Consider the following 42,802-nt stretch of genomic DNA (forward strand, 5'->3'; position numbering starts at 1 on the left):
AGTTTTTATTTATGTATTTTTTGGTGGATTTAAGGCAGTAGCTTATATGGATTTGATTCAAGGGCTTTTAATGTTAGTTTCATCTGTTATTTTGTTTGCCAAGATGTTAGATTTGGGAGGAGGCATCAATAATTTGTTCAAAACAGCAATGTTTAGTTTAGATAAAAATCTTTTGCTTCCTTCAAATGTTGACTTAAAACCACAATATATAATTTCTTTTTGGATATTAATAGGAATAGGAATATTAGGTCAGCCTCAGATTATCAATAATTTTATAGCATTCAAAGATGAGAAGGCTATAAAATTGTCTCTTCCCATTTCTACTTTTATTATCAGTTTTTTAATTATTTTGATGCATTTAATAGGCTTTTTTGCTATTATTCTTTTTCCAGATTTAAATCCAGATGATAAAGTTGTTTTAAATGTAGCTTTAAAGGTTTTAAACTCTTTTTCTTGTTTTATTTTTTTTATGGGTCTTTTATCTGCAATAATGTCTACAATAGATTCAAATTTGCTCTTAATAACATCTGTTTTAATAAAGTCAATATTTATTTATAAAAAAGATTTAAAAGAAGATGTAAAGGTTAGTAGAATAATAATGATTTCTAATGTTTTTTTTATTTTAATAATACTTGTATTTTCTTTCTTTCCTCCCAATTTTTTATTCTTTATTAATATTTTTGCTTTTGGAGCTTTAGAAGTTTCATTTTTTCCCATTATTGTTTTTGGACTTTATTTAAATTTTGCAAGCAAAATAGCGGCATTTGCTTCTATGTTTTTAGGTTTGATGTTTTATTTGTGTATTTTATGTTTTGATTTGAATATTTGGTTTTTTCATCCCGTTTTTCCATCATTTTTTGTTTCTATATTTACATTTTTAATGGCTAATTTTTTTTGTAAAAAATATAGCAAAGTTTATTAGGATAATTATTTCTTGCTTTTGGATAAGTATATTTTTTTAGAAATTCTTGCTAACGATAATGGTAAGCGATTAGATTCAATTTTAATTAAAATTTTGAATTTGCCTAAATTCAGGATAATAAAACATATTAGAAAGGGTGATATTAGGCTTAATGGTCTAAAACCACATTTTTCATGTAGAGTTTGTAAAGGTGATAAAATTTATTTGTATAAATCTTTAGCTCAAAGTTTGAACTTAACTATGGATGAATTTTATAAAAGCAATATTGATTTTCAGTGTATTCAAAAAAGAATAATTTATGAGGACGATGATTTACTTGTTGTGGATAAGCAAAGAGGTATTTTGGTTCATGGAGGCAGAAACTCTCTTGATTTTTTAGTGAATGCTTATCTTTTAAGGGAAAATTTAAGATCTCTAAGCTTCAAGCCTTCAGCAGTTCACAGGCTTGACAGAAATACCTCTGGTATTATTATTTTTGCGAAAAATATAAATACTGCAAGAAAGCTAAGTGCAGCATTTAGCAGTGGTTCTATAACTAAAAAATATTTTGCAATACTTATGGGCGAAGTTAAGTCAACTGTTGTTTATAAAAATCATTTATTTAGAAATAAAAGACTGAGAAAAACTTTTGTTTTAGAAGATAAAGAGTATATTAATGCAATTACAAAGGTTAATCCAATATTGTCTTGCAAGAAAGCTACTCTTGCTGAAGTTATTATTGAAACAGGTTTTACTCACCAAATAAGGTCTCAATGTTCGTTTAACAATCATCCTTTAATTAATGACAAAAAATATCATGATAAATTCAAGAAAAGTGATTACTTTTTACACTCTTTTTTGGTAAAATTTAATGAAACATTCTTTAAAAAGAATGAATTTTATGCTAAGCCTAGTTTAGAATTTTTAAAGCAAGTAAAAGATATTTTTGATGTTTATGAATTTTCAGAATTTTTCAAGTAATTTTTTTTTAAAAAAAATGTTAAGCAAGGTTAGGAACTTTGCAACTAGTATTAAGCATAAATTTGTTAGAGTTAAAGTGTATGCATTGGTAGGATCTGCTGGAACTGGTAAAAGCTTTAGATCGCATTTGGTAGCAGATAAATATTCAATACCGTTAATAATTGATGATGGTGTGTTGATCAAAAGCATGAAAATTATTGCTGGAAGTTCTGCTAAGTTTGAAGATAATGTTTTTAGAGCAGTAAAGCGATCTGTATTTGAAGATGATGCTCATTGCACTGAAATGCTTGAAGTTCTCGGAAGAGAAGAATTTAATAAAATATTAATATTAGGAACAAGCCTTAAAATGATAGATAAAATAATTTCAAGGCTTTTGTTGCCGAATGTTTTTAAGGTTATTTACATAACAGATGTTTCAACTAGGCAAGAGATAGAAAAAGCAAAGATTTCAAGGCAAATGGGGGAGCATGTTGTACCAGCAGCTGCTTTTGAAATAACGTCTGTTAGACCTAATTTGCTATTAAACCCAATTAAAGTTTTTTTTAAAAGTGGATGGTTTTTTACTAAGAAGAAAAATTATATTAGATCTGTTGTAAGGCCCCATTTTTATGAAGAAGGGGTTTTATCTATTTCTAAGAGAGCCGTAAGGCAAATTATTGAACATTGTGTTTCTGAGTATGATAGAAGTTATATTGTTTGTGATCTTAAAATAAAAAAAGATGGAACTAATTACCTTTTTAAGCTTTTTTTAAATATCCCTCTTGGAAATAACCTGCTTAATAATACAGAAATGCTTAGAACTTATATTATTACGAACGTACTTAAGTATACAATAATTAATATATTATCTATTGACATAGTTATACATAAATTTTATGACAAAAAAGATTATTTAGAAGAGAGCTATGAAAGTTGATTTTGACAGTTTGAATAATATTTTTTTTGTAGGAATAAAGGGAAGTGGAGTTTGTTCTCTGGCTTGTTTTTTAAATTTAAAAGGGTATTATGTAGAAGGGGTAGATGTTCCTGATAAATTTCATACTGACGAGGTTTTAAGTCGTAATAAAATATCTTATTACGAAAATATTTATGAGTTTTCATTAAAAGAGCTTAATAGGTCTTTTGATTTAATAGTATATTCTTCAGCTTATGATAAGAATAATTTACAAATTTTGCTTGAAGCAAAAGAATTAAATATACCTATTTTATCTTATCCTGAGGTTCTTGGCGAGCTTTCTAAAAAGTACTATAGCATTGGAATTGCAGGTTCTCACGGTAAAACCACCACTACCGCGTTTTTAGGTATTCTTTTTAATAAATTAGGATTAAATCCCAATGTTATTGTGGGGTCAAGTGTTAAAGATTTTGGAGATAATTCTTCAATATCTGGTATTAGCAACATTTTTATTGTTGAGACTTGTGAGTATAAAAAACATTTTTTGCATTTTAGTCCTAATATGCTCATTTTAACCAATGTTGAGTATGAGCATGTTGATTTTTTTAAAAATTATGAGGTTCTTGAAGATGCTTTTTTACAATATATCAATAATTTGAAGGAAAATGGAATATTGATAATCAATTCTGATGATAATAATTTGCTTAAAATTAAAAGGAAAATCAACAGAAAAGATATAAATATTTTTAGTTTTGGATCTAGAGATTTATCAGATTCAGATTTTCAAATAAGTAATATTGTAGTTAAGAATGAATATTTTTGTTTTTCTTTTTTAGGCTTGTACAATATTGAACTTAAGACCGTTTTATTTCATAATGTATTAAATTTTTCGGCATCGCTTTTAGCTTTAAATCTTTTTTTAGAAAGTAATGGAAAATCAATTTTTGATTTTGAAGAAGCAGTAAAGAGAGTTGCAAAAAATTATAGTGGTATAAAAAGAAGAGCTGAAGTTATTAAAGAAGAAAATGGGGTGATTTACATGGACGATTATGCTCACCATCCCAGGGAAATTAGAGATACGCTTTTTGGCATTAAAAATTTTTATAAAAACAAGCGTATAATTTTGAATTTTATGCCCCATACTTTCACGAGAACAAAAGAATTTTTTGATGATTTTGTTGAAGTTCTGAGTGTTGCTGATGTACTAATTTTGCACAATATATATCTTTCTAATAGGGAGAATTTTAATTCAGATGAACTTTCTGTTAAATTGTTTTTAGATATTAAAAAAATAAATAGAAACACTTATTTTTTTAAAAATATCAAAGATTCTGTTGAATTTATAAAAAATTTATTAATATCAGGAGATTTGTTTATTACAATGGGCGCTGGGAATAATTTTATTTTACACGATTTTCTGTAAGGGTATCATAGTGAAAAGTATGACGGGATTTTTTTATTTGGAAAAGATAATTGGTAACTATATGTTTAGTGTTAATTTGAAATCTTATAATGGAAAATTTTTAGAATTTAAACTTAGGTTACCAGAAATTTTTTCTGGTTATGATCTTGATATAAGAAATTTGATTTCAAAATATATTAGCAGAGGTAATGTTTTTTTAAATGTAGGATATAAAGAATTGGTTCCCCGTATGAATTTTTCAGTTAATCCTAATTATATTGAGGCTATTTCTAAGCTTAGAGATTCTTTGTCACATACTGATCTTAATATTAAGAACGAACTAAGTTTAGGCGATTTTTTATCATTAAAAGGAGCTTTGATAATAGATGAGGATAGTGAGCATCAAGAAGAGATTTATGGGTTGTTTAAGGGTGTTTTAGAGGAAACTTTATTTCATTACAATAATGGGAGAAGTTTTGAAGGAGAAAATACTAAATCGGACATAGTATCAACCCTTTTGCTAATAGAGCAAGATCTTAAAATCGTTAAGGAGGCTTGTAATGATATAAATGCCAGATTATTTGCAAGCATTAAAGAAAATATCTCTAAATTAATGGATGAGTTTAGAGATATAAGTATTGCAGAAGAGGCGGCTAAAATGGCAATTCGTCTAGACATTAATGAAGAGATCATACGTTTAGATTCTCATATAGAAACTTTTTATAAAAATCTTGAATATGAGATATGTGGCAAAGTTCTTGAATTTATTTCTCAAGAAATGCATAGAGAGATAACAACTATGAGTAATAAGGCTGTTGATCTTGATATTAAAAATTTGATTTTGAATATGAAGTTAAATTTAGAAAAAATAAAAGAGCAAATAAGGAATGTTGAATGAAAATAGCACTTTCTGGTAAGAGTGGTTGTGGCAATACTACTGTAAGTAGTATGATTGCAAAACATTACGGTCTTGAGTTTATTAATTACACTTTTCATGATATTGCAAGGGAGCATAATATTCCTTTTTCGGAGTTTTATGAGAAAGAGGTAATAGGAAGAGATGATTATTATTGGGATAGGTATCTTGATAAGAGATTGACCGTACTTTCTGAAAAAAATAATACAGTGCTTGCTTCTCGTCTTGCTATTTGGATTTCTAAGAGTGCTGATTTAAAAATATATCTTTATGCTAAAATGGAAGTTAGGGCCGAGAGAATAATGACTAGAGAAGGGGGCATGTATTCTGATGTTTTGAATAGTACTTTCAATAGAGATGAAAATGATAAAAAAAGATATTTAGATATTTACAATATAGATATTGATGATTATTCTTCGGAAACCGATTTAGTGATTGATGTTACAAATATTAATTCAAATGAAGTTTTTAAATTAATTAGAGATGAAATTGATAAGAGAAACTTAAAAAATTAGCTAAACCGATTTCATATTTTAATATGTTTAGTTTGTAAGGAGATTAAATGACTAAAGTGCCTTTAAAAAAAATACAAGACTTTGATGGAAATTTTTATGAACTTGTTGCTGCTACTATAATTCGCACAGAGCAAATCATAGACAATATTTCTTTAGCAGAGCATGCTATGTTTGATGATAAAATATTAGGACAAGCTTTTAATGACGTTTTGAGTGGTAAATTTAGCTATTCAATTGAAGGAAGATAGGATAGTTTTTATTTTTGGCCCTACCGCTGTAGGCAAAAGCAATATTTTGTTTCATTTTCCAAGAAATAAAGCAGAAATTATTAATGTTGACTCTATTCAAGTATACAAAGAGTTCAATGTAGCTTCCTCAAAGCCAAGTAAAAATTTGATGAAACATATAAAGCATCATTTAGTAGATTTTTTAGATCCAGAGGAAGAATACAATCTTGGAATTTTTTACGAGCAAGCTTTGAGAATAGTAAAAGAAATAAGACAGAAAAAAAAAATTCCTATATTTGTAGGAGGTACTGCTTTTTATTTTAAGCATTTAAAGGATGGATTTCCTTTAACACCCATGGTTACTTCTAAAATAAGAATTTATGTGAACAATCTTTTAGACCTTAAAGGCAAATCCTATCTTTTGAAAGAATTGAAAAACGTAGATCCTATCAGATTTAATATGTTAAATAAGAATGATATTTATCGTATTAAAAGGTCCCTTGAGGTTTACTATCAAACAGGAATTCCTATTAGTCAATTTCAAAAAAAACAAAATAAGGAATTTAAAAATATTATGATTATAGGTCTTAAAAGATCTTTTGAAGATTTGAAAACTAGAATATCAATAAGAATTAATGAAATGCTCAATAGTGGATTACTTTCTGAGATTAAAGGTTTGTTTAGTAAGGGTTACAATGAAAATACTCCAGCTTTTAAAGGGATAGGCTATAATGAGTTTTTATTATGGAAAAGTAGACCTTGTTATGGTTTAAATGATATAATAAATTTGATAAACAAAAATTCGGTTTTGTATGCAAAAAGACAAATGACTTTTTTTGCTAAGATTTCTGATGTTTTATGGCTTCATCCAGAGGATGATTTAAATGACATTTTGAATTTAATTTTTAAAGTTGATAAGGAGATTTAAGGAGTGCCTTGCGGAAGAAAAAGAAAATTAAAAAAAATTTCTACTCATAAAAGGAAGAAAAAAAGAAGGAAAAATAGACATAAGAAAAAAAATAAGTAATTTGTTGCATTGATCGGACTTTTTTCCGGTTGTGTAGCAAGGTTATTTAGAATGTTCAATTATTAGATTGTTAACTATGTTTATGTCTTTGCTAAAGATGTAGCTTTTAGTTCCCTTGTAATTGACTAGGATCCAATTTCCTTCAATTCCATAGCGTTCTGTTTTTTCTAGTATTTTTTCAATTTTTACAACTTCATCTTTTCTAAGTAGAATTGCGTAATCATAATCTAATTCGTTATTTTTCTTAGTGCTTTTGGTAAGAAAAGCATAGTCTTTTATTATTATACCTACTTTATTGCTAAACCCAAGAATGCTGCTTTTGGGCAAGTTCAATTTTTGAATGAGAGGAGTTTTATTATTTTTATTGCAAGTTAAAAGAATTAAGGATAATAAATATAATATTTTTGTATTCATAATTTCCTTGATTTTTTATATACTACTTTAGTATGTTACTATAATAATATAGTATTTTTTAGAATTTTTAAGGATTGTCAATGAAGAAATATCTTTTTTTTATTTTATTTCTCATCTCTTCTAATAATTTAATTGTTTCTTATCCACTTTCTTTTGGCGGAGGTTTTTCTTATCAATTTACCAATTATACTGATAAAACAAGTTCCACTAAATTTGCTCCAAATTTTACTAGGTCAGATCATGGAATTAATTTTAATTTATTTTTTGATGCAAATTATGTACTTTTTGAAATGTCTTACAAAGAGGCTTTTGTTACTACTAATAATGGAAGATATTTCTCTTTTGGACTTTATGGAACATATCCAATGATTTTTAAAGAACAGATTAGAATGCTTTTTCCATTGATTGGGTTTAAATATGCCGTTGATTTAAATTCTAACAACCACAATCTCTTTTTTTTAAGCATGGGGCTTGCTGCTGATTTTTTTATTCCGGATTTTAAGGGTTTATACATTAGGCCTTTGTTTATGCTTTCTATCTCTCCATTTTCTGATTATAAAAATTTTTCTGGGTTAACAACTGAGATTATGCTTGGATTTAATATTGGTTGGAAGTTTTTTAATTAGGAAGTTTGATTCCTAAATGAAATGGTACAGATCTTTCCTTTCCAAAAATGTTTGCAGTAAAGTTTAATTTGTGAGGAGCTTTATTTGATTTTACAACAAGAGTGCTTGAGCCCCCCCCATCTAGATTAATGGCGTTAGTCATGCCATAACTTAATGCAAAATCAATAGTTTCATTAAGAGAAGCCCCTTTGCTATTATTTACCCCTCTTCCTTCTATTGTAGCAAGAAATAAATACTTGTTATTTTTATCAGTTCCTATTATTGTTCTTGGGTGTTTTGTTTCTTTGAAGTTTTTTTTATAATTTCCGTTTTTGATTAAAACAAAAAATCCGCTAAATCCATAATCAGAGGTTTTTATTTCGTCTTCTACGGGATTTAATACAATTTTATTTTGTTTTATTGTAATCTCCCCATAGTTGGGTATTTGTTTTGAAATCATTTTTTTATTATATATGTATAGTCCTTTTGGAAAAAACATGTTTTGTTTAACTTCGTATGGACTTGTGTTGATCGCAATGTCAACATTGTTAGAAATTAAGAAATGGCTTGTTGTTTGTCCTTTAAAATAATAATTATTTAGCTTTTTGTCGTAAATAGGCTCTGATATGGTGAACTTTAGATCTTTATTTTCAATTTTCACTAGAACATAATTGCTATTTACAAAATAACCTCTAATGATTTTGTATTTGGCTTTTTTAGTGATTGATTTGGATAACATTAGTCCTGATGATGAAATACTTAAAATAAATATTAGCAGTGTTAATATTTTCTTATTCATTTCATTCATTTCTTTTTATTTTATAAGAATAAATGCTTTTGGGATAGTTTGTTAATATGATATTTTTAATTTGTGTTGCTAATTTTTTATTTTTAAATTTTATAAGATTAAATATTTGATAAATTATTTTGACATCTATATTTTTTTCATTATTTAAAATTTTTTTAATTTCTTCTTCATTAATATGATCTTCATTTATTCTTAATTTTAGCGAAATGATTTCGGTTTTTATTTTTTGATTTTTAATCTTTTTTTTATTTATTTTTTTAAAAAAATTATCAGCTTCTTTATATTTTTTGATTTTTAGATAATATTTTGTAATTAGTAGGTAATATTGTTCTAAGTTGAAATTTTTAATTTTATTTATTATTTCTAATTCTTTTGGCAAGTTATTAGTTAAATCATAAAGCATATACAGCTTTATTAAATTTTCTGTATTTTCCTTATTATTGCTTTGCGATTTGGGAGGAGTGATTGCTAAAAATAATAAAACATGGAAAAAGGATAACCAGTTCATAATTTATTATAAACCTTGTTTTTATTATAATGAAAATAATTTAATATTATTGTTTTTATTCTAATAAGACTTTCAAGTTTCAGTTTCTACAAAGAAGTAATTTAATTTTTTGTAAACTTTATTTATTAATTTCTTTATAAAATGTAGCTTTTTTATGTATTCTTCGTTTTCTATAAGGCTTTTTATGCTTTCCATAGATTCTTCTATTGCCATTATGAAATTTTGTTTGGGTTTTAGTCGAAAATTTCCAAGTCGATCGGTTTCCAATGATAGGAAAAGAGCATTTTTTTTGGAGGGTGAACTTATAAATTGCATTGTACACTCTAAGAGATCTTTCATTTTTTCAGGTTCATCAATGTTTACGTTGTTTGTTTCATATTTTTTTATACACTGCCAATTTTTTCCCATGCCTTTGACTATTTCTATAGTTTCTAAAAATTTTTTGTTGTTAAAAACTGTTACATTTTTATGTATCAAGTTTATTTTAATTTTTTTCAAATCTTCATTATTTAGATTGTTTAATTCGTTTTTTGAAATCATCTCTTTTAATGCTTCTAGGCTAATTTTTATTACACAGGTGTTATTTTTGTGCTTCGCTTTGAAAATTTTTTTTCCTATTTTGATTTCATTGATAATTTTTGTCTGTTTGGGGTTTGTTATCCGTTTCTCTTTATCAGGTATGTTTTTATGTTCAAACTCTTCATTAAGACTGATAGCGTCAATCCATTCTTTTTTCAGGACACCAATGGACCTTGCGTACATTTTTGTAGTTTCTATAATTTCTCCTGCAACAAAATATTTCACGGAATCGGTACTAATAAGTGATCCGGGATGAATTATTACGTTTTGAGCTTTAATGGTTTTATATTTCTTTTTTGAAGTTTTAAAACAAATATAATCTCTCATTCCTCGCATTATTGATTTTAAATATCCTTCGTTGTCAAAAACACCTTTTTGTATTATTGGTATATTTAATTTGCTAACAATGTTTTCAAGCTGCATTTGAACATTTGCTATCTCTTCTAGTCCTTGTAGATCTAAATAATTTTCCTTTGTGAAAGTTTCTTTATTTGCAGCTTTTTTAAAATCTTCAAAGATATTAATAAACCCAATTAGATCCCCCATTGGATTTTTATATTTTAAGTGAGCTTGTCGAGCTTCTGTTTCTTCATTTTGGGGTATTAGAAAAATTCCACTTGTGGATAAAAATGATAGACCTATTGTAGTTTGATAGATAGCTTGTGGGTAATTTATCATTGCTTCAACCAATGCTCTTGAATGTGCTGGCACCAATGGAAATAGTATCATATATTTTCCAATTTCTGTAAGTTCGTTTTTATTATTTATAGCATCCAGAGATTTTAATATTTTGCTTGCAGTTTGAATCGAATGCGTTGATGGTTTTGAGATAAAATCAAAATGGGTAAAATCTCTGATGCCAATATCTGCCATTCTTAGTATTACCTCAGATAGATCTGTTCTATATATTTCTTCTTTCTGATAATCTTCTCTTAGTTGATAATCTTCTCTTTTATAAAGTCTGTAGCAAGTTCCTTTTGAAAGTCTTCCTGCTCGACCAGCTCTTTGAGTTGCTGATGATTTTGAAATTGGAACTTCTTGGAGTGAATAGGTATGAGTTTTTGTTTGGAATTTGTTTGTTTTAACTTTTCCACTATCGATTACTATTTTAATATTTTCAATTGTGATTGAAGTTTCTGCGATGTTTGTTGACACTATTATTTTTCTTTTATTTTTAGGAGTAGTTACAAATATTTGTTCTTGAGCTTCTTTAGGCATTCGACCGTATAAAGGAAATACTATTAAATTTTTTTTTGAGTTTAATTCTTGTAATTCTTTTATAGTTTCTTTTATTTCTTTTTCTCCAGATAAAAATATAAGTATATCTCCTGCTTTTTTTTCTTTTATTACGTTCAAGACAATTTCTTTTATTTTTGATATCATTCCTTTTGGTGTGTTTAAAATAGGAGGATTGTATATTATTTGTACTGGGTATGTAATAGTTTCAATGCTAACAACCGGTGCGTTGTTGAAATATTTTGAAAATACTTTTGTGTTTATTGTAGCAGATGAAATTACGATTTTAAAATCATTCCTTTTTCTTGCAATGTCTTTAATAAGGCCTAATATAAAATCGATGTTTAAACTTCTTTCGTGTGCTTCGTCTATTATGATTACATCATATTCATAAAGTAATGTGTCTTTTTTTAGCTCTTGTAGAAGCACTCCATCGGTCATTAACTTGATCTTGGTTTTTGAACTTGTAATTTCTTCAAATCTTATTTTGTAACCAACTTCTTCTCCAACATTTACACCAATATGCTTAGCAATATATTCGGCTATTGATATTGTAGCTATTCTTCTTGGTTGAGTTACTCCAATTTTTCCTAATTTTGCAAAACCCGCTTCATATATTATTCTTGGCAGTTGAGTGGTTTTTCCGCTGCCTGTTGGACTTTCAACAATTAAAACATTATTTGTTTTTAATACTTTAATTAATTCATCTTTGTATTTATAAATTGGTAGTTTGAAATCATTCATATTTACAACAAACTGAATACATATTTCTCATTTATTTCGTCAAGACTAATGTTATCAGGTAAATCAACCTTCTTTCTTTTAATTTTAGCATAAAATTTGTCGTTTTTTTTGTAAATATATATTTTGTTGCCGATTTTGTTTTTAGAAAATGTGATCATTTTAACGATTATGCCTACTTTATTAACTCTTTCGTTGAGCAGACTGACAGCCTCGTCTAGTGTTATATTATATGCTTTTATATCTTTTTTTAGCGAGCAAGCAATACTTCCGCTCTCAGTTTTAATATAATCTCCAAAAACACCAGTTGCAGCAATGATTTGTTCATTGGTTTGAGGATATTTACCGATCGTTTTTGGTAGTGAGAGCAATTTTAAAGCAAGCTCTAATGTTATGTTTTCGGGGTCAATTTTTTTAGTTGATGCTTTTTTTGCTTTTATTATTTTTAATTTTTTAGGTTTTCCTTTTTTTGTGTATTCTTGAGGAGCATAAGTGTCTTCTCCGAGTTGTACTATGTTTCCATAAATTGTATTTTTGAAGATTACATTAAGCCCTGTTAAGGGATCAATACCAAGTATATTTGGTTTTAATTCTTTTTCATTTACTATTTTTTCTATTTCATCTTTTTTGTACAAATTTTCTAATGGAGTTGTTGTGTTTATTGAGTAATTATGCCCTTTGAATATTAAATAAGGCCCATATTTGCCAATGTTTATTGTATAATTAATGCTATTATCTTTATTTTTTATGTTTTGATTTTCAATAACAGTTCTAAATTCGGAGGAATTAATTTTAGGCTCTAGTTGCATTGTCGTATACTTTAGCCCGTTTTTGCCATTATAGAATTTGTTTAGATATTTTATTTTATCTAGCTTTCCTATTGCTATTTTATCTAATTTTTCTTCCATATTAGAGGTGAAATTTAGTTCAATTAGTACTGGAAAATATTTCTCAAGAAGATTTATTACAGCAGCCCCTTTTATAGTTGGTATTAATGTGTTGTTAAGTTTGAATGCATATTCTCTTTCTAGGAGTGTTGATATAATTGTAGAATAGGTTGAAGGACGACCTATTCCTTCTTTTTCCATTTTTTGCACAAGAGATGCTTCTGTATATCTAAATGGAGCTTTTGTTTCGTGTTCGCTTGTTTTCATTTTAACTATAGAAAATATATCTCCCTTTTTTATTAAGTCAAAGTTTATGTTAAGATATTCATCTTTTTCTTTAGTATGTTTAAGAAATCCATCAAAAATTATTTTTGTAAAGCTTGATTTGAAAATTAAGTTTTTATACTTAAAAGTCAGTTTTATATTTTCTTTTATTGCATCTTTCATTCCAGAAATAATAGTTCTATCCCATATTATTTTGTAAATTTCTTTAGCGGCTTTGCCTTCTATTTCTATGTTTTCGTTTGGAATAAACATTTCAGAAGGCCTTATTGCCTCATGTGCATTTTGAGTCATTTTTCCTTTTTCATAAATTCTTTCTTTTTTTTCTATATAATCTTTTCCGTATTTGGTTTTTATTATTTTTGTTATTTTATCTCTTGCAATTTTAGCAATATTATGAGAGTCTGTTCTCATATAGGTAATGTATCCGTGTTCGTAAAGTTTTTGAGCGTGTTGCATTATTTGCTTTGTTCCAATTTTAAGGCGCTTATTTATTTCTTGTTGAAGTGTTGATGTAGTAAATGGCTTTGGAGGAGGTATTTTTATTTTTTTAGTTTCTATTGAAATTAATTCAATTTTTTTTCCATTTTCTAATTCTTTTTCAAGTTTGATCATTAAATCTTGGTTTATTATTATTGTTTTGGTGCTATTTTTAAGTTTTCCGGTTTCATTTGCAAAGTCTTTACCCTCTGCTATATTCTTGTCGTCAATTTCTTCTAATTTTGTTTCAAGTAATAAATCTTTTTTATCATGTTTACATTGAAGTAAAATTGAATAATAATTGGCTTTTTTAAAATTTATTCTAGTTTTTTCTTTTTCTATTAATAGTTTTAATCCAACGGATTGCACTCGCCCAGCAGAAAGTCCATAAGCTATTTTTTTCCAAAGTAGTGGAGAAATTGTGTATCCGTATAGTCGGTCTAATATTCTTCGAGCTTCACCAGCATTAACAAGATTCATGTCTATATCTCTAGTATTTTTTAGTGATTCGGTTATTGCAGTTTCCGTGATTTCATGGAATATCATCCGTTTATAGTTTTTAATTTTTAATACTTCTTTTAAGTGAAATGCTATAGTTTCTCCTTCTCTATCTTGGTCGGTTGCAAGATATATCTCATTGATTGTTTTTACCAATTTTTTTAGTTTTAATACAACTGGTTTTTTATTGCTAGGAATAATGTAAATTGGGTTAAATCCATTGTTATAATCTATAGAAATATTTGCCCATTCGTATTTTTTATATTCTTTGGGAATTTCTTTTGCATTGTTTGGTAGATCTACTATATGTCCAATGCATGCTTCTACTAAGAATGAGTCGTCTAAAAATTTTTTTATTGTTTTAGCTTTTGTTGGCGATTCAACTATTATCAATTTTTTATTTTGCATAAATTCCTTATGTTTATATATTGTATTATAATATATAAACATAATTTAAGAATTAAAAAAGTGAGAGTATTTTGTGGACAATTATAGAATTCTACATACTTCAGATTGGCATATTGGTAAAAAGATTGAAAATTTTTCAATACTTAAGGAACAGAAAAATTTTTTATTTTTTCTGTTAGAATTTCTTAAAAAAGAAAAAATAGACCTTTTACTTGTTGCTGGAGATGTTTATGATTCCAAAAGGCCCGGATTTGAAGAGCAAAAATTGGTGAATAATTTTTTTTATGAGCTTTCTTTTACTTCTTGTAAATGGTGTGTGGTTATTTCTGGAAATCATGATAAAAAGGATTATTTGAGTATCAATAAAAAACTTCTTTCACGGTTTAATTTTTTTTTAATAACAGAATATGATTCTGATGATCAAATAGTTTTCTTAAAAGATAATGGAAATCTTAAGTTTATTGTTGTTTGTCTTCCACATATAAATGAAAGGCTTATTTTAGGAAAAAATTTTGACAGTATTTTTGAATTGGAAGATCAGTTTTCCAATAAGCTGTTTCTTGAAAATTTAGAAAATGCTTACAGAGAAAAGATATCAAGTTTATCTAATTTTTTAGAAAACAAGTACAAAGGAGTTCCTAAGATATTAATGGCGCATTCTTTTTTTGGCAGCAGTAAAAAGATTGATGCCTTAGGAGGTAGCTATATTATCCCTTTTAATGTTTTTGGAAATGATTTTTCTTATGTTGCTCTTGGGCATATTCATAAATTCATGAAACTAAGGGATAATATTGTTTATTCAGGATCTCCTATGCAATATTCATTTAATGAGACCCATGATAAATATATAAATGTTTTACATTTTAATAACAATAAGTTAATTTTGCAACAAGCATTTCAGGTGCCGGTTTTCAATAAATTAATTTTTGTTAAAGGTTCTTTTAATGAAGTTCTTGACTTTTTGACTAATGTCAAAAAAGAAGAGTCTTTTAGTATTTATTTGAAAATTGAACTTAATGAGACGATTGATGCTAGTTCTGAGGAGACCATTTATGACTTAGCAAAGCTTAATTTTATGAATCTGGTTTCTATTTCCTATTCTTCACTCTCAAGTCAAGATTTGCAAGACGATTTCGGTGTTATTGGAGAACTTGAAGTTCTTGAAATGGATGAAAAATATTTTTTTGAGAAAAAGTTGAGACGAGATTTTGAAAACGGTGTTATTAAGGATATTAAATTTAAGGAAGAAGATCTTATTTCTCTTTTTAACGAGGTTTTAGCTAAAGGATATTTAGGCGAATATGAGGATAAATAAACTCATATTCAAAAATATAGCTTCTTACAAAGGGGAGCATGAGTTAAATTTCGATACTCTTCTTTTAAGACAATCAGGCATTTTTTTAATTTCTGGCAATACTGGATCTGGCAAAAGTACTATTTTAGATTGCATAACTTTGGCGCTATATGCTCGTGTTTATAGACTTGGTAAAAAAATCGTAGATATTATATCAAAAGGTGAGACTAGTGCTTATGTTAAATTAACATTTACTATTTCTGGAAAGATTTATGAATCTTTTATTGAGCTTAATGTAAGAAATATAGAGACTCCTAAAAATATGTTGCTTAGCTGTTTTTTTGATGATAGGGTTATTGAGGGTAGAGCTGATGTTTTAGAACATATTAAAAGTCTTTGTCGATTAGATTTTAATCAATTTTGTCAAACTGTAATTTTGCCACAAGGTAATTTTCAAGAATTTTTAACATCAACCCCTAAAGAGAAAACCGCAATAATTGATAATATTTTTAATTTAAAAAAATATGATAATTTGGAATTTTATTTAAAAAGTGACTTTGAGCGTACAAAGTTTAGTATAGATAGGTTATTAAATTCTGAATCTTATGAAAAATCAATCCTTGATTATGATGAGAGAGAGTATAAATCCCTTAAGGATTATTTGGATTTAGTTGATATTGGTCAATTAGAAAGTGATCTTGAAAATGTTAGAATAGCTATTTCTTTGTGTAATCAGGCAATAGTGTCTAATGAGAGATATTTAGGCTTAGAAGTTGAAATGTCTTCTTTAGAGGATCAGTTATCTTCTCTGATTGAATATCAAGATTCTTTAGAAATGGACTATTCTATTCAAAGGAAATTAAAAGAGAATTTAGATTTGGATAGAAAAATTTATTTATGTTCAGATTTTTGGAATTTGAAAAATCTTGTTGCTATGCAAGGCGAGTTATTTAATGATAGCCAATTACTTGATTTAGAACTTTCAAAAGTGATAAATAATTTAAAAGAAATTAAAGATTTGGATAGCAATAATTTTAATTTTAATTATGTTAAGGAGCTTTATAATAAAAATTGCAATATTTTTAATTTAAAATTTGTTGATAATGATTATCAAAGTTTACTTTTAAGGAAAAATAGTCTTGAGGATGAAAAAAAAGAATTATTAAGGTCTCAAAGTAAAAAAAATGATGAGATTAAAAGTATTTCTTCTGAGAAATCTAATTTCGATTTTGACAAATATGTTTATTATGAAGCATTAAAATTATTTCAAACTTTTAACGATGAGCTGATTTCAAAATATAGAGATAGGTTGGAATTTTTGTTAAAATCTGCTGACAAAGAAGATTTTAACAAGAATAAGGAAAAAAATATTATTAAGATTGATTTGTACAAAGAGTTGTTAAAATATCTTAATGATAAAAATTTTTCTATTGAGAGCGATAAAAAGAAACTAAAATATATTGAGGTTGAATATAAAAATTATCAACATAAAGATAAATTATCGGTTTGTAGTTTAAAAGAGCTTTATATTTTAAATTCAAAACTTCATTTGATACAAAATCAAATTGATGACCTTAAATATCAATTATCTTGCAGACAAGAAGAAATTTCTAAGCAAGAGATTAATGCTTTGGAGTTTGAAAAGAATAATGCTGAAATTTTAAGTTTGATTGGAAAAAATTTATTTGATAAATACATAAATTATTTTGACAGAGAAAAAATTTTAGCATTTGAAAATAAATTAGAAAAGTTTGAACAATTTAAGGTTAGGAAAAAAGATTTAAAAATTGAGATTTCTTTAAAAAATAAAAATTTTGATCAAAATCTTTTAAAGATTAAAAGTTTATTAATAAAACTTAATTTAAATTTAAGTTTTAACGATTATTCTTCTTTGGAAAGAGAATTTAATATTATTTTGGCTAGTCAGAAAAGTGTAGAAAATGAATGGAATATGCTTGTTTTAAATCTTAAAAATTTAGAAGATTTAAAAATTAAAACTGAAACCCAAATTAAATTTATAAAGAAATCTATATTGACTTTAAAAGCAAGATTAAATGGAGAGCAAAATAATTTTATCAATATAGTTTCAAATTTAAAAAGTGTTTTTTTTAGTTCATCTTCTTTTGAAGTAGAAGCTATTTTGAAACAAATCAATGAGAATAGCTTGCATTTGTTGCAAAAATTGAGTTTATCAATTAGCTCTAAGCTTGAATTTTTGTCCAGAGATATCGAGAAATATAAAATAAAACTTTTAAATTTTCAAACTCTTCAAAAAAAGATTGATCAACAAAAAATTAATTTAGATGTGCTAAGAGGAGAATTAAATCTGGCTAAAGAAAGGAAAGATAAGCTAGATGTTTTAAGAAAGGTGGTTATTAGATCTTCTGGATTGAAATACTATGTTCAAACTTTTTTAATTAATGATATTTTAAGACTGGCAAATGAGAAATATTTAAGGTGGATTTTTCCTGATTTTGAGCTTAAAACCAACAAAGAGAGCAAGGAATTTGATTTTTTAATTGAAGACAAAAAAGATGTTAATAGAATAAGAACGGTAAAAACTTTGTCTGGGGGTGAGAAATTTCTTGTATCTTTAGCTTTGTCTTTAGCTTTATCTGATAAAATAAGGGATAGTGATTTAAAAATAGAAGCTTTTTTTCTAGATGAAGGGTTTGGTAATCTTGACGAAGATACTTTGGCTCAAGTTATGCCTAAGCTTTCTAAGTTTCAAATGATTACTGGACGACAAATTGGTATAATTTCTCATGTTTCTTATTTGAAGGAGATGATTAAAGCACAAATAGTTATAAACAAAATTTCTAAAATTTCTTATATTGCTATGGAAAATTTATGATCATTTATGTACAATTAGGCTTGAGGATAAATATGAAACGTTATTTGGCAATCGATGTTGGTGGAACTAGTACTAAATATTCGCTAGCAGATTCAAGCGGTGTTTTTTTTGATAAAAATGAAATAAGTACAGGCACTACTTCTGATGAGCAAGTAAATATTTTAGTTAACCTTATTAATTCTTACAAAGAATTAAGCGATGTAGTTGGAGTTGCAATTTGTATTCCCGGGTTTGTTGATCTTAAGGGAAATGTCATTAGAGTGAATGCTATTTCTGGTTTTATTAATTATCCTTTAAAAGAGAGATTAGAATCTTTAACTGGAGTATGTATAGAAATTGAAAATGATGCTAATTGTGTAGCCTTAGCAGAAAAATTTAAGGGTAATGCTATTGATTCTAATGATTTTATTGCTATAACCCTTGGCACAGGAATTGGTGCTGGAATTTTTACAAATGGCAAACTTTTAAGAGGAAATTCTTTTATGGCTGGAGAGGTTGGATTTATGATCACTAGAGGTATTAGTGGCAATATTCCTTTTAATTGTAGATGGGAATCCATTTCTTCTGTATTAGCCTTAAGAAAAAGGGTTGCTATGCGCTTAGAAAAGCCTTTAAAAGAGGTTTCAGGAGAATATGTTTTTGATCTTGCTGAGAATGGAAATATTCATGCCAAAAATGAAGTTGACAGATTTTTTGAGAATTTATCATTTGGTATTTTTAATTTAACTTTTATTTTAAATCCTGAAAAAATTTTGATTGGGGGAGGAATAAGCGCAAGGCCTGATTTAATAGATAGAATATATGAAAAATTAGAAAATTTATGGTCTTTAGAGATGGCTTTAAGTAATAATAATAATATAAAAAATCTTGTAACACTTGAGCCAACTAAATTTAAGAATGAGTCTGGTAAAATTGGAGCTTTATATCATTATTTTACTTGCAAAAAGCAAATTAATGTCTTTTAGGAGTTAATAAAAATTTTTAGATTTAAATATTTGAAACCAATGTTGCTATGAAGTTTTCAACACTAGATTTTTGAATATTAAATTCTATTTCTACTGTATTTTGGTCTTTTATTGTGGCTTTTATGTTGCTTGATATTGTAAGGTTAGTCGTGTTTGTTAAAATAGTTGGAATCAATTTTTTTGACAGTATTTTTATTATTGATGGGTTGTTTGTTTCGATCAGAGATTTAAAAACATATTCGTTTTGATTTAGGCTGTTTATAGACAAAGTTCCGCTGCTAAAAGGGATTAAATTTTTGCTACTTGCTATTTGGTTTGGCAGCAGTAATGTCGAATCTTGAATCCAAAAAAACATTTCATTTTTTTCTATTTCCTTGATGTATTTCGTTGTTAGTACATTGTTGTCTTTTAAGATTTTATCTTTTTGGTTTATTGTAATACTGGTTCTAGCTTTGTTTGGGGTAATATATATGTTTGAATTTTTCAGTTTCCATTTTGGGCTTGTAAATATATTGCCTATTAGTTCTGTATTTCTATTTTTATGAATTCCCCAGAAAATATCTTTTGGGAAATTGCCCGTTGCTATTATAGCAAAGTCGTTATTTTCTTTTTTATAGCTAAAGTATAAATCGCTTATAAGTCCTAGAATAGATTTATATTTAGGCCTTAAAGAGTTGCAAATAGATCTGTTTTTAATTAAATTTACATGGGCATATAAATTTGCGTCGGGTAAAAGTTCCATTAAATAATTTAGATTTTGTTTTGGAGGATTGTAAGGTAGACTGGTGCATCCTGCTACTACAAGGCACGAAGTGGTAATTATTTTTATTAATATTTTTAACATTTTTCAATTCCTATTATCGTAAATATGTTGTCGTCAAGGTTTATTTTTTTTTCTAGCTTACTTTTGTTTAATATGATATTTAAGGCTAATGTTTCAGTTTTAATATATTGTTCAAATTTATTTAGTATTTCTTTTAATGTTGCATTATTTTCTATGTATAAGTTTATTCTATCGCTAACGTTAAAATTTTTTTCTTTTCTTAAATTTTGGATTTGTCTTACAAATTCCCTTGTAAGACCTTCTAAGTATAATTCTTGCGTTATTAGGGAGTCTATTCCTATTGTAATGGACTCCTCATTTATTACTTTTAAGTTATCTTTTTCTTCTCTTTCTAATATTATATCATTTAATGATAAGTAATGCTTTGTATTAGCTACTTTGATTTCGTAAGATATTCCATTTATTATTTTTATTATATCTTCATTTTTTAGCTTGCTAATCTCAATAGATACCGTTTTCATATCCTTTCCAAGCTTTTTCCCAAGTTCTTTAAAGTTTGCTTTCGCTTTGTAAGTTATAAGCTCTTCTTCGTTAGATTTTATTTTCATTTCTTTTGCATTTATTTCATCTAATATTATTTCTTGCATTTCTGTTAGCATATTTTGTTCATTTTGATTTTTTGTGACAATGTATATTGTATTAATAGGCATGCGTATTTTTATATTGTGCAATGATCTGAGTGATCTTGCCATTGAAGTTATTTTTCTTGCTAGATTTATTTTCTCTTCAATTGTTTTGTTGATAAAATTTTCATTTGCTTTTGGATAATCGTTAAGATGTATTGATTGCTTGTCTTCATCGGTTTTTAAATTTTGATAAATCTCTTCTGTTATAAATGGAGTAAAGGGAGCAAGTAAAATCATTAAAGTTTTGATTGCATAATATAATGTTTCATAGGCATCATTTTTGTCTTTATCGTTTTCTGATTTCCAAAATCTTCTTCTTGATCTTCTTATATACCAATTATTTAATTTATCTATAAATTCAAGTAAAGATTCTATTGATTTTGTTAAATTATATTTGTCTATTTCTTTATTTAGTATTTTTTTTAGGCTTTCAAGTTCGCTTATGATCCATTTGTCAAGGTTGTTATTTTTATCTAAGTTGAGATTTTTTGGAGGTTTGAATTTATCAATTATTGCATAAGTTGTGAAAAAGGAATAAGCATTCCAAATGGGTATTATTATATTTTTAAGAACGTCTTTTACTCCATTGTCGCTATATTTTAAATCATCAGCCTTGACTACAGGGCTCATTATTAAATAAAGTCTTAAGGCATCTGCTCCGAATGTGTTTATTACTTTTACCGGGTCTGTATAATTTTTAAAGGATTTTGACATTTTTCTTCCATCACTTGAAAGCACAAGTCCATTTACAATGACGTTTTTGAATGCTGTGTTTTCAAAAAGAGAAGTTCCCAGGACTGTAAGAGTATAAAACCACCCTCTTGTTTGGTCCAGACCTTCTGCAATAAAATCAGCAGGAAATATATTTTTAAAATTAATTTCATTTGTGAATGGGTAGTGATTGCTAGCGTAAGGCATTGCTCCAGATTCAAACCAACAATCTAGAACTTCACTTGTTCTGATAAATGTGCCGCCGTCTTTGCTTGGCCAGGTTATTTTATCTACTTTGTCTTTGTGTAAGTCTTCGATTTTTTGACCAGATAGCTCTTCAAGTTCTTTTTTTGATCCAACACAAATTTTTTTTCCTGTTTTTGAGCATATCCAAATTGGAATTGGATTTCCCCAGAATCTGTTTCTGCTTATTGCCCAATCCTTTGCATTTTCTATCCATTTTCCAAATCTTCCTTTTTTCAAATGAGCTGGCATCCAATTGATTTTTTCATTTACTTCTATGAGTTTGGTTTTTATTTTTTCTACATTTACAAACCAGGAGCTTATTGGTCTGTAAATAATTGGATAGTTTGTTCTGTAACAAAATGGATACCTGTGCAGATGATTTTCTCTTTTAAATAAAAAATTGCGTAATTTTAGGTTTTCTATTATTTTTTTATCAGCATCTTTTACAAAAAGTCCTTTAAAATCTTTTACCCGATTTGTGAATTTACATTCAGCATCTAAGGGGTCTATTATATCGACATTTGTGTGTTTTTTAAGTATTCTGTAGTCTTCTTCTCCGAAAGGGGCAATATGAACAATGCCTGTTCCATCGTCAGTTGTAACATAGTCGGCTGTGTGGACCTTGAAAGCACCTTTATCTTTTTGTTCTAAAAAGTAGTTAAAAATAGGTTCATATTCTATGCCTTCAAGCTTGCTTCCTTTGAATTTTTCTATAATAGTGTATAAATTTTCATCATCATAATAGCTATTAAGCTTTTTTGATCCAAGTATCAAAATCTCTTCTTTTTTTTTGTCAAAAATTTTAGAATATTCTATTTCTGGTCCCACTGCAATTCCAAGGTTTGAGGGCAATGTCCAAGGGGTTGTTGTCCATGCTAGTAGATATTCGTTTTTGTCTTTTATTTTAAATTTTATTGTTAATGATGGGTCATTAACTTCTTTGTATTCTCCAAGATTCACTTCGAAGTTTGAAAGCGGAGTTGCAAGTTTTGGAGAATAGGGTAGTACATAATAACTTTCGTAGATTAAACCTTTATTGTAAAGATTTTTAAATACCCACCACACAGATTCCATAAAGCTTGCATCCATAGTTTTGTAGCCTTTTTCAAAATCTACCCATCTTCCAAGCCTTAAGATTATATTTTTCCATTCTTCTGTATATCTAAGTACTATTTTTTTGCATTCTTTGTTAAAATTTTCAACGCCATAATTTTCTATTTCGTATTTACCAGAAATTCCTAATTTTTTTTCTACTTCGTATTCAACGGGTAGTCCGTGGGTATCCCATCCAAAATTTCTTTTAACATATTTACCTTGCATTGTTTGATATCTTGGAATTATGTCTTTTATTGTGTTTGGAACAAAATGTCCAAAATGAGGAAGTCCTGTTGCAAAAGGCGGTCCGTCATAAAATGTAAATTCTTCACATCCTTCTCTTTGTTCTATTGATTTTTCAAAAATCCTGTTGTCAGTCCAGAATTTTAATATTTTTTCTTCTATTTTAGGAAAATTGGCCTTGTTTTCTACTTTTTTAAACATATTATAATTCTCCTTTATTCTATTATTATTTTTTCTTTTTCTAAATAAACCGTTATTTTGCGTATGTCTTGATTTTCAGCTATTTTGGTGATAGCATTTTCTTCTATTTTTTCTTTTATTGCAGCAATTACGCTTCTTGCTCCTGAATTTTTTTTATAGTATTTTGTAGTTATAAATTTGTTAACATCTTTTTTTATTTCTATTTCAATTCCTTTGGAGTTAAATTTTGTTTTAAGGGCATTTAAGTAGTTTTTGCAAATTTCTTCTATATTGTCCTTTGTAAGGACATTTAGGATAATTTTTTTTTGAATTCTGTCTAAAAGGGACAACTTAAATCTTTTTTCAAGATCTTGCTTTATTTCTTCTTCAAAGTGTTTTGTTTCTGAGCTTTTTTGTTGATTTTTATTGAATCCAATATTCTTTTCTCCAAGAAGCATTTTAGATCCAATGTTTGTAGTCATTATTATAATTGTATTTTTAAATATTATTTTATCTTCTTTGCTATCGATAAGTTCTCCATTTTCGAGCATTCGACTTATTAGGTTTAATATAGAATTGTGGGCATTTTCAATGTTTTCAAACAATATTAAAGTTTCAAATGAATGTTTTAATTTGTTTGTCAGAATGCCCCCATCAGAATAGCCTACGTATCCGGGATTTGTGCCAATTAATTTTGAAATAGAGTTTTCTTCTTTGTAATCTGACATATCTAGTTTTAATACTGAATTTTTATCCTTGATAATTTTTTTAGATAGTTCATCAATTAAAGTGGTTTTTCCACATCCGTTTGAGCCTATTAATAATATTGAAGTTAAAGGTTTAGAATCGTCATTGAGTCCAAGTCTGACTTTAACAATTTCTTTAATAAGTTCACTTACTGCATATTTTTGTCCGATCACTTTTTGATTGATTTTATTTTCTATTTCTTTTAATTCTGAAATTTCTTCTTTTATGTTATTTGTTGCTTTAATAGATAGTATTTCATTTATTGCTTCTTGTATGTCATCCGATGTTATGATATTGTCTTTTGTAGATTTTTCCTTTTTAATTGCACCGGCAATATCTATTATATCTATTGCTTTATCTGGGAATCTTTTATTTATTAGATATTTGGATGAGAGTTTTACTATATTTATAAGTGCATTTTTTTCATAGATTACTCCATGATAGTCTTCAAAATTTTTTGCAATATTTTTGATTATTTTTAGTGTATCTGTTTCATTGGGCTCTCTTACGGTAATTGTTTGGAATCTTCTGGCGAATGCTTTGTCTTTTGAAATATATTTTCGGTACTCATTGTAAGTAGTTGCTCCAATAATTTGTATTTCAGCTCTAGAAAGTGATGGTTTTAATATATTTGATGCATCAAGAGCACCTTCGGAGTTTCCAGCTCCTATTAAAGTGTGTATTTCATCAATAAATATTATTGTGTTTTTATTTTTTTCAATATGCTTAATTATGTTATTTAAACGGTCTTCAAACTCACCTCTATACTTTGTTCCTGATACCAAGTTTGAAACTTTAAGCATTAAAATTGTTTTGTCTTGTAGTTTGCTACTTATTTTTTTTTGTACTATACTTGTTGCAAGCCCTTCAACTATTGCTGTTTTTCCTACTCCAGGCTCACCTATTAGCATTGCGCTATTTTTATTTCTTCTCAAGAGTATGTTTGTAAGAGTTTTAATCTCTTCTTCTCTTCCAATCAAGGGATCTAATTTTTTATCTTTTGCAAGTGCTGTTAAATTTTTGACGTACTTTCCAATGTCAAAGTGTTCATTTTCAAGTCTTATTTCTTCATCAAATTCTTTGTAGGTTTCAATTAATCTTACTTTATTTTTTTCCATGTATTCTAATATATTTTGATCTTTAAAGTCGAAGCTAGATTTACTTAGTTTATACTTTTTTAGAAGTTTTTTATTTTTTAATATTTGATAAAAAATTTCTTTTGCACCTATTAAGGCTTTAGATTTAAACTCCTTTTTAGCTTCTTTTATGAGAGTAAAGATTTCTTTATTTATTTTTGGAATAATTATCTCATTTTTTTCTATTAAAATTTTCTCTAATTTATCTATTTCGCATATAACTTCTTGTTTAATGTTTTTTAGAGTTTTGGTATCTATAAATTTTATTTCAGATTTTTTAGGAGTGGTGATTATAGACATTAATAGGTGCCAAATTGAAACTTCTTTATTTTTATTTTTTCTTGCAATTTCTTTTGAATCTATTTCTACTAAATTTATTAAATTTTCTGTTATGTTAATATTTTTTTATCTCCATCTTTATTACATTCATTATATCAAATATTTTATGTTTTTCCTTATTTTCGAGTTTTACAGATATATAAAATTTGATTTTTGGTTCTGTTCCAGAGGGTCTTGCAGTTATTACAATTTCGTTTTCAAGTATAAATCTTATTGCGTTTATAGGGTATTTATATTCTTTGATTTTCGAAATTTCTTTTTTGAAGTTAATTTTTTCAAGAGTGTTGTAGTCTAATTTTTCAATTATTTTAATTCCTGCGAATTGCATTTTTTGCTCTTTTCTTAGTTTTGACATTAGTGCTTCTCTTTGAATTTCTCCGTTAGCCCCTTCAAAGGTTTTTTCTATATTAAATTCTTCATAATAACCAAATTCTTCGTACATCTTTTCAAGATAATTCTTAATAGTTTGTTTTTTAGCTTTTAAATCAAGCACTAAAGAGCAAATTCCTTTTATGGCTGAAAATGCATCCTTGTCTCTAACTTTTCTTCCTATTAAATATCCATGACTTTCTTCGCATGCAAAAGCAAATTTTTTATTTGGTTCATTTTTTTCCATTTCATCGATTAAGCTTCCTATCCATTTAAATCCTGTGTAAGTTCTAAAAATTTGAGAACCATATTTTTTTGCAATTTTTTCTAACATTTGTGTTGTTACAAACGATGATATTACAAATGTATTTTTAGGATTTATTTCTTTTGAAAGTATATAGTTCATTAAAATGCATGATATTTGATTTCCGTTTAAGAATGTCCATTCGTTTTGATCTTTGAATGCAACTCCTATTCTGTCGGCATCTGGATCTGTTGCAAGGGCAATGTCACAATTTTCTTTTTTTGCAAGCTCTATTACTTTAAGCATTGATGTTTTTTTTTCTGGATTGGGATAGTTTATTGTTGGAAATTCAGGGTTTGGCAGTATTTGACTTTTTTCCAAAAAAAGCTGTATTTTACTGTTTGTAAAAAGTTTTTTTATTATGGTTCCACCGGTTCCATGTAGGGCCGTGTATGCTATTTTTAAGTTTGTTTTTTTACTATTCTTTTCAAAATCAGGAAATTCTTCGTTTATTGTTTTCAAATACTCTTCGTCTATCTCATCGCCTAGTTCTTTGATAATCTTTTTATTAATACCCTCTTTTATGGTAATTGTATTTATTATGTTTTTTATTTTTTTGATTTCATTAGTTATTAGTGTGTCATGAGGTGGCATCATTTGGATTCCGCCTTTCCAGTATGCTTTATATCCATTATATTCTTTTGAATTATGACTTGCTGTTATCATAACTCCAACGTCACAATCAAATTTTCTTATTGTATAAGATAGTTGGGGGGTAGATCTTAAGTTTTTGTATATGTATGTTTCAAAATTATTTGAGGCAAAAATTTGAGCAGCATTGTAAGCAAATTCTTTTGAAAAATATCTTGAATCATAACTTATTGCAACTTTAGGGTTTTTATTTATTTTAAGTACATAGTTGCATATTCCTTGGCTTATTTTTTTTACATTATAAGTGTTTATGTAGCATGTTCCAGCTCCAATGATTCCCCTCATTCCAGCAGTTCCAAATTCCAGATCTTTGTAAAATCTGTTTAGAATTTCTGTCTCATTATTTGTTTTTTGAATTTTTATTGCTTCTTCTTTAAAGAATATATCTTTTTCAAGAAGAATGTAGTTTTTCAATTTTCTTTTGGCTTCGATTTTTTGCATCAATTGTCCTTTTTATTTTATTTTTTTAAACAAAGATTAATTAAATTATATTGATTTATAATGAATTATATACTTGATATAGAATTTATTATTAGATAATTTATAATAATGTGTATTAGATTTTGGTCGTTAAATTAATGATAGATTTTTTTTTAAAGTCAGAATATCTTCCTGCTGGTGATCAACCTAAAGCAATAAAAGAAATTGAAAATTCTATTTTTCTGGGGAATAAATATCAAACATTAAAAGGTGTTACAGGGAGTGGAAAGACTTTCACAATTGCAAATATAATTAAAGATCTTAACAGGTCTGCTTTAGTTGTCAGCCATAACAAAACATTAGCGGCACAACTTTACAGAGAGTTTAAAGATTTTTTTCCAAATAATGCTGTTGAATATTTTGTTTCTTATTATGATTATTATCAGCCAGAATCCTATGTACCCTCAAAAGATTTGTTTATTGAAAAAGAAGCTACTATTAATACTGAGATAGAAATCAAGCGAATAAGGACGGTAACGTCTCTTGCTAAAAGACGAGATGTCGTTGTTGTTGCGACTGTGTCTTCAATTTATGCTCTTGGATCTCCAGATTTTTTCAAAAAATCAGCACGAGAGTTTTTTGTAGGCCAAAAAATTTCTATTAAAGAAATATCAGATATTTTTGTAGAACTTTATTATGAGAGAACTTTGATGAATCTTGAGAGAGACAAATTTTCAATTAAAGGAGATATTGTTGAAATATGGCCTAGCAGTGAGCATGGAGAGTTTGCTTATCGAATTTGTTTAGATTTTGATGAAATTGTTGAAATATATAGGATTAGTTCATTTTCTAAAAAAAAATTAGGAACCACAAATAGTTTTACTCTTTTTGCTAAATCTTATTTTGTAATTCCTTATAAAAACGTATTAGAAGCGATACCTAAGATATCTTATGATTTAAATCTTCAATGTCAGTATTTTAAAAATAATGGCAAGCTTGTAGAAGCCGAGAGACTTAAGCAAAGAGTAGAGTATGATTTGGAAATGCTTAGAGAAACAGGATTTTGTTCGGGCATTGAAAATTATTCTAAATATTTGAGTGGAAGTACAATGGGAAGACCTTATTGTCTTTTTGATTTTTTTCCAAAAGATTACTTATTGTTTGTAGATGAATCTCATGTTACATTGCCGCAATTTAGGGGAATGTATAATGGAGATTATTCTAGAAAATTAAATCTTGTTAACTTTGGATTTAGACTTCCTGCAGCGCTTGAAAACAGACCCCTTAAATATAATGAATTTGATGCATTAATTAATCAAGTTGTTTTTGTATCCGCAACTCCAGGTTTTGAAGAGAATGAAAAGAGTAGTGTAATTGTTGATCAAATAATTCGTCCTACAGGTCTTGTTGATCCTGAAATTATTACCAGGCATTCTGATGGTCAAATGGAAGATCTTTATAGCGAGATTCAAAAAAGAATAGCTCTTAAAGAGCGAGTTTTAATTACTACTTTGACAAAAAAAATGTCTGAGGATTTGACCGAATATTTAGTAAGTCTTGGTGTAAAGGCAAAATATTTACATTCAGAACTTGACGCTCTTGAAAGAGTGGAAGTTATTACATTGCTTAGAAAATCTGAAATTGATGTTATTGTTGGTATTAACTTACTTAGAGAGGGTTTGGATATTCCAGAAGTATCTCTTGTTGTAATATTAGATGCTGATAAAGTTGGGTTTTTAAGATCCACTACTTCATTAATACAAACAATTGGTAGGGCTGCTAGAAATTCTAATGGACTTGTAATAATGTATTACGACAAAATAAGTATAGCTATGCGGGAAGCAATTGAGGAGACCAATAGAAGACGTCAAATTCAAATTAACTATAATAAGAAAAATAATATTACCCCCAAGACAATTGTTAAGAGGATTCAAAATATTTTAGAAAAAGAACTTAATAATAAAAATAAAAATATTACCTATGACCTTGAAAAAATTATTTCAAGTGAGAGATTGTCTAAAAAAAAGCTTATTGATAAGCTTAAATTTAAACTAGAAGAAGCTGTTAGTGATGAAAGGTTTGAAGATGCAATTGTTTTAAGAGATAAAATAAAAGAGCTCGGTAGCAAAAATAGCGTGGTTCGTAACAAATAAAAGAGAGGTGTAATCTTTGGTAAAAAATTTGAAAAAAGAAATTATCGTCAGGGGAGCAAAAGAACATAATTTGAAAAATATTGATGTGGATATTCCAAAAGATGGTTTAGTTGTAATATCTGGAAAGAGCGGCTCTGGCAAATCTTCTCTAGCTTTTGATACCATTTTTTCAGAAGGGCAAAGAAGGTATATGGAATCCGTTTCAGCTTATGCAAGGCAGTTTTTAGGTGTAATGAAAAAGCCCAATGTTGATTACATAGATGGACTTTCTCCTTCTATAGCTATTGAGCAGAGAACAATAAGCAATAATCCCCGTTCTACTGTTGGAACAATTACTGAGATTTATGATTATTATAGACTAATATTTGCAAAAATAGGTAAAGCATACTGTCCAAATGATGGCAGATTAATAGAAGAGCAATCTTTAGATAAAATAGTTAATACTATTTTAAGTTATTCTGAGGGATCTAAAGTTGTACTTTTTGCACCAATTGTAAGGGGCTCTAAAGGTTCTCATAAAAAAGTTTTAGAAAAAATATTAAATCAAGGTTTCAATAAAGTTAGAATAAATTCTAAAGATTATTTAATAGAAGATGCACTTAATTTAAATCTACATAAAAATAAAAAACATACCATTGAAATTATAGTTGATAGGATTAAGCTTGGCAATAATGTTCGAGTTAGGCTTTCAGAATCTATTGAGACTTCCCTTGCTGTTTCTAATGGATATTTACGGGCGGAGATTGAAAATGATTTTGAAAAAATAGATAAGCTTTTTACAGAGCATAATAGTTGTCCTTTGTGTGGATTTTCGCTTCCTTTAATAGAGCCCAGACTTTTTTCTTTTAATAGTCCATTTGGTGCCTGCAGTGAGTGTTCTGGTCTTGGTGTTACACTTGAGTTTGATTTTGAGAGCATTTGTCCTGATACCAGTCTTTCTTTTAATGATGATGCTTTTATTACGTTTAAGACAAGTTCATCTTGGTCTGTGGCTATTTTTAAAGGACTTGCCAAGCATTATAGTTTTAAATTAAATACCCCCGTAAAAGACATTCCAGATAAAGTTCTTAAACAGATTTTATACGGTTCAAATGAAAAAATAGATTTTATTTACCAATCCAAAGAAATGGAAGCAAAGGAAGTAGATGGAGGATTTCATTATTCTAAAAAGTTTGAAGGACTTTTGCCTCTTTTAAAAAGACGATATCTTACAACAGAATCAGAGAGTACTAAAATTTTTTATGAAAATTTGATGTCTAAAAAAGTCTGTAATTCATGCAAGGGAAAGCGGTTAAGTGTTGGAGCTTTAGCTGTGAAAATCAATGGGAGAGACATTCAAGATCTTAGTAATTTATCTGTATTTGATTCTTATGTGTTTTTTGAAAACTTGCAGCTTGATGTTGTGGATGAAAAAATATCTAAAGAAATTTTAAAAGAAATTAAAAATAGGCTTAAATTTTTAATTGATGTTGGTCTTTCTTATTTGTATTTAAATAGAATATCGGGCAGTTTATCTGGTGGCGAGGCTCAGCGCATTAGGCTTGCTACTCAAATAGGGTCAGCACTTTCGGGCGTTATTTATGTTCTTGATGAGCCAAGTATTGGCCTTCATCAAAGAGATAACGAAAAATTAATTTCCACTCTTGTTAATCTTAAAAATCTTGGCAATACGGTAATTGTTGTTGAGCATGATGAGCAAACTTTGCGTACTGCAGACTATATTATTGATATGGGCCCTGGTGCTGGAATTCTTGGAGGGGAAATAGTTGCAAAGGGGGCCTTAATTGATATTTTAAATAATAAAAATAGCTTAACTGGTCAATATTTGAGTGGCAAGTTAAAAATAGATGTTCCAAGTTCTAGAAGAAAGACAGATAAGGGAGAAATTTTGCTTTTAGGTTCTAATAAAAACAATCTTAAAAATATAGACGTAAGCATTCCTTTAGGAGTTTTTACTGTAATAACAGGTGTTTCTGGTAGTGGAAAAAGCACTTTACTTAACGAAGTGTTGTATCCGGCTCTTGATAGCAGATTAAAGTTTAATGAAAAGTATTGCGATGGTTTTAAAGACATTGTTGGGCATGAAAGAATCGATAAAATTATTCAGATAAATCAAAAACCAATAGGTAGAACTTCAAGGTCAAACCCAGCAACTTATGTTGGATTCTTTACAGAAATCAGAGAGCTTTTTGCTAAGCTTCCAGATGCAAAATCAAGGGGGTTTAAAGCTGGTAGATTTTCTTTTAACGTTAAAGGTGGAAGGTGTGAGAAATGCCAAGGAGATGGATATCTTAGTATTCAGATGCATTTTTTACCAGATGTTTTTGTCCCTTGTGATTTATGCAAGGGTAAGAAATTTAATGAAGAAACCTTAGAAATTAGGTATAAGGGGAAAAATATACACGATGTTTTAGAGATGAGTGTATTTGAAGCTAGAAAATTTTTTGAGAATATCCCAAAAATTAATCATTATTTAAAATTTTTAATTGAAGTTGGGCTTGAATATATTAAATTAGGACAATCCGCGACAACTTTATCAGGGGGCGAAGCTCAACGCATTAAGTTAGCTTTTGAGTTAAGTAAAAAGAGCACAGGTAAAACCTTTTATATTATTGATGAACCAACAACCGGATTGCATTTTGATGATATAAAGAAATTGTTAGAGGTTTTGCAGCGGTTAGTTTCTAATGGCAATACAGTTGTGCTCATAGAGCATAATTTGGATGTAATCAAACAAGCAGATTATATAATAGATTTGGGTCCCGATGGTGGATTGGCAGGGGGGAATATCGTTGTTTCTGGTATTCCCGAAGAGGTTGCAAAATGCGAGAATTCCTATACAGGAATGTTTTTAAAAAATCTTTTGTAAGATTTTTAATTTTTTTAGCATTTTCTAATGTAATTTTTGCTCAGACTGCAAATAATGATGAAAATTCTAAAAAAAGAGATGACTTAACTTTAAGTCAAAAATCTTATTTAAGAGAACTTGAGCTTTCAACCGATGAAGATTTGAAAAAATGGGCCTTACAAGAAGGCCTAAAAGAAACAGATGTTTTGAAAATACGAGAATTGCTTTTAAAAAAGTTTGGAATAGATCCAGAACTTTTTGTGAAAGGAAAAGGACTTGCTGGATCTGATAGATATAAAATAATAATTGAAGCTACAGACAATCTTGAAAATTTTACTTATGGACTTACTAAGGATGAGAGTATTGTTTTTGAAGGAAGAGTTGATATCTTGGTTGAAGATATCAAGGAGAATAAGAAACATAATATTAAAGGTGACAGAATAGTCCTTAATAGGAATTCTAAAAAACTTTATGCTATTGGAAATGTCGAATATGTTCTTGATATGGATACCAATGAAAAGCTTTATTTTTATGGTAATGAATTTCTTGTTGATTTTGATTCTCAAAATTTTCTATTAAAAGATGGTATTCTTCAGAAAAAAATGCAAAAAAATCAAATAGATCATATTCTTTCGTTTGGAGGTAAGGTTTTAAAAAAGATAGATAATGATGTTACTATTTTTGAACAAGCTTTTGTAACAACTAGTAAAATTCCAGAGCCTTACTATTCTATAAGGGCTTCTAAAATATGGGTATTGCCTTCAGGAGATTTTGGGTTTTTAAATGCTGTATTTTACATGGGAAGAGTTCCAATATTCTATATTCCTTTTTTTTTCAGACCGGGAGATAGTTTATTTTTTAATCCATCTTTAGGTTTGGATCCACGAAAAGGTTTTTCTGTTTTTAATACTATTTATCTTTTTGGTAATAAATCCTCAAGCGAAGATTCTTCCTTTTTGGATTTTGATTTTAATTCTGTTTATAATTCAGATAAAAAACCTTACATAAGAAACGGATATTTAACTTATTTTTTCGCAGAAAATTCAGCATCTAGTCAGAATAAAGATTATGTTAAGTTAATTTTTGATATTTATGCTAATTTAGGATTTTATTCTGGAATAGATTTTGATTTGAGCAATACTTTGGGGCATTTTAAAACTTTGGAAGGAAATTTTGGATTAGGTTTTACTAGAAATGTTTATAATTACGATGGAGGATATTATCCTTTTAATAATAGAACTTTAAAACAATCTCTTTTTGGTTTTTCTAATCTTAACAAAGGAGATATATTTGGGCTTGAAGTTCCTTTTAGATATTTACTTAAATTTAAAACAGAATTTCTTTTAAGCGACGCACTTTTTTCGGTTATCTTAGAGCACTATTCTGATCCATATGTTAATATTGATTTTAGAGATAGAATAGAGAGTGCTACATTTTTTTCTCTTTTAAATTTAGATCGAGATTCGGTTAAAGAGCAAACTAGTATTAATAGTTTTGATTGGAATTTGTCTTCTTTTTATAACCGAACATTTGGTGATAATTCAATTTTAGATTACAAATTAAATAATTTGGGCTTAAGTTTTAAATTGTCTGGTTATGAGAATCTTTATGTTAAATCTCCTTTAGAAAAGCCAAAAGAGATTAATGATCCTACAAGAAAATGGTTTTATTTGGAGAGAATTTATGTTCCATATATTGATTTAAATTTTCAAAAAGACCTTTACAATAATCAGTGGACATTTTCAGCTGATACTAACACTAAAGAAATGATAATGCGCCCAGAAATTAAAAATTTAGAAGATAAAGATAATGATAAAAAGAGTGTGAAGGGAGAAAAGACAGAAAAAATAAAAGATTTAAATGAAAATTTATATATATCTTCAGAACCAATTACTTTAAAAAATGTTGATCAATTTGATTCTTTTTTTGTTAGGTTTGGCATTAATCCTTATTTAAGAAATAATGTTTTTTTCAATAATTATGGTATTACAAGTCCAAAGGACTTTAATTATGAAATAAAAAATTATTTATTCGATATAAAAAATAAAACGGATATAAAAATTCATGCTGATTTTTATAATCGTTTAATTACTTTGGAGAATTTATTATATCTTAATACTATTGAGTATAATCCTTTAAATAAAGATTTTAAGATTGAAGATAAAGATAAAAAAAGTGAGCATTCTGTTATTAATCAAATAAATATAAACATGCTTCCTTTTATTAGGTATCCCTTATTTTCCAGAAGTATTTTAAAGTTTGAGAATAAGTCTACTTTGTATTCATTTAATAGAAAATATGATACTGATGCAAAATCTTTAGTTAATAAGAATAGTAGTATTTTTTTATCTGATCCTGAAACTTTTTATCAATTATTAACAGCTTCTTTAATTTATGATTATAATTATTTTAGTGCTGAGCTTTCAGGTGAATTAAAAAATAGTTTTGAAGATATTAATGCTTCTTCTGAATTTAAACTTTCTTTAGATTTCCCTTATTTGTTGCAAGAGGCTGGGATTGGAATTAAATATTATAAAAAGTTTAAAGAAGATGCTATAAAAAATCCTGGAATTTCTGTTGTTCAGCCCGTATTGAATCCTTTGGAGCCTCAAAAGCCAACATCACCTTATAAAAATTTAGAAATGTCTCCTGCTTTGTATTATAAAATTGAGCCAAGATATTTAAATTATTTTAAATTTAGTTTTTTAGCCGCTTATGATCCTTTGATAAATAGAGTTTCTGAACTTTCGTTTAAGCTTAATGTTTTTGATTTTCAGGTTTTGTTTGCAATGAAAGATGACTTTAAATATAATTATGATCCTTTAAAAGGAGATTTTTCCAAGGTTGGCATTACAACTGAACTTGTTCCATATTCTTTAGATTCTAGTTATAAAAAGGAATTGAATGTTTTAAATTTGTTTGATAATAAACTTTCTTTTACTTTAGGGATAGATGCCGGCTGGAAAATAAATTTGCAGAAATTTACAGATAATGAACTTCGTTCTGCATTGACTTTTAAATTTAAATATACAGAATTTTTAGAAATTTACTTTTCTACTTTTTCTGTCAATACTAAGACTTTTAGATACTTCAAAGGATATATGGATCAAATTGGCCTTGAGACCGTCAATATTTTCACTGATTTTTTGAAATCTTTCAATTTCTTTAATCTTCAAGATAGAAAAAATTCACTTTTTAAAATTAAAAAATTTTCATCTGGCTTTAAATTCAATTTTTATGATTGGAAATTTGTTGGCGAATATAATTTAGAGCCCGATTTGATAAGAGGATCTAACGGGATTTATTCTCCCATTTGGAGAAATAACTTTACAATTTATATCTCTTGGAATTTTTTTGCTCCCGTAAAAGCGTCATTTGAAAACAACAAAGATACAAATTATGAGCTTATCATTAATAGAAAAACAAAAAAATAATAATGGTTTTCATGTATTAGTAGCATTGATTTTAATAGTTCTTGTTATTAAAATATTTATTGTTTTTTTTGTCTCAATTTCTGCTTTTGTTATATTGAGTTTAAAAATGGACGGATATTTAATAGTCAAGCTTAAGGCATTGCTATTTTTGTTTTTAGGATAAATTTTCAGTGGATATGCTTTAAATTTAAATGAAGTTTTAGGACCAATAAAAAACTCTCTATATTTACTTTTATACTTTGCTTCATTGTTTATTGTAAGATCTTCTTTTTTAAAGACAATTTTATCGTTGTTAAGACTAGTGTTTTGCCAATTTATTTTTACTATGTCTAAACTATTGTTTGTAATTTGAATATAAATATATTCATTTGTCGCTTTAATTACATCTATGTCAATGTATTTAGAGTGAGATTCTAAAACTTTAAAATTAGTTTTATAATCATGGTTTATTTTTATTGTTGTACAGCAATAAAAATAAACCATTGAGATCAAAAATATTGTTTTTATGTATTTTTTGGCAATATTTTTATCTAGTTTTGTGAAAACCAAGATCTGCAATATTTTCATTTCCTGGAATAAAAGAAATTTTTCCACCTTGTTCTTCAAATTTTTTCCTTAGTTCAACCGTCTTTTTGATTAAGTTGATAGTAATTTCTTTTAGTTTTTCGCTATTATAAATTCCTTTTGACCAATAGTCAATTATTAATTTACTGTCGCCAAATATGTTTTTTATATTTTCTTTTAATGCTATTTTGAGTGCTGTATATAGGGCAAGTAATTCTCCGAAATTATTGCTAATCCCTTGAAAATTTTTGACATAATGATTTCCATATTCATTAATCAAGGATTTATCTAGAATTTTATTCAATACCGAAATCCTTTTTTCGTTTACAACTCTAATTTCCACACCTTTTCCTCTTCCTGTTCCAGAATCAAAATATATTCCAATCGGATGATGATAATTTTTTTTATCCCCATTGTCCAATAGCCAATTTTGAGCTTGTTCTATTGTTTTAAAACTTTTTATTTTATTATTTTTTCCTTTAATAGCAATTTTGCATTCTTCCCAGGATTTGAAAATGATTTTTTCATTGCTATTGATTAAAATGCATGCATAATATTTGTCCATATGGTAGTATTAACTTCCTGAACACCAAAGGTTTGTTATATTGCAAGCTCTTCCAAAAATTTTTTCTTGCGATTTTTTTATTTCCATTGTATCTATTATTTCTTTGTTGTAACCAATGAATTTTTCTTTTAAGCTAGGTTTAATGAGCCTTTTTGGGAGCACGCTTGGGAGTATTCCTGTAATCGTATAAGACATGTAAAAATTGTAAGCTGCTGCATTTATTTCTCCAGGAGTAATTATTCCTGAAATTTCATAATTTCTTGATACATTAAGCCCCGCTATTTTATATATTCTATCAACTACTAAAGAGCAATAGGTTTTGTTATGAATTTCTTCAAGATTAAATGAATCTGTCCATAAATTAGAGGATATTAATGGAATCATGTATCCAAAGTTATTGTCAATATATCTACTTCTTCCAAAATTAATAGCTTTTTGGATTGTTCTTGTGTCTGTTATTGGTGAGAATATTTTTAATATTCTTGATTGTACATATGTTGAAAGTTTCTCATATCCTGAGCCTTGAGTAGATGCTGTATCGAATTTGATTTGATTGCTTGTAATTATTGATTTTATATCAAAACTATCGTTTCCATTGAATGCATTTTTTTTAGTAGCTTCATATTTTTCTTCATCAAATATTCCTACATGTTGCCAAAAATAAAAAAACTCTGTCCAATCTATTTTTGGTTTTATTAGTATTATGTCACCATTTGATAAAAGAGATCTTAATTTTTCAGGGGTTATTTCAATGCCTGTATTTGGATCTATTATTTTTGGTATTAGATCATATTGATTACTGTTATCGGGATCAACAGTTGATCTTTTTTTCCTTCTACTAGTAGGTGTTGTTTGTTTCGAATAATACAATTCATTGTGAAGATCTGCAATTTTTTGTTTTTCAATTATTGTTTCTATTGTGTTGTTTTCAACTTTTAAAAAGTACATAAATTGTTTAAAATATTTTTTATCTTTTATTTTTAACAATTGATTTGCTATTATATGAGGTGCAACATATTCTTCCCCATCTATTATTTCTTTTGTTATTGAGTTTGTATTTTCTTGGGGAAAGAATGAATTGATATGGCTTAATTGTATGTATCCTAAATTTTTATCATTGAATGTTTGCTCAATTAAATTTAGAATTTCTTTTTCTAGGTGCATTTGTAATTCGATTAATGCTGTCAATTTTTCATTATTTGAATTTGTATGATCAAAATTTGTTTTTTTTTCAAAAGCAGTATCAATTTTGATTGTTAGATTGCCATTTACGCTGCTTTGATCTATAAACTTTATCCATTCTGTTTCATTATTTAAATAATTTTTATAAGCATTTAAATAGTTTTTTATTTCTTCTAGTTTCTGTGGACTTATTTTTATTTTTGCTGCTGTTTGTTTTATTAAGAAAGAATTATCGTTATTGTTTAAAATTTCTTGAATGTTGGATATTGGTATTCGATATTCTGTGCCGGAAGGATTCCTTATCAAAGAGCTTTCTAGTGGTGTTTTTTGTGTTAATATGATTTCTGATTTGTTTAGATTTTTTGACTCGTTATCCATAATTAAGGAGCAAGAGAATAATAAGATATGCATAGTTAATATTAATATTAATCTATTAATTTTCTTCATGATAGTATTTTAGCATAATTCTTGTTAATGTTTTGATTTAAAGTTTTGTTTTAGAATTTCTTTTTTTGTTTTTAGTAATTTTTTTATACCTATAATATTTTTTAAAAATATTAATAAATAATTGATATTTTTAAATTTAAACTATAATATTTCAATATATGGCAATTTTTATAAAGGGGAAATCGATGGAGGGATATTTAAATCCAATAAATATATTTTCAGAAATAGGGCGTTTGAAAAAAGTTTTGCTTCATAGGCCAGGAGAAGAATTAGAAAATCTGACACCTTTGATTATGAAAAATTTTTTATTTGATGATATTCCTTATCTTGAAGTTGCAAGACAAGAGCATGAAGTTTTTGTAAGTACTTTAAAAAATAACTCAGTTGAAGTCGAATATGTTGAAGATCTCGTTAGCGAGGTTCTTGCTTCTTCTGTAGCGCTCAAAAATAAATTTATATCCCAATTTATTTTTGAGGCAGAAATAAAAACAGATGACTCAATTTCTATTTTAAAAGATTATTTTTCTAATTTGACTATTGATAATATGGTCTCTAAAATGATTTCGGGCGTTGCAAGAGAGGAGCTTAAAAATTATACATCCCTTGATGATTTGGTTAATAGTGCAATTCTTTTTATTATTGATCCTATGCCCAACGTTTTATTTACCAGGGATCCTTTTGCTAGTATTGGCAATGGAATTACAATAAATAAAATGTCTACTAAGGTTAGACATAGAGAAACGATATTTGCAGAGTATATTTTTAAATACCACCCTACTTACAAAGAAAATGTTCCAATTTGGTTTAATAGATGGGAAGAGACTTCTTTGGAAGGTGGAGATGAGCTTGTTTTAAGTAAAAATCTTTTGGTTATTGGAATTTCTGAAAGAACAGAAGCGGAGTCTGTAGAAAAATTAGCTATTAGTCTTTTTAAAAATAAAACTTCATTTAGCACAATTCTGGCTTTTAAAATTCCAAAAAATAGGGCTTATATGCATTTGGATACAGTTTTTACGCAAATTGATCATAGTGTTTTTATAAGTTTTATGAGTGATGATATGTATTTCTCAATTTATGCTTTAACTTATAATTCAAGTTCTAGTAAAATTCATATTAAAAAAGAAAAAGCCAGACTTAAAGATGTTTTGAGTTTTTATCTCGGTAGAAAGATTGACATAATAAAATGTGCAGGTGGAGATTTAATACATGCTGCAAGAGAACAATGGAATGATGGTGTTAATATTTTAGCTATAGCTCCAGGAGAAATAATTGCTTATTCTAGAAATCACGTGACTAATAAGTTGTTTGAAGAAAATGGTATTAAGGTTCACAGAATTCCTTCTAGTGAGCTTTCAAGAGGTCGTGGTGGTCCAAGATGTATGTCTATGCCTTTAATAAGAGAGGATATTTAGTATTTGATTCAAAACAAGTTAAGTAAATGTGTTTTTAAAACCAATTGTAAAGGTCAGAGGTTATTATGTATAATTTACGAAATAGGAGCTTTTTAAATCTTTTAGATTTTACAAGCAAAGATATTCGATATTTACTTGATTTATCTATCGATTTAAAAAGATCAAAATATGCAGGAATTGAAGTGCAAAAACTTAAAGGTAAAAATATAGTTATAATTTTTGAGAAAGATTCAACAAGAACGAGATGTGCTTTTGAGATTGCAGCGTATGATCAAGGTGCAAATATTACGTATTTAGGACCCAAAGGTAATCAAATAGGTGTAAAAGAGTCTATGATAGATACCGCTAGAGTTTTAGGACGCATGTATGATGCTATTGGATTTAGAGGGTTTTCTCAACAGACCGTTGAATGTTTGGCAAATTATTCTAATATTCCTGTTTACAATGGATTGACAGATATTTCTCACCCAACTCAAATACTAGCCGATTTAATGACAATAGAAGAGCATAAAGGAAGTTTAAAGGGGATTAAAATGGTATTTTGTGGCGATGGTAGAGGGAATATTGCCAATTCTTTGTTGAAAGGCTGTGCGATTATGGGACTTGATTTTAGAATTTTTGCTCCCAAAGAGCTTTTTCCAGATTCCGATTTGATGCTTAAGGTAAGGGCTTTGGCCTTAAAGAGTGGAGGTGAAATTACAATTACAGACTCTAAAGAAGAAGCTTTAAAATGTGCTGATGTTGTGTATACGGATGTGTGGGTATCTATGGGCGAGAGTAATTGGGAGGATAGAATAAATCTTTTAAAGCTTTATCAAGTCAATAAAGAGATAATGCGTATGGCAAAATCTGATGCAATATTTATGCATTGTCTGCCTGCTTTTCATAACTTAAGCACTGTGGTCGGTAAGGATATTTTTGATAAATATGGGCTTAATGGAATTGAAGTTACAGAAGAAATTTTTGAAAGTAAAAATTCAGTTGTTTTTGATGTTGCCGAAAATAGAGTGCATACTATTAAAGCTGTTATGGTAGCGACTTTGGGATAGCAATATCTTATCTACATGAAATTATTTAGGAGGAGCATTATGATCAAAATGCCAAGTAGTTTTACAATAATATTTTCTTTAATTGTATTTGTTACTATCTTAACATATGTAATTCCTGCTGGCAAGTTTGATAAAGAATTTAGACAAATAGGTGATGGACCTAAAAGGGAGATAATCGTTGCTGGAACTTATCAATCTGTAGATCGAGGTCCCAGAGGATTTTTTCATCCTATTATGACGATTTTAACTGCAATGTCAAAAGGTATGGAACATGCAGCTGAAATTATTATTTTTGTTTTAATTGTTGGGGGTGCTTATGGGATTATTATGAAAACAGGAGCAATAGATGCGGGAATTTATTGTTTAATTAAGAAGTTGGGGCATAAAGATAAATTACTTATTCCTTTGTTGATGTTTATTTTTTCAATTGGTGGAACTGTAACTGGAATGAGCGAAGAGACCCTTCCTTTTTATTTTGTTATGATTCCTTTAATAATGGCTTTGGGTTATGATGCTCTTGTTGGAACAGCTATTATTGCTTTGGGAGCCGGAGTGGGCACTATGGCTTCTACTGTAAATCCATTTTCTACAGGAATTGCATCTGCAATAGCTTCTATTGACTTACGGGATGGATTTTATTTTAGAATTGTTCTTTATCTAGTATCAGTATCAGTTGCTATAATTTATGTTTGTGCTTATGCATCTAAAATTAAAAAAGATCCCTCAAAATCACTTGTATATTCTCAAAGAAATGAACATTATCAATATTTTGTTAAAAAAAATGAACTTTCTAGAGACAATGCTCAGAATGTTGTTGAATTTACTTTTTCTCATAAATTAGTTTTATTTTTATTTGGGTTTATGATATTGGTTTTGATATTTAGTATTGTCCATCTTGGTTGGTGGATGCAAGAAATGACAATGTTATATCTTGGGGTTGCTATTATATCAGCTTTTATTTGTAGATTGGGTGAATCTGAAATGTGGGATGCATTTGTGAAGGGTTCTGAAAGTCTGGTAACAGCAGCTCTTGTTATCGGGCTTGCCAGAGGTGTTATGATAGTATGTGATGATGGTTTGATTATAGCTACGATATTAAATGCTGCCATTAATTTTTTATATAATCTTCCGAGACCTTTTTTTATCATTTTGAATGAGATTATTCAAATATTTATAGGATTTGTTGTTCCATCTTCGTCGGGTCATGCTAGTTTAACTATGCCAATAATGGCTCCACTTGCTGATTTTTTGTCAATGCCGAGATCTTCGGTTGTTATTGCTATGCAAACTTCGTCTGGACTTGTTAATTTAATAACACCCACAAGTGGAGTTGTAATGGCTATATTAGGAATATCTAAATTGAGTTATGGTACTTGGTTTAAGTTTGTTTTGCCATTATTTATTATTGAATTTTTTATTTCCATATTAGTTATTATAGCTAATATTTATTTGAATTTGTAATTAAAATAAGAGTGCTAAGTATAAATTTATATACTATATACTTTATGAACATTAATAAATGAGATATTATTCAATAAAATAAAAAATGTAAATAATCAAAAAAATAATTGCAAATTGATAGACAATTTTTTAGAAATTATGATATTATTACTATATTTCTAATTTTTTGTTTTAATTTTTATAAGCTATCAATTATTTTTAATAAATCGTCTACTTTTACATATTCTCTATAACCTGTTACATCAATGAAATGATTAAAATCACTTTTACTACTAGTTTTGAACCAGGGGTTTAGGTTATTAGGGTTAATCTTTTTTTGAATCAAAAATATCTATACTAATTAAAAATTATAT

General features: G+C 27.7%; 30 protein-coding genes (1 of these 30 only partly in view). 18 read left to right on the top strand and 12 right to left on the bottom strand.

Annotated features, from left to right (window positions below):
* The 8 genes in view from panF to miaA are tightly spaced (at most 47 nt apart) and all read left to right on the top strand, a layout consistent with a single transcriptional unit that may run on beyond the window.
* Positions 1-922, top strand: the 3' portion of a protein-coding gene (panF, locus tag QIA21_RS04725) for a sodium/pantothenate symporter (RefSeq protein WP_418905523.1). The gene continues 446 nt to the left of window position 1, outside the view; 922 of the gene's 1,368 nt are visible here — the last part of the coding sequence; the start codon falls outside the window, past its left edge; the stop codon is at positions 920-922.
* Positions 923-934: 12 nt separating this feature from the next.
* Positions 935-1,882: a pseudouridine synthase family protein gene (locus QIA21_RS04730; protein WP_301393319.1), complete on the top strand. Its 948-nt coding sequence runs from the start codon at positions 935-937 to the stop codon at positions 1,880-1,882.
* Positions 1,851-2,798, top strand: a complete 948-nt coding sequence (locus QIA21_RS04735) for a hypothetical protein (protein WP_091971519.1) — start codon at positions 1,851-1,853, stop codon at positions 2,796-2,798. The genes QIA21_RS04730 and QIA21_RS04735 overlap by 32 nt, the downstream gene beginning before the upstream one ends.
* On the top strand, positions 2,788-4,200 hold the full coding sequence (gene murC / locus QIA21_RS04740) for a UDP-N-acetylmuramate--L-alanine ligase (RefSeq protein ID WP_301393320.1): 1,413 nt from the start codon (positions 2,788-2,790) through the stop codon (positions 4,198-4,200). Before QIA21_RS04735 ends, murC begins: the two co-directional genes overlap by 11 nt.
* A 10-nt stretch (positions 4,201-4,210) precedes the next feature.
* Positions 4,211-5,077, top strand: a complete 867-nt coding sequence (locus tag QIA21_RS04745) for a YicC/YloC family endoribonuclease (protein WP_301393321.1) — start codon at positions 4,211-4,213, stop codon at positions 5,075-5,077.
* Positions 5,074-5,610, top strand: a complete 537-nt coding sequence (gene cmk, locus QIA21_RS04750; protein WP_091971510.1) for a (d)CMP kinase — start codon at positions 5,074-5,076, stop codon at positions 5,608-5,610. Before QIA21_RS04745 ends, cmk begins: the two co-directional genes overlap by 4 nt.
* A gap of 47 nt (positions 5,611-5,657) precedes the next feature.
* Positions 5,658-5,858 (top strand): DNA-directed RNA polymerase subunit omega, encoded by a 201-nt coding sequence (locus tag QIA21_RS04755; protein ID WP_091971507.1) that lies wholly within the window; start codon positions 5,658-5,660, stop codon positions 5,856-5,858.
* Positions 5,845-6,765 (top strand): tRNA (adenosine(37)-N6)-dimethylallyltransferase MiaA, encoded by a 921-nt coding sequence (gene miaA, locus QIA21_RS04760; protein WP_091972261.1) that lies wholly within the window; start codon positions 5,845-5,847, stop codon positions 6,763-6,765. Before QIA21_RS04755 ends, miaA begins: the two co-directional genes overlap by 14 nt.
* Positions 6,766-6,906: 141 nt before the next feature.
* Here miaA and QIA21_RS04765 read toward each other — a convergent pair whose 3' ends face one another.
* Positions 6,907-7,278, bottom strand: coding sequence for a hypothetical protein (locus QIA21_RS04765; protein ID WP_301393324.1), 372 nt, complete (start codon positions 7,276-7,278; stop codon positions 6,907-6,909).
* Between the two features lie 80 nt (positions 7,279-7,358).
* On the opposite strand from QIA21_RS04765, the gene QIA21_RS04770 reads away from it, so the two are divergent.
* Entirely contained in the window at positions 7,359-7,904 is a 546-nt protein-coding gene (locus tag QIA21_RS04770) for a hypothetical protein (RefSeq protein ID WP_301393325.1), read from the top strand.
* Here the strand turns inward: QIA21_RS04770 and QIA21_RS04775 are convergent.
* The 4 genes from QIA21_RS04775 to topA form a co-directional block, all read right to left on the bottom strand.
* Positions 7,897-8,544, bottom strand: a complete 648-nt coding sequence (locus QIA21_RS04775) for a phosphodiester glycosidase family protein (protein WP_418905524.1) — start codon at positions 8,542-8,544, stop codon at positions 7,897-7,899. The two genes, QIA21_RS04770 and QIA21_RS04775, sit on opposite strands and share 8 nt — an antisense overlap.
* 139 nt (positions 8,545-8,683) lie before the next feature.
* On the bottom strand, positions 8,684-9,199 hold the full coding sequence (locus tag QIA21_RS04780; RefSeq protein WP_301393328.1) for a hypothetical protein: 516 nt from the start codon (positions 9,197-9,199) through the stop codon (positions 8,684-8,686).
* A gap of 72 nt (positions 9,200-9,271) precedes the next feature.
* On the bottom strand, positions 9,272-11,758 hold the full coding sequence (locus QIA21_RS04785; RefSeq protein WP_301393329.1) for an ATP-dependent RNA helicase: 2,487 nt from the start codon (positions 11,756-11,758) through the stop codon (positions 9,272-9,274).
* 2 nt (positions 11,759-11,760) lie between these two features.
* A complete protein-coding gene (gene topA / locus QIA21_RS04790; RefSeq protein ID WP_301393330.1) occupies positions 11,761-14,310 on the bottom strand; it encodes a type I DNA topoisomerase in 2,550 nt (849 codons plus the stop codon).
* Positions 14,311-14,383: 73 nt separating this feature from the next.
* Here topA and sbcD point away from each other — a divergent pair, with 73 nt between their 5' ends.
* The 3 genes from sbcD to QIA21_RS04805 are packed head-to-tail and all read left to right on the top strand — an operon-like array spanning position 14,384 to position 19,423.
* Positions 14,384-15,625 (top strand): exonuclease subunit SbcD, encoded by a 1,242-nt coding sequence (gene sbcD, locus QIA21_RS04795; RefSeq protein ID WP_301393332.1) that lies wholly within the window; start codon positions 14,384-14,386, stop codon positions 15,623-15,625.
* Positions 15,612-18,458: an SbcC/MukB-like Walker B domain-containing protein gene (locus tag QIA21_RS04800; protein ID WP_301393333.1), complete on the top strand. Its 2,847-nt coding sequence runs from the start codon at positions 15,612-15,614 to the stop codon at positions 18,456-18,458. The genes sbcD and QIA21_RS04800 overlap by 14 nt, the downstream gene beginning before the upstream one ends.
* Before the next feature lie 32 nt (positions 18,459-18,490).
* Positions 18,491-19,423, top strand: a complete 933-nt coding sequence (locus tag QIA21_RS04805; protein WP_301393334.1) for an ROK family protein — start codon at positions 18,491-18,493, stop codon at positions 19,421-19,423.
* A 22-nt stretch (positions 19,424-19,445) separates the two neighbouring features.
* Here QIA21_RS04805 and QIA21_RS04810 read toward each other — a convergent pair whose 3' ends face one another.
* From QIA21_RS04810 to QIA21_RS04825, 4 genes are all read right to left on the bottom strand, one after another.
* Complete coding sequence (locus QIA21_RS04810) at positions 19,446-20,267, bottom strand: hypothetical protein (protein WP_301393335.1); 822 nt, start codon at positions 20,265-20,267, stop codon at positions 19,446-19,448.
* Positions 20,261-23,389, bottom strand: a complete 3,129-nt coding sequence (gene ileS / locus QIA21_RS04815; RefSeq protein ID WP_301393336.1) for an isoleucine--tRNA ligase — start codon at positions 23,387-23,389, stop codon at positions 20,261-20,263. Before ileS ends, QIA21_RS04810 begins: the two co-directional genes overlap by 7 nt.
* Before the next feature lie 14 nt (positions 23,390-23,403).
* Positions 23,404-25,551, bottom strand: coding sequence for an AAA family ATPase (locus tag QIA21_RS04820; RefSeq protein WP_301393337.1), 2,148 nt, complete (start codon positions 25,549-25,551; stop codon positions 23,404-23,406).
* Between the two features lie 94 nt (positions 25,552-25,645).
* The gene (locus tag QIA21_RS04825; protein WP_301393338.1) at positions 25,646-27,355 is read right to left on the bottom strand and encodes a phospho-sugar mutase; all 1,710 of its coding nucleotides are present in this window, start codon (positions 27,353-27,355) and stop codon (positions 25,646-25,648) included.
* Positions 27,356-27,492: 137 nt separating this feature from the next.
* Here QIA21_RS04825 and uvrB point away from each other — a divergent pair, with 137 nt between their 5' ends.
* From uvrB to QIA21_RS04840, 3 genes are read left to right on the top strand one after another with little or no spacing between them, the layout of a single operon-like run.
* A complete protein-coding gene (gene uvrB, locus QIA21_RS04830) occupies positions 27,493-29,487 on the top strand; it encodes an excinuclease ABC subunit UvrB (protein ID WP_301393339.1) in 1,995 nt (664 codons plus the stop codon).
* Positions 29,488-29,503: 16 nt separating this feature from the next.
* Positions 29,504-32,356: an excinuclease ABC subunit UvrA gene (gene uvrA / locus QIA21_RS04835; RefSeq protein WP_301393341.1), complete on the top strand. Its 2,853-nt coding sequence runs from the start codon at positions 29,504-29,506 to the stop codon at positions 32,354-32,356.
* On the top strand, positions 32,311-35,769 hold the full coding sequence (locus QIA21_RS04840; protein WP_301393342.1) for an LPS-assembly protein LptD: 3,459 nt from the start codon (positions 32,311-32,313) through the stop codon (positions 35,767-35,769). The genes uvrA and QIA21_RS04840 overlap by 46 nt, the downstream gene beginning before the upstream one ends.
* 9 nt (positions 35,770-35,778) lie before the next feature.
* On the opposite strand, the gene QIA21_RS04845 is transcribed toward QIA21_RS04840, so the two are convergent.
* From QIA21_RS04845 to QIA21_RS04855, 3 genes are read right to left on the bottom strand one after another with little or no spacing between them, the layout of a single operon-like run.
* Positions 35,779-36,327, bottom strand: coding sequence for a hypothetical protein (locus QIA21_RS04845; RefSeq protein ID WP_091972257.1), 549 nt, complete (start codon positions 36,325-36,327; stop codon positions 35,779-35,781).
* The gene (locus QIA21_RS04850; RefSeq protein WP_301393344.1) at positions 36,296-36,898 is read right to left on the bottom strand and encodes a ribonuclease H family protein; all 603 of its coding nucleotides are present in this window, start codon (positions 36,896-36,898) and stop codon (positions 36,296-36,298) included. The genes QIA21_RS04845 and QIA21_RS04850 overlap by 32 nt, the downstream gene beginning before the upstream one ends.
* 9 nt (positions 36,899-36,907) lie before the next feature.
* Positions 36,908-38,527 (bottom strand): hypothetical protein, encoded by a 1,620-nt coding sequence (locus tag QIA21_RS04855; RefSeq protein WP_301393345.1) that lies wholly within the window; start codon positions 38,525-38,527, stop codon positions 36,908-36,910.
* Between the two features lie 185 nt (positions 38,528-38,712).
* Between QIA21_RS04855 and arcA the strand changes: the two genes are divergently transcribed.
* The 3 genes from arcA (at position 38,713) to QIA21_RS04870 (ending at position 42,449) form a co-directional block, all read left to right on the top strand.
* Positions 38,713-39,939, top strand: coding sequence for an arginine deiminase (gene arcA / locus QIA21_RS04860; RefSeq protein ID WP_301393346.1), 1,227 nt, complete (start codon positions 38,713-38,715; stop codon positions 39,937-39,939).
* Positions 39,940-40,004: 65 nt separating this feature from the next.
* Positions 40,005-40,988: an ornithine carbamoyltransferase gene (gene argF / locus QIA21_RS04865; RefSeq protein WP_301393347.1), complete on the top strand. Its 984-nt coding sequence runs from the start codon at positions 40,005-40,007 to the stop codon at positions 40,986-40,988.
* Positions 40,989-41,027: 39 nt separating this feature from the next.
* Positions 41,028-42,449, top strand: a complete 1,422-nt coding sequence (locus tag QIA21_RS04870) for a YfcC family protein (protein ID WP_301393349.1) — start codon at positions 41,028-41,030, stop codon at positions 42,447-42,449.
* Positions 42,450-42,802 lie beyond the last annotated feature (353 nt).

Source organism: Borreliella japonica (assembly GCF_030438115.2).
GTDB lineage: Bacteria > Spirochaetota > Spirochaetia > Borreliales > Borreliaceae > Borreliella > Borreliella japonica.

Coding starts and splice junctions, on each gene's coding strand:
- QIA21_RS04800 (WP_301393333.1), top strand. CDS start 15,612: ATGAGGATAAATAAACTCATATTCAAAAATATAGCTTCTTACAAAGGG.
- QIA21_RS04820 (WP_301393337.1), bottom strand. CDS start 25,551: ATGTCTATAATCACCACTCCTAAAAAATCTGAAATAAAATTTATAGAT.
- QIA21_RS04770 (WP_301393325.1), top strand. CDS start 7,359: ATGAAGAAATATCTTTTTTTTATTTTATTTCTCATCTCTTCTAATAAT.
- QIA21_RS04825 (WP_301393338.1), bottom strand. CDS start 27,355: ATGCAAAAAATCGAAGCCAAAAGAAAATTGAAAAACTACATTCTTCTT.
- QIA21_RS04870 (WP_301393349.1), top strand. CDS start 41,028: ATGATCAAAATGCCAAGTAGTTTTACAATAATATTTTCTTTAATTGTA.
- QIA21_RS04805 (WP_301393334.1), top strand. CDS start 18,491: ATGAAACGTTATTTGGCAATCGATGTTGGTGGAACTAGTACTAAATAT.
- QIA21_RS04785 (WP_301393329.1), bottom strand. CDS start 11,758: ATGAATGATTTCAAACTACCAATTTATAAATACAAAGATGAATTAATT.
- QIA21_RS04850 (WP_301393344.1), bottom strand. CDS start 36,898: ATGGACAAATATTATGCATGCATTTTAATCAATAGCAATGAAAAAATC.
- uvrB (WP_301393339.1), top strand. CDS start 27,493: ATGATAGATTTTTTTTTAAAGTCAGAATATCTTCCTGCTGGTGATCAA.
- QIA21_RS04855 (WP_301393345.1), bottom strand. CDS start 38,527: ATGAAGAAAATTAATAGATTAATATTAATATTAACTATGCATATCTTA.
- QIA21_RS04735 (WP_091971519.1), top strand. CDS start 1,851: ATGTTTATGAATTTTCAGAATTTTTCAAGTAATTTTTTTTTAAAAAAA.
- topA (WP_301393330.1), bottom strand. CDS start 14,310: ATGCAAAATAAAAAATTGATAATAGTTGAATCGCCAACAAAAGCTAAA.
- QIA21_RS04780 (WP_301393328.1), bottom strand. CDS start 9,199: ATGAACTGGTTATCCTTTTTCCATGTTTTATTATTTTTAGCAATCACT.
- QIA21_RS04810 (WP_301393335.1), bottom strand. CDS start 20,267: ATGTTAAAAATATTAATAAAAATAATTACCACTTCGTGCCTTGTAGTA.
- murC (WP_301393320.1), top strand. CDS start 2,788: ATGAAAGTTGATTTTGACAGTTTGAATAATATTTTTTTTGTAGGAATA.
- QIA21_RS04755 (WP_091971507.1), top strand. CDS start 5,658: ATGACTAAAGTGCCTTTAAAAAAAATACAAGACTTTGATGGAAATTTT.
- ileS (WP_301393336.1), bottom strand. CDS start 23,389: ATGTTTAAAAAAGTAGAAAACAAGGCCAATTTTCCTAAAATAGAAGAA.
- QIA21_RS04840 (WP_301393342.1), top strand. CDS start 32,311: ATGCGAGAATTCCTATACAGGAATGTTTTTAAAAAATCTTTTGTAAGA.
- QIA21_RS04765 (WP_301393324.1), bottom strand. CDS start 7,278: ATGAATACAAAAATATTATATTTATTATCCTTAATTCTTTTAACTTGC.
- cmk (WP_091971510.1), top strand. CDS start 5,074: ATGAAAATAGCACTTTCTGGTAAGAGTGGTTGTGGCAATACTACTGTA.
- argF (WP_301393347.1), top strand. CDS start 40,005: ATGTATAATTTACGAAATAGGAGCTTTTTAAATCTTTTAGATTTTACA.
- arcA (WP_301393346.1), top strand. CDS start 38,713: ATGGAGGGATATTTAAATCCAATAAATATATTTTCAGAAATAGGGCGT.